The organism is Streptomyces spororaveus, from assembly GCF_016755875.1.
Lineage (GTDB): Bacteria > Actinomycetota > Actinomycetes > Streptomycetales > Streptomycetaceae > Streptomyces > Streptomyces spororaveus.
In genome coordinates, this window is record NZ_BNED01000005.1 from 1,128,834 (window position 1) to 1,185,087 (window position 56,254).

The 56,254-nt window shown below is 68.2% G+C and carries 54 protein-coding genes and 6 pseudogenes (2 of these 60 only partly in view); 39 read left to right on the forward strand and 21 right to left on the reverse strand.

Features of this window, described 5'->3' with window-relative positions; all coding sequences use genetic code 11:
• From Sspor_RS41320 to Sspor_RS41525, 7 genes are all read left to right on the forward strand, one after another.
• A protein-coding gene (locus Sspor_RS41320; RefSeq protein ID WP_202198382.1) for a hypothetical protein crosses the window boundary here: on the forward strand, positions 1–98 show its 3' portion. Its footprint begins 94 nt before the window's first position; only the last 98 of its 192 coding nucleotides appear in the window; the start codon falls outside the window, past its left edge; the stop codon is at positions 96–98.
• Positions 99–298: 200 nt separating this feature from the next.
• A complete protein-coding gene (locus tag Sspor_RS07895) occupies positions 299–895 on the forward strand; it encodes a hypothetical protein (protein WP_202198383.1) in 597 nt (198 codons plus the stop codon).
• Positions 879–1,781: a transposase gene (locus Sspor_RS07900; RefSeq protein WP_202198384.1), complete on the forward strand. Its 903-nt coding sequence runs from the start codon at positions 879–881 to the stop codon at positions 1,779–1,781. Before Sspor_RS07895 ends, Sspor_RS07900 begins: the two co-directional genes overlap by 17 nt.
• Positions 1,782–1,805: 24 nt before the next feature.
• Positions 1,806–3,344 carry an IS21 family transposase gene (gene istA / locus Sspor_RS07905; RefSeq protein ID WP_202198385.1) on the forward strand — a complete coding sequence of 513 codons (1,539 nt, stop codon included), beginning with the start codon at positions 1,806–1,808 and terminating at the stop codon, positions 3,342–3,344.
• Positions 3,344–4,135 carry an IS21-like element helper ATPase IstB gene (istB, locus tag Sspor_RS07910; protein WP_202198386.1) on the forward strand — a complete coding sequence of 264 codons (792 nt, stop codon included), beginning with the start codon at positions 3,344–3,346 and terminating at the stop codon, positions 4,133–4,135. The genes istA and istB overlap by 1 nt, the downstream gene beginning before the upstream one ends.
• Positions 4,136–4,337: 202 nt before the next feature.
• Complete coding sequence (locus Sspor_RS07915; protein ID WP_202198387.1) at positions 4,338–4,634, forward strand: hypothetical protein; 297 nt, start codon at positions 4,338–4,340, stop codon at positions 4,632–4,634.
• A gap of 3 nt (positions 4,635–4,637) precedes the next feature.
• Complete coding sequence (locus tag Sspor_RS41525) at positions 4,638–4,790, forward strand: transposase (RefSeq protein ID WP_202203540.1); 153 nt, start codon at positions 4,638–4,640, stop codon at positions 4,788–4,790.
• 253 nt (positions 4,791–5,043) lie between these two features.
• Here Sspor_RS41525 and Sspor_RS07925 read toward each other — a convergent pair whose 3' ends face one another.
• Both Sspor_RS07925 and Sspor_RS07930 read right to left on the reverse strand, forming a co-directional pair.
• Positions 5,044–6,009, reverse strand: a complete 966-nt coding sequence (locus Sspor_RS07925; RefSeq protein WP_237403739.1) for a GlxA family transcriptional regulator — start codon at positions 6,007–6,009, stop codon at positions 5,044–5,046.
• 77 nt (positions 6,010–6,086) lie between these two features.
• Positions 6,087–6,953 (reverse strand): S1 family peptidase, encoded by an 867-nt coding sequence (locus tag Sspor_RS07930; RefSeq protein ID WP_202198388.1) that lies wholly within the window; start codon positions 6,951–6,953, stop codon positions 6,087–6,089.
• A 142-nt stretch (positions 6,954–7,095) separates the two neighbouring features.
• Here Sspor_RS07930 and Sspor_RS07935 point away from each other — a divergent pair, with 142 nt between their 5' ends.
• From Sspor_RS07935 to Sspor_RS07970, 8 genes and pseudogenes are all read left to right on the forward strand, one after another.
• Positions 7,096–8,094 carry a GlxA family transcriptional regulator gene (locus Sspor_RS07935; protein WP_237403740.1) on the forward strand — a complete coding sequence of 333 codons (999 nt, stop codon included), beginning with the start codon at positions 7,096–7,098 and terminating at the stop codon, positions 8,092–8,094.
• Between the two features lie 270 nt (positions 8,095–8,364).
• Positions 8,365–9,569: pseudogene (locus tag Sspor_RS07940) on the forward strand (IS3 family transposase); the annotation flags it as partial.
• Between the two features lie 67 nt (positions 9,570–9,636).
• Positions 9,637–10,662 (forward strand): annotated as a pseudogene (locus Sspor_RS07945) (ISAzo13 family transposase); the annotation flags it as partial.
• 546 nt (positions 10,663–11,208) lie between these two features.
• Positions 11,209–12,639: a group II intron reverse transcriptase/maturase gene (gene ltrA / locus Sspor_RS07950; RefSeq protein ID WP_202198389.1), complete on the forward strand. Its 1,431-nt coding sequence runs from the start codon at positions 11,209–11,211 to the stop codon at positions 12,637–12,639.
• Between the two features lie 124 nt (positions 12,640–12,763).
• Positions 12,764–13,423 (forward strand): annotated as a pseudogene (locus Sspor_RS07955) (ISAzo13-like element transposase-related protein); the annotation flags it as partial.
• Positions 13,424–13,454: 31 nt separating this feature from the next.
• Positions 13,455–14,450, forward strand: a pseudogene (locus Sspor_RS07960) (cation:proton antiporter); the annotation flags it as partial.
• The gene (locus Sspor_RS07965) at positions 14,447–14,704 is read left to right on the forward strand and encodes a hypothetical protein (protein WP_202198390.1); all 258 of its coding nucleotides are present in this window, start codon (positions 14,447–14,449) and stop codon (positions 14,702–14,704) included. The pseudogene Sspor_RS07960 and the gene Sspor_RS07965, both read left to right, overlap by 4 nt.
• A gap of 450 nt (positions 14,705–15,154) precedes the next feature.
• Positions 15,155–15,424, forward strand: a complete 270-nt coding sequence (locus Sspor_RS07970; RefSeq protein WP_202198391.1) for a hypothetical protein — start codon at positions 15,155–15,157, stop codon at positions 15,422–15,424.
• A gap of 286 nt (positions 15,425–15,710) precedes the next feature.
• Here the strand turns inward: Sspor_RS07970 and Sspor_RS07975 are convergent, their stop codons facing one another.
• The 3 genes from Sspor_RS07975 to Sspor_RS07985 form a co-directional block, all read right to left on the reverse strand.
• A complete protein-coding gene (locus tag Sspor_RS07975; protein ID WP_202198392.1) occupies positions 15,711–16,853 on the reverse strand; it encodes a Fic family protein in 1,143 nt (380 codons plus the stop codon).
• 582 nt (positions 16,854–17,435) lie between these two features.
• Entirely contained in the window at positions 17,436–18,191 is a 756-nt protein-coding gene (locus Sspor_RS07980) for a transposase family protein (RefSeq protein ID WP_202198393.1), read from the reverse strand.
• Between the two features lie 102 nt (positions 18,192–18,293).
• Positions 18,294–19,055 (reverse strand): transposase family protein, encoded by a 762-nt coding sequence (locus tag Sspor_RS07985; RefSeq protein ID WP_202198394.1) that lies wholly within the window; start codon positions 19,053–19,055, stop codon positions 18,294–18,296.
• A gap of 118 nt (positions 19,056–19,173) precedes the next feature.
• On the opposite strand from Sspor_RS07985, the gene Sspor_RS41530 reads away from it, so the two are divergent.
• Positions 19,174–19,500, forward strand: a complete 327-nt coding sequence (locus Sspor_RS41530; protein WP_202198395.1) for an integrase core domain-containing protein — start codon at positions 19,174–19,176, stop codon at positions 19,498–19,500.
• On the opposite strand, the gene Sspor_RS07995 is transcribed toward Sspor_RS41530, so the two are convergent.
• Positions 19,433–21,535 carry a proprotein convertase P-domain-containing protein gene (locus Sspor_RS07995; RefSeq protein WP_202198396.1) on the reverse strand — a complete coding sequence of 701 codons (2,103 nt, stop codon included), beginning with the start codon at positions 21,533–21,535 and terminating at the stop codon, positions 19,433–19,435. The two genes, Sspor_RS41530 and Sspor_RS07995, sit on opposite strands and share 68 nt — an antisense overlap.
• 294 nt (positions 21,536–21,829) lie before the next feature.
• Here Sspor_RS07995 and Sspor_RS08000 point away from each other — a divergent pair, with 294 nt between their 5' ends.
• Together Sspor_RS08000 and Sspor_RS08005 are read left to right on the forward strand one after the other, a co-directional pair.
• Positions 21,830–22,315, forward strand: coding sequence for a hypothetical protein (locus Sspor_RS08000; RefSeq protein WP_202198397.1), 486 nt, complete (start codon positions 21,830–21,832; stop codon positions 22,313–22,315).
• A 569-nt stretch (positions 22,316–22,884) separates the two neighbouring features.
• Positions 22,885–24,075, forward strand: coding sequence for an IS110 family RNA-guided transposase (locus tag Sspor_RS08005; RefSeq protein ID WP_202198398.1), 1,191 nt, complete (start codon positions 22,885–22,887; stop codon positions 24,073–24,075).
• Positions 24,076–24,083: 8 nt separating this feature from the next.
• Here the strand turns inward: Sspor_RS08005 and Sspor_RS08010 are convergent.
• Positions 24,084–24,773 (reverse strand): annotated as a pseudogene (locus Sspor_RS08010) (NmrA family NAD(P)-binding protein); the annotation flags it as partial.
• A gap of 618 nt (positions 24,774–25,391) precedes the next feature.
• Here Sspor_RS08010 and Sspor_RS08015 point away from each other — a divergent pair.
• Positions 25,392–25,637 (forward strand): hypothetical protein, encoded by a 246-nt coding sequence (locus Sspor_RS08015; protein ID WP_202198399.1) that lies wholly within the window; start codon positions 25,392–25,394, stop codon positions 25,635–25,637.
• 30 nt (positions 25,638–25,667) lie between these two features.
• Here the strand turns inward: Sspor_RS08015 and Sspor_RS40380 are convergent, their stop codons facing one another.
• Entirely contained in the window at positions 25,668–27,020 is a 1,353-nt protein-coding gene (locus Sspor_RS40380; protein WP_237404272.1) for a cation-translocating P-type ATPase, read from the reverse strand.
• Between the two features lie 186 nt (positions 27,021–27,206).
• Between Sspor_RS40380 and Sspor_RS08030 the strand changes: the two genes are divergently transcribed.
• Complete coding sequence (locus Sspor_RS08030; protein WP_202203544.1) at positions 27,207–27,677, forward strand: universal stress protein; 471 nt, start codon at positions 27,207–27,209, stop codon at positions 27,675–27,677.
• A gap of 90 nt (positions 27,678–27,767) precedes the next feature.
• Here Sspor_RS08030 and Sspor_RS41035 read toward each other — a convergent pair.
• Positions 27,768–27,950 (reverse strand): annotated as a pseudogene (locus Sspor_RS41035) (hypothetical protein); the annotation flags it as partial.
• A 189-nt stretch (positions 27,951–28,139) separates the two neighbouring features.
• On the opposite strand from Sspor_RS41035, the gene Sspor_RS08040 reads away from it, so the two are divergent.
• On the forward strand, positions 28,140–29,027 hold the full coding sequence (locus Sspor_RS08040) for a universal stress protein (RefSeq protein ID WP_202198400.1): 888 nt from the start codon (positions 28,140–28,142) through the stop codon (positions 29,025–29,027).
• Positions 29,028–29,146: 119 nt separating this feature from the next.
• Here Sspor_RS08040 and Sspor_RS08045 read toward each other — a convergent pair whose 3' ends face one another.
• From Sspor_RS08045 to Sspor_RS08060, 4 genes are all read right to left on the reverse strand, one after another.
• A complete protein-coding gene (locus tag Sspor_RS08045) occupies positions 29,147–29,557 on the reverse strand; it encodes a hypothetical protein (protein ID WP_202198401.1) in 411 nt (136 codons plus the stop codon).
• Positions 29,554–31,641, reverse strand: a complete 2,088-nt coding sequence (locus Sspor_RS40390; RefSeq protein WP_237404273.1) for an integrase — start codon at positions 31,639–31,641, stop codon at positions 29,554–29,556. Before Sspor_RS40390 ends, Sspor_RS08045 begins: the two co-directional genes overlap by 4 nt.
• Before the next feature lie 38 nt (positions 31,642–31,679).
• Entirely contained in the window at positions 31,680–33,335 is a 1,656-nt protein-coding gene (locus tag Sspor_RS08055; RefSeq protein ID WP_237403741.1) for a hypothetical protein, read from the reverse strand.
• Between the two features lie 74 nt (positions 33,336–33,409).
• Positions 33,410–34,939 carry a site-specific integrase gene (locus tag Sspor_RS08060; protein ID WP_202198403.1) on the reverse strand — a complete coding sequence of 510 codons (1,530 nt, stop codon included), beginning with the start codon at positions 34,937–34,939 and terminating at the stop codon, positions 33,410–33,412.
• A gap of 32 nt (positions 34,940–34,971) precedes the next feature.
• Here Sspor_RS08060 and Sspor_RS08065 point away from each other — a divergent pair, with 32 nt between their 5' ends.
• The 5 genes from Sspor_RS08065 (at position 34,972) to Sspor_RS08085 (ending at position 38,948) form a co-directional block, all read left to right on the forward strand.
• Positions 34,972–35,607: a hypothetical protein gene (locus Sspor_RS08065; protein WP_202198404.1), complete on the forward strand. Its 636-nt coding sequence runs from the start codon at positions 34,972–34,974 to the stop codon at positions 35,605–35,607.
• Positions 35,608–35,666: 59 nt separating this feature from the next.
• Positions 35,667–36,521 (forward strand): hypothetical protein, encoded by an 855-nt coding sequence (locus tag Sspor_RS08070; protein ID WP_202198405.1) that lies wholly within the window; start codon positions 35,667–35,669, stop codon positions 36,519–36,521.
• Positions 36,522–36,629: 108 nt separating this feature from the next.
• Positions 36,630–37,427, forward strand: a complete 798-nt coding sequence (locus Sspor_RS08075) for a PIG-L deacetylase family protein (protein ID WP_202198406.1) — start codon at positions 36,630–36,632, stop codon at positions 37,425–37,427.
• Entirely contained in the window at positions 37,424–38,314 is an 891-nt protein-coding gene (locus Sspor_RS08080) for a phosphotransferase enzyme family protein (RefSeq protein ID WP_237403742.1), read from the forward strand. The genes Sspor_RS08075 and Sspor_RS08080 overlap by 4 nt, the downstream gene beginning before the upstream one ends.
• Positions 38,315–38,417: 103 nt before the next feature.
• Positions 38,418–38,948 carry a tetratricopeptide repeat protein gene (locus Sspor_RS08085; protein ID WP_202198407.1) on the forward strand — a complete coding sequence of 177 codons (531 nt, stop codon included), beginning with the start codon at positions 38,418–38,420 and terminating at the stop codon, positions 38,946–38,948.
• A 12-nt stretch (positions 38,949–38,960) separates the two neighbouring features.
• Here Sspor_RS08085 and Sspor_RS08090 read toward each other — a convergent pair whose 3' ends face one another.
• Together Sspor_RS08090 and Sspor_RS08095 are read right to left on the reverse strand one after the other, a co-directional pair.
• Positions 38,961–39,443 carry a GNAT family N-acetyltransferase gene (locus Sspor_RS08090; RefSeq protein ID WP_202198408.1) on the reverse strand — a complete coding sequence of 161 codons (483 nt, stop codon included), beginning with the start codon at positions 39,441–39,443 and terminating at the stop codon, positions 38,961–38,963.
• 168 nt (positions 39,444–39,611) lie between these two features.
• A complete protein-coding gene (locus tag Sspor_RS08095) occupies positions 39,612–39,992 on the reverse strand; it encodes an NUDIX domain-containing protein (RefSeq protein WP_272934867.1) in 381 nt (126 codons plus the stop codon).
• Positions 39,993–40,521: 529 nt separating this feature from the next.
• Between Sspor_RS08095 and Sspor_RS08100 the strand changes: the two genes are divergently transcribed.
• From Sspor_RS08100 to Sspor_RS08115, 4 genes are all read left to right on the forward strand, one after another.
• Positions 40,522–41,076 carry a P-loop nucleotide/nucleoside kinase family protein gene (locus Sspor_RS08100; RefSeq protein ID WP_237403743.1) on the forward strand — a complete coding sequence of 185 codons (555 nt, stop codon included), beginning with the start codon at positions 40,522–40,524 and terminating at the stop codon, positions 41,074–41,076.
• A 125-nt stretch (positions 41,077–41,201) separates the two neighbouring features.
• Positions 41,202–41,786, forward strand: coding sequence for a carboxyvinyltransferase (locus tag Sspor_RS08105; protein WP_202198411.1), 585 nt, complete (start codon positions 41,202–41,204; stop codon positions 41,784–41,786).
• Positions 41,786–42,823: a serine hydrolase domain-containing protein gene (locus tag Sspor_RS08110; protein WP_202198412.1), complete on the forward strand. Its 1,038-nt coding sequence runs from the start codon at positions 41,786–41,788 to the stop codon at positions 42,821–42,823. The genes Sspor_RS08105 and Sspor_RS08110 overlap by 1 nt, the downstream gene beginning before the upstream one ends.
• Positions 42,824–42,839: 16 nt before the next feature.
• Positions 42,840–43,280: a UDP-N-acetylmuramate dehydrogenase gene (locus tag Sspor_RS08115; protein WP_202198413.1), complete on the forward strand. Its 441-nt coding sequence runs from the start codon at positions 42,840–42,842 to the stop codon at positions 43,278–43,280.
• Between the two features lie 35 nt (positions 43,281–43,315).
• Here the strand turns inward: Sspor_RS08115 and Sspor_RS08120 are convergent, their stop codons facing one another.
• Positions 43,316–44,350, reverse strand: a complete 1,035-nt coding sequence (locus Sspor_RS08120; protein ID WP_202198414.1) for a hypothetical protein — start codon at positions 44,348–44,350, stop codon at positions 43,316–43,318.
• Between the two features lie 108 nt (positions 44,351–44,458).
• Between Sspor_RS08120 and Sspor_RS41040 the strand changes: the two genes are divergently transcribed.
• The 4 genes from Sspor_RS41040 to Sspor_RS08135 all read left to right on the forward strand — a co-directional run bounded on the left by Sspor_RS41040 (position 44,459) and on the right by Sspor_RS08135 (position 47,981).
• Positions 44,459–44,593: a hypothetical protein gene (locus Sspor_RS41040; protein ID WP_272934832.1), complete on the forward strand. Its 135-nt coding sequence runs from the start codon at positions 44,459–44,461 to the stop codon at positions 44,591–44,593.
• Positions 44,594–45,326: 733 nt separating this feature from the next.
• Positions 45,327–46,166 (forward strand): hypothetical protein, encoded by an 840-nt coding sequence (locus Sspor_RS08125; RefSeq protein WP_202198415.1) that lies wholly within the window; start codon positions 45,327–45,329, stop codon positions 46,164–46,166.
• A gap of 81 nt (positions 46,167–46,247) precedes the next feature.
• Positions 46,248–47,096 (forward strand): SDR family oxidoreductase, encoded by an 849-nt coding sequence (locus Sspor_RS08130; protein ID WP_202198416.1) that lies wholly within the window; start codon positions 46,248–46,250, stop codon positions 47,094–47,096.
• Between the two features lie 33 nt (positions 47,097–47,129).
• Entirely contained in the window at positions 47,130–47,981 is an 852-nt protein-coding gene (locus tag Sspor_RS08135; RefSeq protein WP_202198417.1) for a phosphotransferase, read from the forward strand.
• Between the two features lie 96 nt (positions 47,982–48,077).
• Here Sspor_RS08135 and Sspor_RS08140 read toward each other — a convergent pair whose 3' ends face one another.
• The 3 genes from Sspor_RS08140 to Sspor_RS41045 are packed head-to-tail and all read right to left on the reverse strand — an operon-like array spanning position 48,078 to position 50,305.
• Complete coding sequence (locus Sspor_RS08140; protein WP_202198418.1) at positions 48,078–48,386, reverse strand: DUF6087 family protein; 309 nt, start codon at positions 48,384–48,386, stop codon at positions 48,078–48,080.
• A gap of 26 nt (positions 48,387–48,412) precedes the next feature.
• A complete protein-coding gene (locus tag Sspor_RS08145; protein ID WP_202198419.1) occupies positions 48,413–49,477 on the reverse strand; it encodes a threonine/serine dehydratase in 1,065 nt (354 codons plus the stop codon).
• 24 nt (positions 49,478–49,501) lie between these two features.
• Positions 49,502–50,305: a 2OG-Fe(II)-dependent halogenase WelO5 family protein gene (locus tag Sspor_RS41045; RefSeq protein WP_202198420.1), complete on the reverse strand. Its 804-nt coding sequence runs from the start codon at positions 50,303–50,305 to the stop codon at positions 49,502–49,504.
• Positions 50,306–50,368: 63 nt separating this feature from the next.
• Between Sspor_RS41045 and Sspor_RS08155 the strand changes: the two genes are divergently transcribed.
• From Sspor_RS08155 to Sspor_RS08175, 5 genes are all read left to right on the forward strand, one after another.
• Positions 50,369–51,019 carry a TetR/AcrR family transcriptional regulator C-terminal domain-containing protein gene (locus Sspor_RS08155; protein WP_202198421.1) on the forward strand — a complete coding sequence of 217 codons (651 nt, stop codon included), beginning with the start codon at positions 50,369–50,371 and terminating at the stop codon, positions 51,017–51,019.
• Positions 51,020–51,124: 105 nt separating this feature from the next.
• Positions 51,125–51,808 (forward strand): P-loop nucleotide/nucleoside kinase family protein, encoded by a 684-nt coding sequence (locus Sspor_RS08160; protein ID WP_202198422.1) that lies wholly within the window; start codon positions 51,125–51,127, stop codon positions 51,806–51,808.
• Positions 51,805–52,350 carry a class IV adenylate cyclase gene (locus Sspor_RS08165; RefSeq protein WP_202198423.1) on the forward strand — a complete coding sequence of 182 codons (546 nt, stop codon included), beginning with the start codon at positions 51,805–51,807 and terminating at the stop codon, positions 52,348–52,350. Before Sspor_RS08160 ends, Sspor_RS08165 begins: the two co-directional genes overlap by 4 nt.
• 68 nt (positions 52,351–52,418) lie before the next feature.
• The gene (locus tag Sspor_RS08170) at positions 52,419–53,516 is read left to right on the forward strand and encodes a radical SAM protein (protein ID WP_373318752.1); all 1,098 of its coding nucleotides are present in this window, start codon (positions 52,419–52,421) and stop codon (positions 53,514–53,516) included.
• 326 nt (positions 53,517–53,842) lie between these two features.
• Positions 53,843–54,517: a pentapeptide repeat-containing protein gene (locus Sspor_RS08175; RefSeq protein WP_202198424.1), complete on the forward strand. Its 675-nt coding sequence runs from the start codon at positions 53,843–53,845 to the stop codon at positions 54,515–54,517.
• A gap of 112 nt (positions 54,518–54,629) precedes the next feature.
• On the opposite strand, the gene Sspor_RS08180 is transcribed toward Sspor_RS08175, so the two are convergent.
• Together Sspor_RS08180 and Sspor_RS08185 are read right to left on the reverse strand one after the other, a co-directional pair.
• A complete protein-coding gene (locus tag Sspor_RS08180; RefSeq protein ID WP_202198425.1) occupies positions 54,630–55,523 on the reverse strand; it encodes a carbon-nitrogen hydrolase family protein in 894 nt (297 codons plus the stop codon).
• A 580-nt stretch (positions 55,524–56,103) separates the two neighbouring features.
• Positions 56,104–56,254 carry the final stretch of a pyridoxamine 5'-phosphate oxidase family protein gene (locus tag Sspor_RS08185; RefSeq protein ID WP_202198426.1) on the reverse strand. The gene runs 269 nt beyond the window's last position, so only the last 151 of its 420 coding nucleotides appear in the window; the start codon falls outside the window, past its right edge; the stop codon is at positions 56,104–56,106.

Here is a 56,254-nt window from a genome sequence, read left to right on the forward strand (position 1 = left end):
AGCGCAACAGCCCGGTCACCACGGGCGTTCTCGGTCACCACGTGCCGTACGAGGGGGCATTGCTCGGCAGCTGCCGCAGCGATGTCGTCCCGTTCTGATATGGACAGGGCGCAGGCTCGGAGCGAGCGGCTGCTGCGGCGGGCCGCCGACTGGCCCCTTTGCTGTGGAGGAGGTCGTGGTAGGGGCAGACGTGAGCCGGCAGACGGCGCACTGCCGGATGTGCCTGTCCGTGAATGCGGCGGGACGAGACAGCCGGAGTACCGCCGCTCTCGGGTGCCCAGTGGGTAGGGTCGTCCGCATGGGGGTCAACATCGACGGCGTGATCGAGACACGCGAGGCCGACGGTTGGGACATTGAGATCGATCTCCTGGACTTCGGCCTCGGGCGGGAACGTTTCGCGTGGGAGTGTCTCTTCGGGACTGGTGGGGCGCTGGGTGTGGAACGGCCCCTCTTCGATTGCCGGGGGCTTCCGGAAGATGTCTCAGAATCCGTACGGGCGTCGATCGGGGACTGGGAGAGCAGCCATACATACGCCACCTGGGCGGAGATTGTTGCGGTCGACTGGGACGCGCCATTGTGCGACAGCCCCGCTTACTCCATGACAGGCGAATGGAGGCCTGGGCCGGAGGAGAAGCTCGTGTTTCATGGCTGGGTCTGGACACCGACTGAGGTGCTTGACGCGGCGGAGGAAGAATTCGGCGAAGACCTGATGCCGCCCGAGTGGCCGCCGGGCGGCGAGGTGGCCATGAAGGATGTGGTGTACCGACCGGTTGTTCTCACGGCTCGGATGTTCGCCCCGCCGGAGGGGAGCTGGGGCCACGTGTGGGCGGCCATGCGCGACCAGGCAGCCGTTTACGGCGACGAGAACGTACGCCTCGTTGTCTGGTTCGGCTGACAGGGCGATCCGGGCGCCGTACTACGGCACGGACCAGGGCAAGTGGCACCTGTCCAACGCCTGCGTCTCCCCTCAGAATCCGGCGCCCACCACCAACTCCCTGGAACCGTACGGGTTCAGCGACTTCAACGACTGGGTCGACATCGACGGCGGCGCCTGGGCCGGCGTCAGGCTCGACCCGGTCATGGCGGTGGCCCGCGCTCTGGCGGGCACAGCCAGCGCCCGGTTGCTTCCACCTGCCCCAGGCGCTCAGCTGGGCCAGCATGCTGGCCTGCCCGCTGCGCATCCCCCGCCCGAGCGGCCGGTGCACCGGGTACTGGGGGTCGACGAATTCGCCCGGCGCAAGGGCAAGCAGTACGCAACCATCCTGATCGATGCCGCAAGCAGACAGCGCATCGATCACCTGCCCGACCGGAAGATGGAGTCGGTCACCGCGTGGCTGCCCGAGCACCGCGGAGTGGAGATCGCGTGCCGGGACGGCGCCTCGGACTTCGCCCAGGCCGTCAGTGACGCCGACCCTGCCATCGCACAGTGCATGGACCGCTGGCACCTGTGGCACGGCCTGGCCGCCTGGAAGGAAGTCGCCGCGCACAGCCCCTGCTGGGCCAAGATCGGCCCGCCAGTGTCCGATGGCTGGCGGGCCACGACCACCCGCGAACGCTGGTACCAGGTGCACCAGCTCCTGGACGCCGGCGTGGGCCTGCTTGGCTGCTCCCGCCGGCTGAACCTCGCGCTGAACACCGTCAAACGCTATGCCCGCCATTCCGAGCCCGAGCAGATGACGGCGGTCTCCGTAAGCTCCCCGTGTGCGGCCACTTACCGCGCAATTTATGGCCACGGGATTCCCCGCGTACGGCCAGATCTTCTCCCCGCTCGCCCCGAGTAGTACCGCTCGGCGAAGCTGGAGCGGGTGAAGAACAGCAGGGAGATCATGGAGATCCTTGAGGCATACGACCTCACAGGCAGTTACCGTGCCGCGGCCGAACTGGCCGGGTGCGACCACCACACGGTGGCCCGGTATGTGAAGATGCGGGCCGCCGGCCAGCATCCTGACCAGCGCCGTCACCGGGCGAGAGCGATCGACGACTACCTGCCGAAGATCGAGGAACTGGTGGTCCGCTCACAGGGCCGCATCCGCGCCGACGTGGTCCACAAGAGGATCGCCGCGATGGGCTTCACCGGCGGGGAACGCACCACCCGCCGCACCGTCGCTGAGGCAAAAACCCAGTTCAGGGCCGGTCGACGGCGCGTCTATCGGCCGTGGGTGACTGAGCCCGGGCTCTGGGTGCAGTACGACTTCGGCGACGGACCGGTGATCAAAGGCCGCAAGACCACCCTGTTCTGCGCGTGGGTGGCCTGGTCCCGATTCCGGGTGGTGATACCGATCTGGGACAAGACACTGCCGACGATCACCGCCTGCCTGGATGCCACATTCCGCAGGATCGGCGGAGTCCCTGCCTACGTCCTCACGGACAACGAGAAAACGGTCACCATCGACCACGTCGCCGGTATTGCGGTCCGCAATCCGGAAATAGTCGAGGTCGCCCGGCACTACGGCACGACCATACGTACTTGTCTGCCGGCAGACCCGGAGACCAAGGGCGGCAGCGAATCCACGGTGAAGATCGCCAAAGCCGACCTGGTGCCCCGGGACGTGAACCTGCGCGAGCAATACAAGACCTTCGGTGAGCTCGAGGCGGCCTGCCGGACATTCTGCGACGAGGTCAATTCCCGAACGCACAAGGCGACGCGGCGCAAGCCCATCGAGCGGCTCGCGGAGGAACGCCAGCGGTTGCATCCTCTGCCGCGCCGACCGTTCACCGCGGCGTTCGGCACCACCCGCAGGGTGACCTGGGAGTCGACGATCTCGGTCGACGCGGTCCGCTACTCGGTCCCGCACGAGCTCATCGACACCCGGGTCTGGGCCCGATTCCACGGCGACGAGCTCATCGTCACCGCCGTCGAGGAGAACGGATCGGCCCGCGAGGTCGCCCGCCACCACCGCGGCCAGCCCGGCTCACCGGTCCTGGACGACACCCACTACCCGCCTCGTGAGGACAAGGAAGCCGACCGAACCCCGCGGGCCACCTCAGCGGAAGAGGCGGCATTCCTCCAGCTCGGACCCGGCGCCGCGTCCTGGCTGATCGAGGCCGGCGCCGCCGGAGTCCGCCGCATCAAGGCGAAGATGGCCGAAGCCGTCGCCCTCTCCAAGCTCTACTCGGTCGCGGAAGTCGACCGCGCGCTCGGCACCGCCGCGGTCACCGCCCGCTTCGCCGAGAAGGACCTGTTGTCGATCCTCGACTACCAGGCCGTCCACGAGCACGCCGAGCCCATCCGGCGAAGCGAGGACCACTCCCTGCAGCCCGGCACCTCCGCCTGGTCCTCCTTCGGCGCCGCCGCCACGACCGCCTCGAACATCTCCGAGTACGACGAAAGCGACCAGCTCTGATGGCCACCCCTCTTCGCACCGTTCCCGGCTCGGGCGGCGACCCGCTCGCCGAATCCATCGAGCTGACCCGCCGGCTGAAACTCCCGCACATCCGAAGGTCGCTCACCGACATCATTCCCACCGCAAAAGCCCAACGCTGGGACCCGGCCGAAGTCGTCCGCGTTCTACTCTCAGAAGAGGCGGCCGGACGAGACCGCGCCAACCTCCACACCCGCCGAAAGCGGGCCGGATTCCCCACCGGAAAAACCTTCGGAGACTGGCACGAGAACAAGTCCTCCATACCCAGGGCCACTCAGGACGCGCTTCGAAGTCTCGAATGGGTCGGCCGCCGGGAGAATTTCTGCATTTGCGGCCCGTCCGGCACGGGCAAGAGCCACTTCACCGAAGCCCTCGGACAGACCGCGGTCGAAGCCGGCCTGACCGTCGCCTGGTTCACCATCGAGGACCTCGGAGCCCTGGTCCGCCGCCACCGCGCGGACGACTCCATCGCCCGAGCCCTCGCGAAAATCGTCCGCTCAGACCTGATCATCGTCGACGACATCGGCCTGCTGCCCGTCTCACCAGACGCCGCCGAGGGCTTCTACCGCCTGGTCGACGCCGCCTACGAACGACGCTCGATCGCCGTCTCCAGCAACCTCCACCCCTCCGGCTTCGACGAGATCATGCCCAAGACCCTCGCCACCGCGACCGTCGACCGACTACTCCACCACGCCCACGTCACCGTTACTCAGGGTGACTCATTCAGGTTCACCGAGGCCACCACCGGAAAGGGAGTGAAGCCTTTCAGCTGATCCACGACCAACCCATGGCGGGGAGATTATCTGGCCGCCACCGGGGACACCCACGAGGCCACCAGCGGGGAAGACCACTGGCCGCCCGCGGGGAGCACTACGAGGCCGTTGACAAGAGATGGCCCGGGCCCCGGCATACCGGCCCACCCTGGTCGACCCCTACCCCGAACACCTGCGCCAGCGCCGATCAGAGAACCCGGCCGTGCCCGTAACCCACCTCCTGCAAGAGATCAGGGAGCTGGGTTACACCAACAGCGCGAACCTCTTGGTCCGCTACATCAACCAGGGGCGCGTCGAGGCCGACCATGCCGCCCTGCCCCCACGGAAGGCCACCGGACTTCTCCTCACCGACCCCGCCCGCCAACCCGATGAGCGTCGCGTTCTGTGTGATCAACTTGCCGCCGCCTGCTCTGAGATGACCGCCCTGTCCACCCTGGTGAGTGAGTTCGCCCGGCTGCTGTCCCAATCGCAGGACAACTCCACGACTGTGACCGACTAGTTCATCCAGGTCCGGGACGCCGCCCTGCCCTTTCTGCACTCCTTCGCCACCGGCCTCGAGCGGGACCGCACCACCGTCAACGCGGCACTGACCCTGCCCCACCACAACGGACGCACCGAAGGCGTCAACAACACGATCAAGCTGCTCAAGCGGTAGACCTACGGCCGCGCCAGCCACCCACTCCTCCGCCACCGCATCCTGCCCAACTGACCTCCAACAGCGATCAACGGCTACGAAAAACTTGGAAGACCCGGTCGATTGACAGACCCGAAGACCGCGACCGCGACGTAGCCCGTAGCCCTGCATGGTTTGCGGGTTCAGGTAACCGAACGAGGCAGACCCGAAATTGACGGGCCGGCCTCGGTGACAGTGAGCCTCCGGAAGTCGTAAAGAGTGGGGCCCTCCCTGGCTATTCCTCTTGGCCCGGGTTGGGCTTGGCGCGATGGGTGTGGCGGTAGGCACGGGGTGTGGTTCCGGTCAGGGCGCGGAAGTGGCGGCGCAGGGCGGCTGGTGAGGTGAAGCCAGTGCGGGCGGCGAGCTGTTCGATGGGGGTCTCAGTTTCCCTGAGCAGCCGCTGTGCCTCTGCGATGCGGGCGTAGAGCAGGTACTGGAGGGGGGTGTGACCGGTATGGGTACGGAAGCGGCGGGTGAGGCTGCTGGTGCTGGTGCGTGCGTGCGCGGCAATGTCCGGAAGCGTCACGGCCTGGTCGAGCCGGGTCTCCAGCCACCGCAGCGTCGGTTCGAGCCCCGCGCTGTCCATGATCTCCTGTTCGATCGTGTCCTGGACCCTGTCCGCGTCGAGCTGCAGTGGTGTGATCAGCTCCCGGGCGGTCTCTCCCGCCACTTGCGCACCGTGGTCACTACGGAGGATGTGCAGACAGATGTCCAGTCCGCCGAAGATCCCCGCAGCTGTGAGGAAGGAGCCGTCCTCGACCACGGTGCCGAGCGGGTCGACCTGGATCCGCGGATGGCGCGCCGCGAGTTCCGCGGTGTGCCGCCAGCCGATCGTGGCGCGCCGCCCGTCCAGCAGGCCCGTTGCCGCGAGAGTGAACACGCCCGTGCCGACAGCTGCGACACGGATTCCCCGGCCTGCCGCCGCTCGCAGGGCGGCCTGAACAGATACCGGCTCGCCACGGTGGCCGGGGTGCCCGGTGATCAGTACGACATCCGCATCCACGAGACCGTCCAGGCCCCAGGGCAGGCTGACATGTACCGGATCGGGCGAGGAATCCACCCGCATCCCCGGGGCGGCGCAGAGACGCACCTCGTACTCCACCCCCGGATGGTCACGGGACGCGGCCCCGAAGACCATTCCGGGAGTGGTGAGGTGAGGTCCGGGTACCCCGCCGAGCGCGAGGACAGCGATGACTGACACATCCGGAATATAGCCAGGTCGGCGCGGATGCCGCCGTCGTCAGCTCGCAGCCCGGTTCCCCGTGCCTGTCGGCCGGGTCAGCCGGACTTGTGGATCGTCTTGCGGATCCAGTCCGTGTACACCGGCACATTGGTGTATAGGCCCGGCCCCGTGGAGCAGGCTGGGTCGTTGTCACCGTCGCCCGATGTCGTACCGATGAGCTCCCAGCGGCCGTTCCTGGCTCGCTGCAGCTGCGGGCCGCCGGAGTCCCCGTTGCAGGCCATGGCATCCGGCTTGGTGCTCACCGTGCACAGCCTGGTTTCCCCGGCGCGATTGAAGCACTCGGCCTCGGATCCCCTGCGTGTGTCCAGCTGCTGGAGCCGTTCCGGGAACACCCAGTCCTTCGGGGAATCGGCGCCGACGACGGTACCGAAGCCGAGGATCCTCGTGGGCGTGCCCACCGGTCCCGCCTGCTTGGCGATCCGAATGGGCTTCTGGGTAACCGGGCGGTCCAGGCGCACCAGCGCGAGGTCGTTCTGGTTGGGGGCGCCGGCCTTGCCCTGGGCATAGCCCGGGTGCATGACGATCTTGTCGATCTTGCGGACGCTACCGCCGGTCGTGCGGTGCTCGCTGCCGACCCGGACCAGCCCATCCGGGGTCACTCCGACAGTCGGGTCCACACAGTGCCCGGCCGTGAGCACCCATTGCCGGTCGATCAGTGTTGCCCCGCAGGGAGCCTTCAACACCACCCCGTCCCCCAGGGTGGCCGACAAAGGGATCGACGCCATGAAGGAGTAACGCTGCGTCGAATCCTCGCCGTTGATTACGGCGCTCGCGCTGCCGGTCATCAGCGTTGCACCGAGCACGGCGGCCGCGCCGACTGCGGCTGCGGCGCGTACCGTCAGGCCGCGTCGGCGCGCGGGACGGGGATCGGGGGTCGGGCTGTGAACAGGGGAAAGGCGCATTTCGGTCCTCTCGGAAGGGGCGCAGGAAGAGGCACGGGCCGGGCTGCTCCACGCCTCCTGGCTCCGTGCTGATCCCCATCCTCCGGGCCGGGCCCCGCCCGAAAACAGTCGTTCGAATGTCACTCTCGGCTAAATTCAGGACATGTCACTGATCGCTGTCCTGGTGCTCGACGGAATTCCGGGGCACCAGCTCACCACCCCCGGCCTGGTGTTCAACGCCGCCGCCAGGCACCACCCGTGGGTGAACTACGACGTGCGGATCTGCGCCGCGCCGGGCTTCGAGAGCACCGGTGGCCCCGCTCCCTTCCGTATCGAGACACCCTGGGGTCTGGAGGGACTGCAAGGCGCCGACACCGTGCTGGTGCCCGGCTGTGCGGGCTTCCGGGACGAACCCGCGCCCGCCGTGGCCGACGCCCTGCGCGCCGCCGCCGCACGCGGCTGCCGCATCGGCGCGATCGGCACCGGCACGTTCGTTCTCGCCGCCACCGGTCTGCTCGACGGACGGCGCGCCGCCACCAGCCGCCGGCACACCGAGGAGCTGGCGCGCCTGCACCCCCGCATCGAAGTCGACCCCGACGGCGCGGTCGTGGCGGACGGCCCCTTCCACAGCGCAGCCGGGGTCCTGGGAGGCATCGACCTGTGTCTGCGCCTGATCACTCTCGACCATGGCGAATCCGTGGTCATCGAAACCGAGAGACAGGCGTTCCTCCAGCTCCACGCCCCGGCCGCCGACCCCGCCGGCGACGTCGCAGCCACGGCCTCTGCCCCTTCGGACGGCAGCCTCGATGAGGTGATCCGCTGGATGGAGGCCAACGTCCAACATCCACTGACTCTCGCCGAAATCGCCGACCGCACGGCGCTCGGCACACGCACCCTGACCCGGCGCTTCCGCACCGAGACCGGACTCAGCCCGCTCCAGTACCTGCTCCGCACCCGTATCCAGCTCGCCCAACGGCTCCTGGAACGCACCGACGACCCGATCGAGCGCATCGCCGCCCGCACCGGTCTCGGCACACCCGCGAACCTGCGGCACCACTTCCATCGCTACACCGGCACCACCCCCGGCATCTACCGCACCGCCTTCCGCTCCCTTACCGCTGCCCTCACCTGGGCGGAACGGGACGAAGCCGACCGCAACTGAGCGTCACACAGATGCGGGCCGGCGACGCCGATGTCAGCTGCACCACTGCGCTAGAGGTTCTCGATCTGGTCAACGGGGTTCGTCCGGCCCTGGGATGTGCCCCTGCCAAACTTGGTGGTCCGATACAGCCGAAGCGGCCAGGATGCATGACAGCGTGGACATCGACCCCGGTGCTTTACGTCCCTGAGAACGCGCCTGGGGCCTCCCCCTGAGTGGTGGACACGCTGATACTGGATCTTGATTGATCCGGAGGAAGCGAGAAGACCACCGATGGCTCTGAAGGACTATTCGGACGAGTTCAAGGCCGATGCCGTGGCCCTGTACGAGTCCACGCCCGGGGCGACGTACAAGAGCATCGCCGCTGACCTGGGCGTCAACCGGGCGACCTTGCGCGAGTGGGTGCTGCGGGACCGCACGCGCCGTGGCGTCACCGCTGCGGGTGCGAAGCCGGCCGTCGGCCACCGGGCGGCGGTTACGCCCAGTGATCCGGAGGAGCGGGTCCGACAGCTGGAAGCACGGGTGGCGGAACTCGAGGCCAGTGAGCGCAAGCTCGCCACCGAGCGGGACACACTCCGCAAGGCGGCCAAGTATTTCGCCGGAGAGACGAACTGGTGACCAGCCGCTTCCAGTTCGTCGACGACCACCGGGCCACCTTTGAGGTGAAGCGGCTCTGCCAGGTCCTGGACGTCAACCGGTCCAACTACTACAAGTGGCTCGCCGGCGCCGAGACACGGGCCGCCCGGCAGCGCGAGGACCAGGTCCTGGCCGAGGAGATTCGCCAGGTCCACGGCGAGTCCGGCGGCGCCTACGGCTCCCCACGCGTGACCGCCGAGCTCCGCGACAAAGGGCGGCAGGTCAACGAGAAGCGGGTCGCCCGGATCATGCGGACGTACTCCATCACCGGCATCCGCCTGCGCAGACGCATCCGTACCACCGTCCCCGACCCGGCATCCTCACCGGTCGAAGACCTGTTCCAGCGGGACTTCACGGCCGTCGAGCCGGGGCGGAAGTACATGGGTGACATCACGTATCTCCCGCTCGCGGGCGGGAAGTTCCTCTATCTCGCGACGGTGCTGGACTGCTTCAGCCGCAAGATCGTCGGCTGGTCCATCGCCGACCACATGCGCACCGACCTGGTCGCCGACGCTCTGCGGATGGCCGCCGGCACCCGCGGCTCGCTGGACGGGGCGGTGTTCCACTCCGATCACGGAGCCCAATACGGATCAAGGGCCTATGCCAGCCTCTGCGACCAGCTCAAAGTCACCCGGTCGACGGGCGCGGTCGGCACCAGCGCCGACAACGCGGCCTGCGAAAGCTTCCACGCCTCCCTGAAACGCGAAACCCTCCAAGGCGCCCACGACTACGGCGACGCCACCACCTGCAGAAAATCGGTCTTCGCGTGGCTGACCCGCTACAACACCCGCCGCCGACACTCCACCAACAGCCACCTCAGCCCCGACGAATACGAACGCCGACACCACGCCGCTAAGGGATTGCAGATCATCAAGGTGTTGCTTCCCGACCTGGGGCTCGTTGGTCTGTATGCGCATCCCGGACGAGACCCGCGACCAACTCTCCGCGAAGTTCGCGGTGTTGTTCCCGCATCTGGACGAGCGGCAGCGGCGGCTGCTGATGGGAATCGAGGCCCGGCTGCTGGGGCACGGTGGCATCCGCGCTGTCGCTCGGGCGGCCCAGGTCAGTGAGACGACGGTCCGCAATGGCGTGTTCGAGCTGGAATCCGGAGAGGAGCCGTTGGGGCGGGTCCGGCGTCCCGGCGGAGGACGCAAACGGGTCGCCGATCTGGACCCGGGGCTGCGGCCGACACTGCTGGCGCTGGTCGAGCCCGATGAGAGAGGCGACCCGATGTCGCCGCTGCGGTGGACTGTGAAATCGACCCGTACGCTCGCGGCGGAGCTGGCCCCGGCCGGGCACCGGATCAGCGCCGATACCGTGGGCGACCTGCTGCGGGAGGAAGGCTTCAGCCTGCAGGCCAACGCGAAGACGCTCGAGGGCAACCAGCATCCGGACCGGGACGCCCAGTTCCGCTACCTCAACGAGCAAGCCCGCAACCACCGGGACGCCGGCCAGCCGGTCATCAGCGTGGACACCAAGAAGAAGGAACTCGTCGGCGAGTTCAAGAACAGCGGCCGCCAGGGGCGTCCCGCCGGCGAGCCCGTCCCGGTCAGCGTCCACGACTTCGCCGACCCGCAGCTGGGCAAAGCCGTCCCCTACGGGATCTACGACCTGACCGCAAACACCGGCTGGGTCAACGTCGGCACCGATCACGACACCGCCGCGTTCGCAGTGGAATCGATCCGCCGCTGGTGGCACGGCCAGGACCAGGCCAGTTACCCGCAGGCGACACGGCTGCTGATCACCGCCGACGCCGGCGGATCCAACGGCTACCGCACCCGAGCCTGGAAGCTCGAGCTGGCCCGACTCGCCGCTGAAACCGGGCTGACGATCACCGTGTGTCACCTATCACCGGGCACATCGAAGTGGAACAAGATCGAGGTGCGCCACGAGGCGCCACTGTTACCGGGTAGAGGTGAAAGACCTCTGCCGTCGGGCTGTCGCAGCAGTCCGGTGAAGCTGAGGGCAGCCGATCCGTGGAGACGCACGGCAAGGTAAGAGCAGCCCTGACAACGTCGGAGCGCGTCGGTACTTCCAGACGGCGCGGGTCCGGTAAGCAAGACGAGACGCCGTACGTGAGGAACCAGTGCCTGACGTCCCGTAAGTGTTCCACCGGCTCCAATCTGGAGGATATGGGCCGGATGCAGCGCACGCCGCCTGTCGGGCGGCGACTTCGAAGCCGGTCTCTCGATGCTGGCGAGAAGGCCACGTTGAATGCCTGCGGCGTAGGCGTGGCGATGCTGTCGGGGTAGAGCTGGACGGCTCGCTCGTCGACCGGAAAGTGGTGAACGTGGGAAGCGTCCTGGAACCGCCCTTCCCGGCTGCCATCCAGGCAGCCGGTGGGAAGGTCCGTCGTCGGCCGACGGCTCCAGTACGTGGCGGAGGCCTCGTAGTAGTCCGAGCGCGTTAATGGCGCGCACATGGCGAAGGGGGCCAGCAAGTCAGTGGCCGAAGTACTGGAAGACCAGGAGGTTCTCGCCGGTGAATTCCGACGAACTTGAGGCCGTCACGTATGTGGCGGAGCGACGGGTACTGGAGATCCAGACCAAGCTACACCGTTGGGCCCGTGATGATCCTCATCGCAGGTTCGATGACCTGTTCAACCTCTGTGCCGATCCCGCGTTCCTGCTGGTCGCGTGGGATCGGGTGCGGGGTAACAAGGGTGCGAAGACCGCCGGGGTGGATGGCCGCACCACGGCGTCCATCGCGGAGCGGACGGGCGTCGAGGAGTTCCTCGGCGAACTGCGGGAGAGCATCAAGGACCGTAGATTCCGTCCGCTGCCGGTGCGGGAGCGGATGATCCCCAAGACGGGCGGAAAGCTGCGCCGGCTGGGGATCGCCACGATCGCGGACCGGGTGGTGCAGGCATCCTTGAAGCTGGTGCTGGAGCCGATTTTCGAGGCGGATTTCCTTCCGTGTTCCTACGGGTTCCGTCCGAACCGCCGGGCTCATGACGCGGTGGCCGAGGTGAGGTTCTTCACGTCCAAGTCGTATGAGTGGATCGTAGAGGGCGACATCAAGGCCTGCTTCGACGAGATTTCACACTCCGCTCTGATGGACCGGGTGCGGAAGCGCGTCGGAGACAAACGTGTCCTGATCTTGGTGAAGGCGTTCTTGAAGTCGGGCATCCTCGGTGAGGACCGGGTACTTCGAGAGACCACCGCCGGTACCCCACAGGGTTCGATTCTCTCGCCGTTGATGAGCAACGTGGCGCTCTCGGTCCTGGACGAGCACATCGCCCAGTCTCCGGGAGGCCCGAGGTCCACGCCTTGGGCGCGGACCAAGCGGCTTCGTCAAGGTCTCCCCAACTACCGGCTTACCCGGTACGCGGACGACTGGTGCCTAATGATCAAGGGCACCAAGGACGACGCCGAGTCTCTGTGCGAGGAGATCGCGGAGGTGTTGTCCACGATGGGCTTGCGCCTGTCTGCGGAGAAGACCCTGATCACCCACATCGACGAGGGACTGGACTTCCTCGGGTGGCGCATCCAGCGCCACCGCCAGCGCGGATCCAGTCGCAGCTACGTCTACACCTACCCCTCGCGCAAGGCCCTGACGGCCGCGATGGGCAAGGTCAAGGCGGTACGCCGCAGAACGGCCACCGGCCTGCCACTGGACGAACTGCTCATCCAGATCAACCGGATGCTGTTCGGCTGGTGCATGTACTTCCGCCCCGGGGTGTCCAGCGCGACCTTCCAGTACCTGAGCTCGTACACGTGGGGCCAGGTCATGAAGTGGCTGCGTCGCAAACACCTCCGGATCAACAGGAAGGATCTTCGCCGCCTTTACTGCGGCGGGGGATGGTGGCCAGCAGGGGAGGAACGGACACTGTTCGATCCCGGCAAGGTACGCACGACGCGCTACCGATACCGGGGAACGGTCATCCCTTCCCCTTGGCTGACCACCGGATGAAGATCAACAGGGGCAGTCAGACGGGACTTGTGGAGCGCCCGGTGCCATGAGAGTGGCACGCCGGGTGCGGGAAGAGGCCCGAAGAAACGGCTCGCTCGGAAGACGAGACCGCGCTTCGGGCCTACTTCACCACCGGCTGTTCTCGCACATCACCATGAACTGGAGTGGCCTCCCGCTGACCAGCCACGAAGTCATCGTGCATTCCATCGCGGCGACCACCACCCGCACCGGACTGCGCGTGACGGCCGAACTCGACACCAACACCTACCCGACCGGAGTCCGCATCAAAGACGCGGAGATGGCCGCCCTGCCGCTGACCCGGCACGCCTTCCACGGCGACTGGAACTATGCACTGCACCCCCAGCCATCACCCGTAATCCCGGCGGCCCGGGCCCCGCAGACGCCGGATCCGCAGTGGAACCAGGCCCTGCTTTCCGAACCCGCACTGACCGGGATGACCCGCCGGCAACTGAACGACCTCACCGAGGCCCTGGCCCCAGACGGGGATATCCGGCGCGGCCGCCCGCCCCGGCTGACCTTCCCCGACCAGATCCTGGCCACCGTGCTCCACCTACGGGCCGCCCTGGCCGCGGAACCCCTCGCCGTGCTGTTCGCCACCAGCCGCACCGCGATGCACCGCACCCTCCTGAAGAACCGGCGACTGCTCGAGACACACGGCATCACCATCCCACCGGCGACAACCCCACCCACGGCCCTCGCCGCCCTTCAGGCCCGGGTCCAGACACAGACCAGCGAGGACAACAAGATCAAAACAACGTGTTAATGATCTGCAAGCCCTTAGGGCTTGCAGATAGACCCAGTCCCCGGCCGGACTGGTCGACTTCGGCCTCAACGCCGTACCCGGCGCCGTGGCAGCACTCTTGATGGGCTGGGGCCCGGTCGCCGCCGTGGTCCTGGCCGGCGTCACCTGGATCTCCTCCTCCGGGGTGATCGCCAAGGTCATGGGAGACCTGGGCCGTGTCGGCAACCGCGAGACCCCGGTGATCCTGTCCATCCTGGTCCTCGAAGACCTCGCGATGGCGGTCTACCTGCCGATCATCACCGCCCTCCTCGCCGGCGTGAGTCTCGCCGCCGGCAGCGCGACCCTGGCCATCGCCCTCGGCGTCGCAGGAGCGGTCCTGTTCATCGCCGTGCGCTTCGGGCGCCACATCTCCCGCTTCGTCTCCAGTGACGACCCTGAGAAGCTCCTCCTCGTCGTCCTCGGCCTGACCCTGCTGGTGGCGGGCATCGCCCAGCAGCTCCAGGTCTCCGCAGCCGTCGGCGCGTTCCTCGTCGGCATCGCCCTCTCCGGCGAGGTCGCCGAAGGCACCCACACCCTGCTCAGCCCGCTGCGCGACCTGTTCGCAGCGGTGTTCTTCGTCTTCTTCGGCCTGCACACCGACCCCGCGAGCATCCCGCCCGTCCTGCTGCCCGCGCTCGCGCTCGCCGTGGTCACGGCGGGTACGAAGATCGCCACTGGGTACTGGGCCGCAAAGCGCGCCGGTATCGGGGTCAAGGGGCGCTGGCGCGCCGGTGGCACGCTGGTGGCCCGCGGCGAGTTCTCCATCGTCATCGCCGGGTTGGCCGTCACGGCCGGCATCGAGCCCGCGATGGGACCGCTCGCGACCGCGTACGTCCTGATCCTCGTGGTGATCGGACCGCTCACCGCCCGCTACACCGAACCCGTGGCCGCATGGGTGAGCAGCCGCCGCAACCCGCCGGGAACGGTCACCCTGGCCGCTGTGCCGTCCCAGCCGGGATCCCCGGAGGACCTCAAGGACCAGGCGCAGGATCCGGCCGGCCGCGCGTGAGTGAGGACACCTGGGCGGCGATCACCAGCCGGGAGACCGTGCTGCTGCTCGCCGCCCTGGCCGTCTACCTCGGCGGCGCGGTCGGCTTCGCCCACCGCCTGCCCCGCCTCCTGGCACGTCACCCGGGCTGGCGCCGGGACACCGAACACGACCCCGTCTCCAGCGCGGTCACCCTCGCCCTGCTGATCGTCCTATGGCCGGCCACCGCCGCTTACCTGGCCTCCAAGATCGCCGCCAGTCGCCGTGATCGGTGACCTGGCCGCCTGCGGGACAGTCTCCCCCATGGACGCGTTTTCCCCGCGCCCGCAGTCATGCTGATTCAAGGAGGTACATGTGCTCACCGTTGTGCAGGGGGCCACGATCGCGGTGGCGCTCGGGTTCGGGACCATCGGCGTGTCGACGATCGTGACCGGCCGTGTCGTCTTCCCCTGGCTTCGGCGCGGCGTCGGGCGACCGGTTGTCTGGGGCGTGGGAACGCTCGTGATGGCAGCGGCGCTCGCAGGGGCACCCTGGACAGGCTGGTCGCAGCTGGCTGGCTGTGCCTTCCGGGGAGCGTCGCCGAGACCCTGACCTCCCGACCCAAAGACTTCACCACGTTCACCGTCCCCAGTCTGCTGCCGGAGCAGCCCCGCCTGCTCTCCTTCGGCAAGACCACCCGGGCGAAGATCTCCGGCTGGGCGCAGAAGATCGTCGGTGACCGGAAGTTGCGCAAGAAGAAGCTGGGTGCCGCCACGTGGCTTCTGGCCCTGTATACCGCCGCCCGCACCCGCCCCGACGGCCACCTCGGACACCCTGAAGACGATGGTCTCCTCCTGGATGAGGCTGCCGCGTTCTGCGCCCTGACACCCGGGGAAGTCGCCGAACACGCCGCGCTGCTGGTCGCCGCCGACTGGCTCACCGACGCCGATACAGCCGGCGGCAGGCTGCGCGGACAGCTTGCCGCGCGGGTCCTGCCTCTCGGTGGGCTGCTGTAGCCGGACCGTCTTGCCCCAGTATTCATCCAGAGGGGCGACCGCCAACTCCGGTCGATCGCCGTGCTCGCGAACCGTGCCCCGCTCCCTGGCGTGGAACACACCGTATGGGTGCGGATCATCCGTCAGGGGAGTCACGCACCCAGGAGCGGGTTCAAGCAGTCGCGTTGGTCGTCGCTGATCCGGGCGGGCCGCTGCTGGCCGATGTCGAAGGTGACCACGGTGGTCAGGGCCGCCTTGTGGACGTCATCGCCGCAGTTCGATCAGCCCGAGTCCAGCTGCCTTGGTGCTATGCGGTGGCGTAGGGGTTGATGATGCGGTGCGGTCGGCGGGAGGTCGCCATGACGTTCTGCGGGAAGCGGGGGCCGGCCACGTAGTGGCGTCCCTTCGTCTGCCCGATCGCGGTGAGCACGTCGGCCTTCGTGAGGGCCTGCAGGTCCCGGGTTGCCTGCTGGGTGTTGATCGCTTCCTGCCGCTCGTAGCGCGAGCGGCGTACCCGGCCCACCATCGCGACCTCGTGGAGGGCAGTCACTTGCCGCTCGCTGATCCCGTTGGCGTCGGCGTGCTCCATCAGCTCGATCCAGACCTGGTTCGAGCGGTCGACCCGATGCTGCACCCGCTGAGCCTGCTCGTGGTAGGCGCGCAGGTTGAACTTGATCCAGGGCAGCGTGTCGCGTTCGGGCGAGTACACCGGCCCGCCGACCTCCCGGAGCACCTTGTAGTACTCCCAGGTGTTGCCGGGCATCCCGAGCCACTCCTCAATCGAGGAGAACTCCGGTGCGAGAACGCCGCCGCGGGCAATCAGCAGGGTCTGCAGGGAACGGGACATACGGCCGTTCCCGTCGGACCACGGATGGATCTTCACCAGGTTCAAGTGTGCCATCGCCGCCCGGATCAGGACGTGAGCTTCGGTGTCGCCGTCATTGAGCCAGTCCACCAGCTCGGCCGTCAGGCCGGGCACGAGCTCCTGGTCGGGTCCGTCGTAGTCGGTGGCGAGCTCGTCACCGGGCGCGGTGATCCGGATCGAGGTCTTGCGCCAGTGCCCGGCGGTGCGCAGCGGGTGGTGGTGGCCCTGGAGCATCCAGTGCAACGCGTTGAGGAGTTCCTTGCTGTAGCGGAAGTCGGTGACGTCGTGGAGGGACTGGATGTAGGTCATCGCCTGCTGGTAGGCGAGGGTCTCTGCCTTGTTCTCCTCGCTGGCGTCGACCTCACGCTCCCCGTCCATCAGGTCGGCGACGTCCTTCGCGTCAACCTGGTAGCCCTCGATCGTGTTCGACGCCGCGATCGCGCTCGCGGTCAGCGCCTTACGCAGATCCTGAGTCCACTTCATCGGCGCCTGCTGCACCGCGTCACGCAGGCGCTCGCGCAGGCCGTCCACCTCGTGCAGAACCTTGAGGTCTGCGGCGTCGAGCACGGGAGTCTTATACAGCATGACTCAATGATACCAGCTACCTATCATTCCGGTAGGAGTCGAGAGCGCTGACCACGCCAACCTGCAGAGACGCAGGCAGGTCCGCCTGCCGCACAAGCCACCGACCACCGCTACCAGGACTGCAGACCTTCGGACAGCTTCTTGAACCATGTCGCACGGTGTGTCCGCCACCGACGGCGCACCGGTCGAGGGTCACGTCGTAGGCCAAGCCGTGCTCGCGCCGGGGCCTTGGCAACCAGACGCTCGCGCAGGATGTCGACGGCGAGCGCGAGGCCGACGTCGTCATGACGCTCGCAGTGCAGGGCGAGACCCACGTCGGGGACGCACACCCTGCGACCAGGCCGAACCGGCACCCAGCACGGCCGGCGTGACGCCCTCACGCCGCGAACGCCCGCCCGACGACAGCGGGAGCCTCAGCCCTCCGGCGGCGGCCCGGACAGGATCAGTACGGCGTTGTCGGCGTGGAAAGCGCCGCACGTGCTCGTGTACGCGGTCAGCCAGTCGAGGGCTCCCATCGCCATCCCGAAGGCCCAGCCAGCAGTGGTTGACCCATGCGGGGCCAGGAGTGAGCCTTTTCCAACCTCATGTTGCGGCGTGGTAAAGGACGAGTACGGCCTTGACGATGTCGGTGATCCGGTTGGTGCTGCAGCGGAGCTTCCGCAGGAGGCGCCAGCCCTTCAGGACGGCCATGGCCTGCTCGCCGACGCACCGGATCTTGGCGTGGCTGCTGTTGTGACGTCGCTTCCATCGCTTCAGCCGGCGGCCCCGGAAGGGGACTCGGATGTGCCGACCAGCGCCTTTGTAGGCCTTGTCCGCCCAGCATTTCAGACCCGCGGCGGCGAGCGCGTCGACGATCCCGTGGCTTCGGGCAGCCGTCAGGTCATGGGTGGAGCCTGGCAGAGCGGCCGAGGCCCAGAGGAGTCGGCCGAACGGATCGGTGAGGACCTGCACATTCATGCCGTGCCGTTTATGCTTCCCCGAGTAGTACGGCGTGCCGACGGCTATCCGGTCGATCGGCAGCAGGGTGCCGTCCAGGATCACGTACGCCTTCGTCCGGGCCGTCTCCATCGCCTCGTCCAGGGACGGTGCGAGGACGCACAGGACTTCGATCGCCTCACGTATGTACCGGTAGACGGTCGCGATACCGATCCCGAACCCCGCGGCGAGCTGGGCATAGGTGTCACCGCACCGCAGATGAGCTAGGGCGAGCAGGGCCTGGCGGCCGGCGGGCAGTCGCCGCCACCGTGTACCGAGCTCCCGCCGCCTCGCGGTGAGCTGTCGCGTCAGATGCCGCAGGGTGCTGCTGGACAGATCGATCGAGGACGGGTAGACAAGCACGCGAAGCTCCTGGCAGACACGCGTGATCTTGGTCGAGAACCCGTCTACCAGGAGCTTCGTCGTTGCGTACAGTCCTTGACCCTCAACAGCCCGGCATCGCGGTCAGGTTGGCGCAAGGTGAAGCGCGAGGATGGCCTGGACGATGCCGGTGATGCGGGTCGTGCTGCAGCGGAGTTTCCGCAGGAGGCGCCAGGTCTTGAGGGTGGCCATGGCCTGCTCGCCGAGGGCGCGGATGCGGGCATGGGCGATGTTGACGGCTTGCTGTCCGGTGGAGAGGATGCGGTGCTTGCCGCGGAAGGGCACCCGTACGGTGCCGCCGGCGCCCTGGTAGCCCTTGTCGGCCCAGCAGGCCAGGTCGGCCTTGGTCAGGGCGTCGATGATCCCGTGGGTGCGGGCGGCCTTGATGTCGTGGATTGCGCCGGTCAACGCGGCCGAGGCCCACAGCAGGCGGCCGAACGGGTCGGTGAGGACTTGGACGTTCATGCCGTGCTTCTTGTGCTTGCCGCTGTAGAAGGGCCGGTCGGCGGCGATCCCGTCGATCGCCAGCAAGGTGCCGTCGAGGATGACGTACGCCTTCCTCGCCGCGGCGCGGACCGCCTCGGCCAGGGTGGGGGCGAGCGCGGCCAGCAGCTCGACGGCCTCGACCACGTACCGGTAGGCGGTGGTGGTGCCCACACCGAACCCGGCCGCGAGCTGGGCGTAGGTGTGCCCGCACCGCAGATGGGCGAGGGCGAGCAGCGCCTGGCGTCCAGCGGGCAGGCGCCGCCATCGGGCCCCGCGCTCGTGGCGCCGAGCGCGCAGCTGCTCGGACAGCAGGCGCAGGGTCGAGGTGGACACGTCGATGCCGGACGGGTAGACAAGCACATGAAGCCCCTGATGGAGACGGTTCTCTTGGTCGAAAACCCATCTACCAGGGGCTTCACCCGCCTGTCAGCCCAACTGCCCAGCCCACCCATCAGGTTGGAAAAGGTTCAATGCCCTGATGGAGAGCATGATCGGCCTGTTCAAGACCGAGCTGATCAAGCCCCGACGCCCCTGGAAGACGCTCTCCGACATCGAGCTCGCCACCGCCGAATGGATCGACTGGTACAACCACCGGCGACTCCACGGCGAGAAAGGTCACATCCCACCCGTTGAATACGAAGCCAAACACTACGAAGTAATCATGAAACCCCGGTCACAACCACAATCTGAAGTCTCTACGAAACCCGGAACGGTTCACGACACCTGCTTGGTTATGTCTAGAACGGGGATGGGCGCGGAAATGAAAGGACCCATGCGTCGATCGTGCCGGTGTTCCCGGTCGTGATGTCGGTGACGCTGAGTCTCCACAGGCCGCTGCCGGTCTCGGAGGAGGCGTCGACGGTGTAGTTCTTGTACACGTTGGCGGTCGTGTCGCTGTCGGCGAAGTCCTCAAGGGTATAGGAGCGCCCGCTGGGTCCGTAGAGCTTGATGACGAGGTCACCGCGTCGTGGGTGCGTGAGGTAGACGTTCACTCCGATGTTGGTCGGTGCGGAGCCGCTGTTGCTGCTTGTGAGGGCGTGGCTGAAGTTCTCGTGGTGGTCGAGGATGGGCGGGGTGGTTGATGTGTTGGCGGTGCCGTTCGGGAAGGTGAGGTTCCAGGCGTCGATGGTGCCGACGTTGCCGGAAGCGATGTCTTGCACCCGCAGTTTCCATGTGCCGTTTGCGATTTGGGTTGAAGCATTCACGGTGTATGTCTTGAAGACGTGGTCGTTGCTGTCGCTGTCCGCGATGTCTTCAAGCGGGTAGACCGAATTGTTCGGGGTGACAAGGCTCAGTACGAGGTTGCCCCGATGCGTGTGTTTGAGGTCGACGCCGACTGCGAGGTTCGTTGGCGCGTAGCTGTTTTGGCCGTGGACCTGGAGGGGACTTTCGGCCGTGGTCTGGTCGAGGACGGGAACGTCGGCGATGCTCCGCTTGGTGATGTGCTGGCAGGGGTCGAGGGTGGGATTCGGTGGCATGGGGCAGGCGCCCGAGCCGGGCGGCGGCGGAGGGTTGGAGCCCCCGCCCGTCAGGACGTCCTCCGTGCCGGCGGAGGGGCCGATGCGTGAGATGGAACCCCAGAAATACGGCGCCGTCGAGGTGGTTACCCATCCCTCGCTGGGGATGTCCTCACAATAAGCGGAAACAAGTCTACTTTGCCATTCGCGGAGGCATCTAACCGGATTGTAGCTACTGCGCAATGCCATCGGGTAACCGTCGTATCCCCAGATTTGCTTAGGGTCGCCGGCTGAGCAGAAATCCCACCTGGTGTCTTCGAAAAAATCGTCAGGATGTCGAATGCACCAGTCTTCGACGGCTTTTGTCTTAAGCTGGCGATCTGTGTACTGGATGTTCTGTGCGAAGGAGCCATTGCATGGGAGGACATAGGAAACGTAACGGCTAAGGTCGGCATCAATACATTTGTCAGTTTCCTCGTTGATTACTTGATTCTCTGCGTTGGCGCGGAGGCCGAATTCGATGACGTAGTGGTCGGATCCGGCGCCGGCGAGGCGGCGCCCGGTCCATCCAGTCATGGTCTGTCTGTCGTTGGAGACCATGTAGTCGAGCTCGCCGCCGCCTTGCTGGGTGCCCTGGCCGCTGGTGTAGGCCTGTGTGCCGGCTGGGAGAACCAGGTTTTCGGGTCGGCGGTTGAAGTCACCGAGAACGGCCCATGATCCGCCGTAGGAGTTGAGTTCGACCATCATGTTTCGGGCGTCGTTGCTGTTGTTGTCGCCGTTTGAGCTGGCGTGGAAGCTGTAGAACCAGCTGCCGTCGGGGAGCTGGACGCCGAGGGCGGGCCGCATGCCCCAATGGGTGCCGTTGGCTTGACGTGCCGCTACTGCTCTGAAGTTAGTCGGCCGTTCATGGGTGACGAAGGCAACGTTGTTGCGGTTGCCGGTGGGATCAGTGGTCATGTGGGTGACATAGACGGTTTGGCCGCGGCGTGCGCTGCCGATGCGCCACTCGCGTACTTCGTAGCTGTAGGTCGCCTGTCGTCCGTTGACCGTGATCGTGCCCCCGTCAACGCGTGTTCCGGGGACGCTGTTGAGGGGACCGGCTTCCTGGAGGGCGAGGACGGGGTGCGGTAGGTAGTTCTCCCCGCCTACGGATAGGCGCTGGACGGTGTTGGTCCACTTGCTGTCGCTTGAGGACGAGGAGCCCTGCATGTTCCAGGTCGCCGGCCGGTGCTGACCCGGCGTCGCATGGCTTGGGGGCGCGCTGTAGAGGACGAGCGATGAGGCAACGAGCATGGCGGCGATGAGGTAGGTGAGCAGGGCGGGCGGAGCTGGGCGCGGCGAGGGTGGCTGGGTGGGAGGCGGCGGCTGGAGTGCAGTCGACATCGTGACCTCGGAGTATAGGAAGAGGAATGGGTCAAGCTCACGTCACGGTGCGTGTGGCGGCGCTTCTTGAGCATCGTCCGCCGGATGGATGTCACGGATAGCGCGTGGTGGTCCCCGATCGCTCGTCTTGCCGAGCGTTCTCCCCTGAATGGTCGCGTCGTACAGGTGTGTCGAGCCCGTTCGGCTTTGTTGAGTGGCGAGTGCCCGGGAAGCTGATCCAGTATCAAGCTCAGAGGCGGCACACGGTGTGCTCCTCCGCGGCTTCGGCCGGAGTGCCACAGGAATGGAGCCTTCATGCAGTCTGCTCGTGTGCTGGGCAGGAGTTTCGCCGTCGCCGCCGGAGCGGCGCTGATGTGCGGCATCATGCCGGGGGTATCTCAGGCAAGCAGTGCGCTCGCCGCCAATGCGTGTGGCCGGGCGTTCGACGATTACACGGGTACGTTCACTGGGACAGCGCTCATCGGTAACGGTCCCAGCCAGATCACCTACACGCTGACATTCCCCAAGCGGGGGGTGTACGCCATGCAGCTGGAGGCGTCGGGCACCTCGGGTACCCACGAGGCGATGGGCTCAGCGAAGATCCAGTCGACCGATTCGGTCGGGAATCTGGTGCTGACGGTGCCCGTCTTCCGCGCGATGGGCCCACCCGAGTTCATGGAGGTCACCACCCGGGACACTCAGTGTGAGTCCGGGCTCCTGGGTGCGACACCGCCGACGGTGACGGGGCTCACGTTCTCGACGCCCGGAGGCCCGGAGATCGTCATGAGGCGCACTGCCTGAACGTAGTACCCGGTGCAGGCTCCTGGCAGGTCCTGCTCAGCAGCACGAAGTTTCCTGCCTGGCCCCGCGCCCGCGAGGCCAGGCAGGAAGCACGTGATGGGCGCCGCCGACGGGGGCATCGGAGGAGCCGACCGCGGACGCGAACCCGAACCGCGCCCGGGTGTGCAGGGAGAAACCGCGGGCCTCGGCATCCGCACGCAACGGGCGGGGGTGCACCGGTGCCGAACGTGTCGGTGTCGGGCCCTTCCTCGGCGAGCTCGACGTGGTTCAGGGGTGCTCAGCGTGGCGCCGCAGCTGTGGGGGGGGTTCCGCCACCTGCTGCGGCATCAGCGGGTCCTACGTTGTTGGCGGGTTGAACGGGCCGTCGTAAGGTCCAGAGGCCCAGAGACGCCGGGTATGGCTTTCAGCGGGTTGCACGCGATGGTTCACCTGACCTGGCCGCCCGGCGTCTCACCGACGACCCAGCCGCTGATTAGGAGTTGCGAACACCCTGCGGTGGATCGCTGAGTAGGACCACGCTGGCGAGGTCGTCCGGGAAAACAGCACACGGCGGACGACCGGAGGAACACGTGGCCCGGATCTGGGCGGGGACCGACATCGGCAAGGTCCATCACCACTGCGTGGTACTGGACGCCGAGGGCAGACGATTGTTGTCGAGGCGGGTGCTGAACGACGAGCTGGAACTGATGGCCCTGCTCGCCGACGTGCTCGCCATCGAAGGCGACGTGGTCTGGGCCGTCGACGTCGCGGACGGCATGGCCGCCCTGTGGATCAGCATCCTGCTCAACCACGAACAGCAGCTCGTCTACATACCCGGCCTCGCAGTCAACCGGGCATCCGCCGGCTACCGCGGCACCGGCAAGACCGACGCGAAGGACGCCACCGTCATCGCCGACCAGGCCCGGATGCGCCGCAACCTGACCGTCCTCAGACCGGACGACGAACATGCCATCGAACTGCGCGTCCTCACGAACCGCCGGGCCGACATCAACTCCGACCGCACCCGCCGGATCAACCGCCTGCGCGGCCAACTGACCAGCATCTTCCCCGCCCTGGAACGGGTCCTGGACCTTGGCAACATCGGCCCGCTCGTCCTGCTGACCGGCTACCAGACCCCAGCCGCTCTGCGCCGCACCGGCCTCAAGCGGCTGGAGACCTGGCTGCGAAACAGGAAGGTCCGCAGCCCCGAGGCCCTCGCTACGGCCGTCATGGAAGCCGCCGAGCGCCAGCACACCGCCGTCCCCGGGGAAAAGATCACCGCGCAGGTGATCCACACCCTGGCCAAGGAGGTGATGGGCCTCAACGAGCAGATCACCGAGATCGACAAGCTCATTGCGGCCCGGTTTCGCGAGCACGAGCTCGCCGAAGTGATCGAGAGCATGCCTGGCATCGGCCCGCTGATGGGCGCCGAGTTCCTCGCGGCCACCGCCGGCGACATGACCCGCTACGGGACAGCCGACCGGCTGGCCAGCCTCGCCGGCGTTGCCCCAGTCCCTCGGGACTCGGGCAACGTCAGTGGCAACCTCCACCGGCCGCGGCGATACCACCGCGGCCTGCAGCGCGTCTTCTACACCTCGGCGCTGATCAGCATCCGCAATTGCGATGCCTCCCGCCGCTTCTACGAACGCAAACGCGCCGAAGGCAAACGGCACACCCAGGCCGTCCTCGCCCTGGCCCGACGACGGGTCAACGTCTTGTGGGCCCTGATCCGTGACGGACGGTGCTACGAACGTGGCCTCTCCGCTGCATCTGCGGCTTGACAACGTCATTAGGAGGTCAGGAGCGCTGCCATGAGGTCATGGGCGAAGTCGGCGACGGGGCGTGGGCCGTGGCCGGTCAACTGGCGCACTGAGTCGGTGGTGCCGGCGTTGACGCCTTCCCGGAGCAGTTGGAAGGTGCCCACCACCCCCTCGGCAAGCCAGGACGGCAGGCCCGCGTCGAGCATGCCGGCCAGGGCTGCCTCGTCGGGTACGGCGACATACTCCACCGTCCGTCCGAGGGCGGTGGAAAGCCGGTGGGCGACCTCGGTGAAGGTGATGGCCTCGGGGCCGGTGATCAGATGGGTTTCTCCGTCCCCGCTCTGCCCGGAGAGCATCGCGACAGCGCAGGCGGCCACGTCACGTGGGTCGATCATGGCGACGCGGGCGTTGGCGGCGGGCAAGAAGATCCGCCCGGCCTGCCCGATCGTCGGCAGTGAACCGAGGAGGTTCGACGTCAGGAAGCTGGACCGGAAAATCACGAACGGGATCCCCGCCGAGCGCAGGCGGTGCTCGATGCGGCCGTGCTGATCGGAGAACGTTTTGGCTGCGCCGGCCTCGGCGCCGACCGTGGACAGCAGGACGATCTGCCGGACACCAGCCGCGGCTGCGGCCTCGATCGCGTTTGCCGCGTTCTCGACCCGCCGCGGGTCGTTGGCGCAGCTCAGGAAGGCCTGCTCGGCGCCCGCGAAGGCGGCACGGAGCGGTTCGGGGGCAGGGCCTCTTGGTCAGCTCGTAGGTGCGACCCCATCCGGGCAGTTCCAGGGGGCCCTGTTGCCACAGCTTTACGTGTCCGAACTCGCCGCGTCCAACCGCGGCGCTGCTGCCGCGCCGCCCATCGACGCAGATGCGCAACTACGCTCACCGGCCGCTGCTGCCTGATCCGCGTCCAGACCGTCCACCACCAGCACCATGGTCCTGCCCCGGCTGCGGCACGCCTCGGCGGCGGCCCGGCACAGCTATCGTGATTCCCGGCCCGCCCGCCGGTTCCGGACGACGTTGCCCCCGACCGCCCCTTGCGCAGCCCGAAGATCATCCGCCCGCTTGCCCGTACCCAGATGCCTGGGGCATCAGCGCCCTGGCCCGCCGTGAGCTGCACCGGCTGCTGAAGGACGAGAGGGTCGGCGTTCGGCTGCTGGGTCTGCTGGTGGCGGCACGGGGCGGGAGAGGTCAACGAGATGCTGCGTGGGATCACCGGGCGGAGTGTCCTGCCCACCTCCCCGGCCGGATCCCTCTGCCGGACATGCCGGGCGGGCCGGTCTGCCATGCGCTCGGCATGAGGAACTACGCCTGGAGGCGATGGCCGCGCGGTGGGCAACGTGACCGGATTCGAGCAGCAGATCCATGCCTGGGCGGACGGCTACCGTGCCCGGGGCTGGCCGGAGGGCACCCCCTACTACCTGCTCTACGAGGTCGCCGGCGTGGAAGGTCTCTACTCGCACGTTCCCCCTGGCTATTGGGCAGCGGATCGCAAATTCGCTGCAAACCAGGTGGTGCGCTTCGTGGCCGGCGAGGGAGAGAGCACTGGAAAGCGACATCTCCCACTGCTCTCCCATTCAATCTAGAAGAGTGGTGAAACAGCAGGTCAGAGCAGCTCAGAACCTCGACTTGAACTCGTAAGCGGAGTCGAAAGGGATCTCCAGTCGCCTGGGCCGCTCCTGGCGCAGCCGGGCCACATCGATGCCGGCCTTCTCGGCCAGCACCACCAGCGCACCCTCAGTCGGGTCCCCCACCACCTGCCCGTCCCGGATCACGGCATCGGAGCACAGGGCCATCGCGGTCAACGCGTCGTCCATGGTGGCCGGCACGGGAGAGCCGTCGGTGGTGCGGATGCGGCCGTCGAAGGAGTAGCCCTGCCCCGAGACCGTGAACCGGCGCCCGGCCAGCAGCAGCTCGCGTGCGGTCATCTGATTCAAGGTCAGCGTGCCGGTCTTGTCGGTGCAGATCTGCGAGGTACTGCCGAGGGTCTCCACCGATGCCAGCCGCTTGACGATCGCGCCTCGCTTGGCCATCCGGCCCGTGCCCATGGCCAGCGTGAACGCCACGACGGCCGGTAGTCCTTCGGGGATGGCCGCGACCGCCAAGGACACGGCGCTGACGAACAGGTCGCCGAAATCCTGCCCGCGCACGAGACCCAGGACGAAGACGGCGAGGATGACCACCCCGGAGACCCAGGCCAGGGTGCGGCTCAGGGTGTCGATCTGCCGCTGCAGCGGTGTCGGCCCCGGCTGGGCCTTGTGGAGCATGTCGGCGATGCGGCCGGTCTCGCCGGCCATACCGGTGTCGGTGACCACCAGCACCTCCCCGCGGCCTCGGGTGACCGCCGTGTTCATGTACACCGCGGTCACCCGGTCTGCTAGCGGCACATCGGCCCCGACGACGGCATCCGCCGATTTCGCCACGGCCAGAGCCTCACCCGTCAGGACGGATTCCTGCACTTCCAGGGAGCTCGCCGAAAACAACCGGCCGTCCGCGGGCACCCGGTCACCGGCCGCCAGGACGACCACATCTCCGGGCACCAGTTCCGCGGCGTCCAATCGCACCAGTCGGCCGTCACGACGCACGGTGGCGGTGGTCACGGTCATCTGCCGCAGAGCATCCAGCGCCGCCTCGGCGCGAGACTCCTGCACGAACCCGATCGTCGCGTTGAGCAGCACCACGACGACAATCGCCACCGGCGTCTGCCACTCCCGGGACACCACCAGGCTGACCGCCGCTGCGATCAGAAGGATGACGATCAGCAAGTCCTGAAACTGCCGTAGGAACGCCCGCCACCCGGGCTCTCGTGGTGCCGCCGCGAGCTGGTTCGGCCCATACTCCGCAAGCCGCCGGGCCGCCTCAGCCGACGACAGCCCCGAGGAAGGATCGACATCGAGCCCGGCGGCGACCTCACGGGCCGGCGAGGCATGCCAGGAACGGGGCAGTCCCGCGCTCGTCGAATAGGCCATGCCTTCATTGTTTCTGCGACCGAGCACTGATGCAGTACGGGCGCAGCGTGGCCGGACCGGAACCGACTCCCACCCACGCGCCGGATCGGCGTCGAGGCGGGCTGTACCTGTCGGCGGCGCTTGTATGGCGGATCGCCCCCGGGTCGCACAGTGTGGACCCACGTGAGAACGGAAGGGATATATGCCATGGAGAAGCAGGATTCGGCCTTGCGCGTCGTGGTGGGCGTCGATGGTTCGCCTTCGTCGCATGCCGCGCTTCGGTGGGCGGTCCGGCATGCCGAGCTGATCGGCGGTGATGTGGTGGCAGTGGCTGCCTGGGAGCTGCCGGGGGCCCACGGATGGTCCGCGCCCGCCGTGGACCCCGGATTCGACAAGTCCATTGCCGAGCAAGGCCTCGTCAACCAGCTGAACGAGGTCCTGGGCGAGTCCGGCGCGGCCAAGGTCCGACAGCGTCTGATGCACGGCAATCCCGTTGAAGTCCTGCTCAGCGAGGCCGAGGGGGCCGAGGCGCTCGTGGTGGGCAGCCGGGGCCTGGGCGGATTCCGCCGTGCGCTGCTGGGTTCGGTGAGTCAGCAGTGTGCGCTGTACGCCACGTGTCCGGTCGTCATCGTGCGTCCGACCGTCGACGTGAGGGACTCCGGCACCCAGGCCGAGTGAGGCGGGGCCCGTCGGCAGCCACGCGGCGACGTTGGCGGCCCAGTCGCGTGACGATCCGGAGCCGAATTCCTTGCCAGGGGACGCCCTCGGCGGCGTACCGCACGCGGCCTGGTAGATCGTGGCCGGCGCGCTGGCGGGGAGGTGCCGGGTGTAGCCGCCCTCGGTTCCGGGGGCCCGCAGGTTGCGCAGGCGGATGTTGGCGAAGGTGCCGCGGATCATCACCTCGTGGTTGCCAATGGTTGCCGCGCCGGGAGCCGTGGGAGTTGAAGTCATTGGGTGCAACGCCGTGGGCTGGCGGGTACTCGCCCGCCGGTGAGTCCCTTTGATAGCGCCGGCCGGGTTCCCCGTCCCAGCTACCGGACGGCATCACCGGCGCGTGGGGCATGTGCTCGAAGTAGGGCCGCCTGCGCACGTGTGCGATGGCCTCTTGATCCATTGGCAGCGGGAAGTCGTGGAGGCGTGATGAGCGGTCTGGTTGTGGTGGGCGTGGACGGTTCGGCCTCTGGCTTGGCAGCAGTAGAGGCGGCGGCGCGGGAGGCGCGGTGGCGCGACGCAGGTTTGCGGCTGGTGCATGCGTTCATCTGGCCCGCCATGCACGTGCCCCTGGGCCCGTCGTCACTGGGTCCGCCTGAGGGCGGCTTGCGCAACATGGTGGAACGTCTGCTGATCGAGGCGGAGGAGCGTGCCAGGACGGTGGCACCGGAGGTCGATGTCTCCCGCACGGTCGTGACGGGTGAACCGCTGACGGTCCTGGAGGCGCAATCGCGTGCCGCGGAACTCGTGGTTGTCGGGTCGCGCGGTATGGGAGGGTTCGTTGGGCTGATGGTGGGATCGACGGCCGTGCATCTGGCAGCTCATGGCCGGTGCCCAGTCCTCGTCGTTCGGGAGCAAGGTGAGCGCACAGGGCCGATCATCGTGGGCGTCGACGGCTCCTCGGCCGCTGCCGGAGCGGTTGACTTCGCTTTCGCCGAGGCGGCACTACGCGGGGCCGACATCGTTGCCTTGCACGCCTGGACCACCTGGAACACGCCGATGCCACCGCCGCAGGACGAGGCGATGCCGTACGCGAACGAGCCGCAAGCCCTGAAGGCGAGGCAGGAACGTCTGCTGTCCGAGGTGCTCGCCGGCCGTCAGGAAAGGTACCCGAGTGTGAGCGTGAAGCTCGAGGTTGTGCAAGGCGGGACGCGGGAGGCGCTGATCGAGGCGAGCCGCACGGCCCAGCTGCTGGTGGTCGGCGCGCGCGGACGCGGAGGTTTTACCGGACTGCTGCTGGGATCGGTGAGCCAGGCGTTGCTCCATCATGCACACTGCCCAGTGGCGGTGGTCCGCAGCCCCGGCGAGAGCCGCTGACCGCCGCCGTGCTTTTCGGCCGCGGCGGAATGCGGTTCGACTTGGTCGTTCACCAGCACGTACGGATCTCCGTGCTCAGCCTTCGTTAGATCCGCAACGGCCCCGCATGCGCGGCGGGTTCAGCTGGTGAGCGGGCGGAGCGGGATGACATTGTCAGGGGCCAAGACGGGTTCTGCCGACGCATCGTGCGCCTGGGTGAGGACGGCGCTGGCGAGGGTCAAGCTGGTTACCAGATGGCGGAGCTCTTCGATCTCGGCCCGCTGGTTCGTGATGGTCGTCCTGAGCTTGGCCACGGTCGCCCGTAGCCGCTCCTCAGTCTCCGGGACCTGTTGTGTTTCCTTTCGGATACGCTCGTAGAACTCGTTCTTCAAGTCCACGTGCCGCTTGTGCAGGGCCATACGGTGAACACCGGACTCGGCGGCGAGCGCAACCACGGTGAGACTCCCGTTGGAGACAGTGGCCTGCCCGGCCAACAGCCGGTCGATAGCCTGACGGATGCGGGTGCGTTCGTCTTGATGCTGGTGGTTCATGTCACAGCCTCGGCGGCGTCGTGGGCGGCGGCCATCTCGCGTAGTTTGTCGGCGTTCGCGTGAAGGCGCCTGCCGACCGGGTCGGGAGAATGGGCGGCCAGTTCGTCGATGTCGTCGGCCCGCTCCCGCAGCTGGCGGGCGTGGGTGTCGGTGCGGACCGTGTTGCCGCAGCCGGGCCGGCAGTCGTACTGCCTCGGAGTCCTCGCTCCGGGGTCCGGCTCGCAAAGGGCGTTGTCCCGTTTGAACGCGCAGATCAAGAACGCGTCTGGGTTGTCGAAGAGCACGACGCCGTCCCGGGCCAGGATTGCTGCGGCCTTCTTCGCGAACGTGCTGGGGACGATTCGGCCCTCGAAGCGTGGGGTGTGGGCGGCCGCGGTCAGGGCCCGTCTCGCTGCCGGGCCCGAGACCTTCGCCCCACCCGCGATCTGGTCGCGAAGTCGGGCAGCGGTGTCCGCGGCCGCCAACGCGGTCTCGACGTCGAGGACGGAGTGGATTCCGCCTCGGCTCCGCGACCCGTAGCCGGCCGAGACCCGGGCATCGAGAACGGTCCGCATGTGCCCGTACTGGATCGCGAGAGCGATCAACCCGCCTGGGCGGCGGGCGACGTGCCAGGCCAGAGTCCTCCTGAACCGGGCCAGGCCGATCGCGCCATGCGGGTCCTCGGGGATGACCTGCTCGGCCAACCCATGGACGTGGGCTTCGTGGTTGGCCCACGTGATGAAGTCCTCGATCCGCTTGTTCAAGGCGCTGTTCTTCACCGCCCCGTGGTAGTTGCGTCGGCTGGCGAAGTCGTGGTGGGCGGCGCTGAGGAGAAGCCCTCCGTCAGGAACCATCCGCTCCAGGACACGGATGGCGTGGACGACTGGGGTGATGGCAACCCAGGGGACCTCGCGCTCTTCACCGGCCGAGAGATGGTTGCCGTCCTCGTCGGTCACGTTCTTGTAGTGATGGCCGCGGATCAGGTGGCGCCCCGGGGTCCCATCGGCGACCGGTTCAGGGTCTGGGCAGCAGCCGGACCGCAAGCCCTGGACTTCTTGCGGACGCATGCCCGTCAGGTAGAGACAGATGATCATGGCGGCTGTGCCCAGGTGCCTGGTCAGATCGGCGGCCTCGTTGAAGTCCAGGTGCTCGCGCCAGGGCCTGTCCGCGATTCTGCCGGTCACCGGTGTGGGGAGGGGACACGGACCAGGACGTTCGGTGGCCAGAGCCGACAGCCCATGGGCCTGATTGAGCCGGTCGACCTGTCCGAGGCTGGCGCCGGTGACCGCGGCGAGGAAAGTGCGGGCCAACTGCTTCGTGCCCATACGCTCAGTGGTGGGCAGCCGGGTTCCGCCGCGTACGAGCGGCAGCACACGAGCCTCGAGTACTGCCTGTCCAGCCGGTGTGGCGCGGTTGGCGATTGCCAGTGCGCACAGGCGCCTGTGCTCGGCCCAGCCGGCAAGGATGTCGTCAGCGAAATCGTCGACGAAACGGACCGCCCAGACCAGCAGCGGGCCCAGTACTCGCGGGTCCAACGGCTCCGTCGTATTCTCCCCTCGGCCGATGTCGTCGACAGCCGGCAGGAAGCCATCTACGCCCTCGGTCTCCCACGGAGGTGTGGCAACACCCCTCGGGCATGCACTGAGCTGGTCGAACTGCCACAGCGCCGTCAGATGGGAACAAAGCCTCCCCGCTTGTCGCCGAGACACACCTTCGCCCCAGCACTCGGTGGCGTAGACCCGCCATGTGTCCTCGGTGCAGGCCGCAAGGCTCGTGATGCCGTGCTTGTCCAGCCACCGGGCGAACCGCATCCACGTTCGACATGTCTCCTGCATGACCGGAGCGGAAGTCCGGGTGCGGGCGCGGGCCCCTCGGGTTTGCAAGTAGGTAGGCCGGAGTCGACCGTTGATCATCGTCCAGGCTGCCAGTTTCATCTCACCTCGCAGGGGATCCGGGCAGTTCCTCCAGTGAATCTGGCTCATGCGTGTGCCGGGGCTGTCGATGAGTGGGGCCATGGACCAGGTGAGATCCGCGAAGCGGGAGTTTGTGTGGGGGCTGCCAGCACTGATCGCTCGTGGCACTACGGGGGTGTCGGGGCCGGGCATGGGCAGCTCATACGGATCGTGTTCGGGAGCAGGGTTGGTCACGGAGCAAGCTCTCCCTTCAGCAGGAGCTGAACGGTGGCGCGGTCGGTGTCCTTGACGCGGGTCAGGGCTGCCTGCCAGGCGGCCGGGCCGACTTTGCCGCGAAGGTCCTCCAGCCGCAGCAGGTGATCACTCCAGCGTGCGCCGAAGGTGCGGTCGTCCAGGGCGGACCGCAGGCCCTGCAGTTGCTCGTGCAGGTGCGCAAGCCGGGGGTGGTGGCCGGGGTGGACGTGGGCGTTGGTGCAGGCCAGACAGAGCAGGAAGTCCGCCCCGCAGCCGCCTTCTGGGTCGGGCCAGGGGCTGGTCGTCTCATCCGCGCAGTCCACGATGGCGGTTTCTTGATGGCTTGGATCGGGTCCGTCTGTGATCTTCGCGGCGAGAACGACGGCACGGGCCTGCGCCAGGGCCTCATGGGCGCCATCCTCGAAAACTCCCTGTGAAGCACGCTGAACACGCTGGTCAGGCAGCATGTAAACGCTCTCGTGAGTTCCCCGAGTGTGCTGCATGGGGCGTCCCTCGCGCGTTACCGTGGTCCGCCGAGACCGCTGGAAGGGTGACCCTCCCAGTCGGTGGCCGTGCGCCCACCACTGTGCGTCGCCGTCGGAGACGCCGAAGCTGAGGGGCCCGACCGGTCGGGGACGGTCCAGATTCCGGTGGTCCCGTCTCCGATGGTGCTTGCGGGACACCATCAGAAGATCGGTCCCCGGTTGCAGACGGGAGGCCAAGACGCGGCCGTGTGCGGTGGCTTCGAGTGCCTGGGAGATCAGCCGCCCCTGGGAGTCGGCGCCCGAATCCGTGATGTTCTCCGTGGAGAACCACCAGCCTCCGCCCGCTCTCCGTTTCTCCACCTGGAGCTGGTAGGTCACCGAAGTGGTCTCCCCGGCTGACGGCGCTCGGGTCGGGGCCGGCATCCAGTCGTAGACGGACAGGTTCCAGGCAAACCTGTCTGTCAGCAGCACAGCCAGTGCGGTGAGCTCCATGCGGTCCAGGAACAGCCGGCCCCACGTTGCCTTCGTGTTGTTCCCACCCAGAAGCCTGTGATTCGTCACGATGGATCCCCCGCTCGGCATGAGAGTGCGTGGGACATCACCTGTGTCTGCGATCCGATCGAGGATTCGGCCGATCTTCTCCTCCCGGCTGCCGTCGGCCAAGTCGCCCGCCCGCCATTGCTCGAGCAGGCGGGTGTTCTCACGGATCCGCAGAAGCGCCGAGCGAAACTGCCGCTGCGCGCTCAACACCACCCGTTCTCGCTCGGCATCCTCGTAGGACTGCTTGCTGCGTTTCCCCCTGGGGACGCGCCTGGCCAGTTCTTCCGCCACCGGCCCGGCGGCCAGCCGAGGATCGTGCATCAACAACCAACGCACCATCGCCAGCGTCCCTCTGCCGGCGGTGGTGCCGATGTGCAAGGCTCGCCATCGCTTGAGCATGGCCGCGGTCAGACCGTCCAGATCCTGCGGCGGGCTCTCCAGCCCGGAGAGAAAGATGCAGAACGACTTCAACCTCTTCCAGTAACCTCGTGCCGATTGGTGGCTGTTCCAGCCGCGGGACCGGGCCGCGAACGCGGCAGCCAGCGAGCGCTGCATGGGCTCGGCCACCGGCAGCTCGGCGAAATCGAATTCCTCCGTATAGCCGGCTTTGTTGGCAACCTTGACCACGAACCCGCCGGGAGTCAGAGGAGGCTCGGTGCGGTGGCCGGGTGGCGGCGGGACGGCTCTGCGTCCCCGCCGGCTCACGACGCGGCCTCGAGGAGAGAATCGATGTCCTGGATACCGGCCGTCTCGCGGGCCAGCCTCGCGAACAGGTCGTCCAGATCCTCGACATTCCTGTTCTCGTCGGTGGTCTCCACGGCGGCGAGGAGCGACTCCAAGTGCAGGTGGGAGACCGGCGCGAGGTAGTGCCGCTTCGTCGTCTCCACATCGGAGTGCCCCAACAAGACCTTGACCAGCCACCACGGGTCACCGAACAGCAGGGCAAAGTCCCGCCGGTCCGCCTTCGTGAGTCCGTAGCGCGATTCGAACAACTCATTCAGCAGGATCAGCATGTAGAGGGCCATGGAGTGCCTGGCGGAATGCGGGGTCGCGTACGGAGTCTTCCCGCGGACTTCCGCTATTCGGAAGTTCCGCCCGATCTTCCGTTCCTCCTCGCTGAGCAGGACTTCCTCGCAACGCAGGTTCGCCCTCCTGAACACGCTGTTCCAGCGGTCCGGCTCCATCGGCAGGCCCTGCTCGGTCAGCCACAACCACGCCGGCTCCGGCCCGTCCGGCCCCTCCACGAACAGCCACCGCCGCTCGCGCCAGTCCAGGCGGCTCAGCTCCTGTGCACCGACGATGCCGGCCTTGTCCACCCACTCGACTTTCGGCTTCAGTCCGTGCGTGACCCTCGTGACCAGCCTCATGACGGGCAACCGGTCGTAGCGGCCCGCCGCCTGGGCGCGTTGCACCGCCCAAGCCCGTTCCGAGTCGATGTAGGTCTCGACCTGGCCGACCGAGTCCACCGACGCGTAGAAGGTCCGGCTGTTCTTCGACCGCGTCAATGCCCCCGCTACGCGGCCATGGAGGTAGCGGCCATGGCGAAGGCGTTGGGCCGGCAGCTCGAAGGTCAGCAGAGCTCCGCCCTCCTGGCGCCGCAGACCCGAGCTGAGCAGCAGCTGCACGAAGCTGGTGTTCCGCATCTCCGTGCGCGACTCCCACCCCGGCGCCGCGATCCCGGCGCGGGTGTGGCCACGCAGCCCGATGTCCGACCACAGGCCCCACGTCCGCGGTGTCAGCCAAGACACCCTCGCGCTGACCGAGTCAGTGGCACGGTCCTCTCGCCGCGAAACATCCACCGGCAGCGGATAGACCTTCCCCCACCTAAAGAGCTTGGTGTATGCGGCCGCCTCGCGGTCCCATTTGGTCCCGCTGATCCGGCGCGGGTTCTCGGGAGCCTGGCATCGCCAGTGCCGGTAGTCCGCCAGGTCTTGCTGCGTCGCCTCCCGCCATGACACACCACGCGACGACAGGAAGGTCAGGAGCGGCCGGTAGTCCGTTCCGTAATTCCGCTTCGTTTCCCGTTCCAGATTCCGGAACGCTTCGGATCGAACGAAATCCAGGAAGTCCCGGTCCACCGTGCCGTCCGGCCTTATGTATACCGGGTCGCCAGGCCGTAAGCCGATCCGGGCCACCGCCTCCGGTAAGTTCTGTACCCCCAGGACGTCTTCCCTCGGCAGCGCCCCCCACTTCACCGGATCCGGCACCCACACCACATGCCACTCGCTCAACTGACGCCTCCCCTGACGCTTGAACACACCCAATGATCAGGGAACTGGTCCTGCCTGCCGACCAGCCGCCCACCACCCTCGCCGAACTGCCGCCCGGAACCCGGGTCGGGACCAGCGCACCCCGCCGCGCCGCCCTCCTGAAAGCCCTGTACCCCAAGCTCACCCCGGTCCCCATCCGGGGGAATGCCGACTCCCGGCTCACCGCCCTCGACGAAGACCGGCTCGGAGCCGGCGTGATGATCGCGGCCCTGGCCGGACTGCGCCGTCTCGGCCTCGCCCGCCGGGTGTCCGAGATCCTCGACCCGACCGTGTGGCTGCCCGCCGCCGGCGCCGGGATCGTCGTCATCGAGCACCGCACCGCCGATCCCGACGTCGCCCAGCTCCTGGACGCCGTCACCCATCCGCCGACGCGGATCCTCCTGGACGCCGAGCGGGCGGTGCTTTCCGCCCTCGAAGGCGGCTGCCTGACCGCCGCGTCCGCCCACGCCGTCCTCGACCCCGACACCGGACTGGTCACGGTCCACGCGGCCGTTCTCGACCCGGCCGGCGGGCCCGCCCTGCGCTCCAGCGCCCACGGCCCCAGCGATCATGCCGCGGACATCGGCCGGCAAGCCGGACGGGCCCTCCTGGAGGCGGGCGCCGCCCGCCTCCTCGCAGTCACACCCTGACCACCCCACACGCTGGCCCGCGGACACCGAGCAGGCCCCAGCCCAGCACGGAGCAGACGATGGACGCGCTATTTGCCCCACCCCGGAAACAGCCCGACGAGGAGCGGATGCGCGACGCCCATCACCGGGCCGCGCGCACCCTCCTGGTGGGCGGGGCATCGGGCCCGGAAGCATGGGGGTGGCAGGGCCGGACCATCAGTCGCCGTTGCGGCGACCGATGGCTACGCGTCGTCTCCCGACCGCTGGAGAAACCGGCAGGTCGACTCTGGGACGGCGCGGCCGCCGCGGACACCCAGCTGCCCCGCACCATCCCCCGGCCACGGGTCGTCGACGTTCTGGAATGGACGGCGGGCGGCCACCGCTACAGGGCGGAACTGACCGAGCTCGTACCCTGGCCGGTCATCCAAACCGGGGGCCCCGTCCTTACCCACGCCCCGGCCCTGCCGCAGGTGTGGTGGACCGAACTCAGCGCCGCCCTGGCCGCCATGTCCTCGGTGCCGACCGAGCGACAGGCCGTCCGGCAGCAGTGGATCGACAAGAACTTCGACTCCTACCTCGGCATCCCCCCGGTACAGGTCACCGCCTGGACCACGGGCCACGGAGATCTCCACTGGGCGAACCTATGCGCCGAGCATCTTGTGGTCCTGGACTGGGAGTCCTGGGGAACCCTGCCCGTCGGATACGACGCCGGCCTCCTCCACGCCTACAGCCTGCGCTCCCCCGGAACCGCCCACCGCGTCCGTACGACGTTCGCCCACATCCTCAACACACCCGCGGGCAGGACCGGGGAACTGGTCGCTCTCGCCCAGCTTCTGCAGGTCATCGCGCGAGGCCACCACCAGGAGATCGCCGAGGCGATCAGGGCCCGCGCGGAACTCCTCACCGGCCGCCCCGTGCCGCGGGGAACTGCCTGACCCCGCAGCCGTCCCGCCCGTGTGCCGGGTCCTAGATCTCACGCTCACCGGGATCCGATGCGGGACGCCCCCTTCCCAGCAACCCCACCGTGAGAGGCCGCCTCCCCCATGACCGATGCAAGCATCCTGGGCCTGTTCGCACACCCCGACGACGAGGTGTTGGCCGCGGGCGGCGTCCTCGCCCGGCACGCCGCAGCCGGAGCCCGCACAGCAGTGGTGACCGCAACCTGGGCCCCCGACAGCCACCGCGCCGAAGAGCTCGCCCACGCGCTGCGGATCCTCGGCGCAGCAGAGCCCCGCATGCTCGGCTACGCGGATCACCAGGTTCCGGACTCCGCTCCCGAGCAGCCGCGCCTGTGTGACGCCCCGCTCGACGAGGCGGTCGGTCGCGTCGTCGAGCACATGCGTGCCTTCCGGCCCGACATCGTGATCACGCACGACCCCTCTGGAGCGTCCGGGCACCCCGATCACGTCAGGACCCACCAGATCACGGTGCTGGCCGTCCATGCCTCCGGTCTCCCAGACCTCCACCCTCATGCCGGACCGGCCTGGACACCGCGCAGTCTCTGGCTGGCCGCGTACCCCCAGGTGGGAGCGCGCGATCTGGCTGACCTCCTCGCCACGGTCGGGAAACGGCTCCGTACGGTTCCGGACGAGATGGTCACCTCGCCCGTCGATGTCCGTCCCTGGATCAGCCAGAAGCAGGAGGCCCTTTTCGCCCACCGCTCCGAAGTCGCGCGGGCCCGCTCCCTACCCGCCCTCCTGTCGGGTCTACCGGACAGCTCGCGGGCGGACCTCCTGAGCACCGAATGGTTCATGTGCCACGACTTGACCCCCAGCCAAGTCCCCCCGCAGCACGTCCCGGACCCACTTCACCTTCACCCGGGTACGGGGTGTGAGGCGTGAACGAGTCGAAGCAAATCCCGCCTGTCCTCGCGCAGTGGGCGGAGCAGCGCCTCGGGCCGGTCATGACCGTGCACGATGCGGCGCACAACCGGCCGTCTTCACGGGTGTGGGAGTTGGCCACCCACCAGGGCGTCCACGCCTACCTGAAGATCTCCCCCGACGAGCAGGCGTTCACCCGCGAGGCCCTGGCCTACCGCTCGGTCGTGCCGGCCCTTGGACACGGCCGGGCGCCGCAACTCCTTGACTGCCGCGCAGAAGACCTCGTACTGCTCCTCAGCGCCGTGCCCGGGACTCCCGTCAAGGCTCTGCGCATGACCACGACCGAAGAGGGAGTCCTGTACGAGCAGGCCGGCTTGCTCACCGCACGCCTCCATGAAGCAGGCGCGACCGGGGAATCCACCCAGGAAGTCGCCGAAGCGGCTTTCCTCGCCGCGGCGGACAAGGTGGAGATGCACCTAGCCCAGGCCGGGTCCCTGATGAGCTCCGCCGAGCAGAAGCTGGTGCGCGGCTACGCGCAGCGGCTCCGCCAGGTCGGCAGCGTCCCGGTGGGCCTGGTCCATGGTGACAATCGCCCCCGGAATTGGCTTTGGTCACGGCCCGACCAGCGGCTTTTCCTCATTGACTTCGAGCTGACGCGTATGGCGCCGGCCGTCCAGGACTTCGTCATCCTCGCTACTACCGTGTGGGCCGAGCGGCCTGACCGGATGGACGCGTTCTTCCAGGGCTACGGCCGCCAACTGGCCGAGGGAGAGCGGATCGCTCTACGGTGCCTCACCGCACTGGACGCGGCCGCCTCCCTGGCCTGGGGCCCCTCACATTCCGACGCCTTCGTCACGTCTTCCGGTCGGCGAACCCTGGAGCGCTTCATGCACGAGGACCAACCGTGAACCCGGTCTCGCGGCCCTCACGCACGTGGAGGTACAGGAACCGAACAAGGGAGGGAGGGATGAGTGCTCCAGCACCCTCATCACACACGGTGACGACCTGCGCATGGTCCCCACCGACCACAACCAACTGTCCGCCGCCGTCAAGGAACTACGCGCGGAACTCCGTGCACTTCCCGCAGATACCGATGACTCCAGGGCGCGGGCCCTGGCCCGGTGGATCGGCATCGGTCTGGTGAGCCTGGGCAGCTACGGTGACGGAAGCACGTTCCTGAGGCAGGCGCTCGACCTGGCCACAGCCAGCGGCAACACCCGGGCCGTCATCGCTGCCGAACTCAACCTCGGCGACGCGTACCGCTACGCCGGTGAGGCAGAGACCGCTGACGTGCTGTACCGCAAGGCCCTGGACACCGCCCGGAGTCAGCACCCGGAACGCGTGGACTTCGCCCTCCAGCACTTCGGCAAGCACCTCATGGAGCAAGGCGACCTTGTACTGGCACACGCCCACCTTCGCGAAGCGTGGCAGCTACGGAGCGCCAAGGGCGACACCAGTCTGATCGAATCTACCCAGGCCGCGCTCGACCGCGTCAACTTGCTGATCGGACAGGCGAACATAGGTACTGCCGCGCACTGCTGATCGCAGGCCCTCTCACCATTCCTCGGCCGCGCTCGGCGCCCGCCAGATCATCGCCACGTCCGCCCGGACGGCGAATCCCAGCGACTCGTACAGCCTCCGTCCGTCAGCCGAGGCGTACAGGTCAACGACCGTGCACCCCTCACCGGCGAGCCAGTCCAGGGCTGCCGTGACGCAGGCCCGGCTGTACCCGAGCCGACGGTGTGCGGGGTCGGTGGCCACTGACCCGAGATGTCCGGCGTACGGGGCGCTGTTCCCCGGGCTGGGGAATCGAGGGATGCGAGTAGCGACGGCACACGCGGCGAGGGCGCCGCTCCCCGTATCGACTACGAAGGCGGCGAACAGCGGGTCGGTGATGCGTTGAGCGAACGTTGCTGCGCACTCTGCCGCCCATTGCGGATCGGGGGCCGGCCCGGGTGCCCCGAACATGATCCATCTCAGCCTCGTGAGCTCCGCCGCGTCGGTGGGCACGGCGCGACGAGCTAGTTTCCCGGTCATGGGGCATCTTCCCTTCTGGCTGGTTTAGGTGGATCCGTCACAGTGCTGGAGGAGCCGAATGGAGGGGTGGTGCACATCCTGGACGAGGCCAGGGCGGGTGCGGATACTGCTGGTCCCGGCGGCCGGTCAGTTCGCGTGAAAGCCCGGGGCTCAAGGCCCGGGATCTCGTCAACAGTCGTCGCCGCTGTGCAGCATCTGAAAGATGCCCGTCCTGCGGGCCTCGAGCGCGGCCGTCATCCGGAGTGCTGCGGAGGGAAGCAAGAGCTCCCCGGCTTCGTCCAGGCGTGCCCACATGTGGGCTTCGAGCTCGTCGGCCTGGAGTCGGACGTCTGGGGCTTTGAAGGTGCCCGCGTCGAACACGAAGTTCACCGAGGGGTGGGGAAGCCGCGGTCCAGGAAGGGACCAGGTGACCACGGCCAGAGCAAGGTCGTTAGCGTCGAGGCCGGTCTCTTCCAGCAGTTCCCGACGCGCGCACTGGACAGGGTCCTCGCCGTGGTCAACGACTCCGCCGGGAAACATCCATCCGTCGCGGTACCTGGCCTTGACGATGAGGGCAGGCCGTCCTCATTGGTGACGAGCACGGACGTCCCGGCGTAGGCGCGGAGACGAGTGGCCAGCCACTCGTCCTGGGGTGGTAACCCTGCGGGGTCGGGCTCGCTGGCGGGCATCTGGGCGGCGGGCTCGGAAGAAGTCATCGCGTCAGCATTGCGTATCGGCAGCGCCCCAACCGGGTGTTTGCTGGTCTGGTCGCTGTTGCGCGTACCGTGCCCGGTTGCGCACGGTTGCGGGTGCGCAACGGAGTCCGCCGTCCTCACCCATTCCAGGGCGGTGTTGAGGGCCTCGCGCGGGGCGATGACGGTGCTGAAGTTCTCGGCGATGCCGTCCTGCATCATCACGCTGGTGGCGTTGAAGCGGCCGACCTGTCCGGTGCGGTGCGGTGGCGCTCCTCGATGTCGGGTATCCGTTCGAGGCCGCGTTCGCGGTCCCACCACAAAGCGCCGACGTCCAGCTCCGCAAGCAGCAGGCCAGCCTCTAGCCTGCGTCCTGACCCGTCCCGATTCGTATCGGAGTGCAGCTCGTGGTGAAACCGACCCTCGTCGTCGTCAGCGGCCCTCCAGCCACGGGGAAGAGCACGCTCGCTCGCGTCCTCGGAGCAGAGATGGGTTGTCCCACGATCATTCGTGACGAGATCAAGCAGGGCATGGTCATGAACGTCTCGGATCACCGCCCTGACGGGGACGATCCGCTGAACTTGCCCGCCTGGACGACCTTCTTCGACACGATCACGGTCCTCCTACAAGGGGGCGTCACCCTCGTGGCTGAGGCTGCCTTCCAAGACCGGCTGTGGCGTCCGGGGCTGGAACCCCTCACGGCCATGGCTGACATCCGCGTCATCCGGTGCGCTACCCCCGCCTCGACCATCGTCGACCGGATCACCGAGCGCGCGCACACAGACAGCCACCGAGTCGCCCACGGTGACGCCGCCCTCCTCGCCGATATGGAGGCCGGCACGTACGACCCCGACCAGTTCGTTCCCATCAGCCTCGACGTGCCGACGCTGGTGGTGGACACATCCGACGGCTACAACCCGGGAACCGCTGAGATCAACGAGTTCCTCCTCAGACCTCGGTAGAGGCAGGCCCCCCAGTACTGTCCCGCCGCCTGCCAGCGACACGCGACCGGGGCGCCCTCGTCCACTTCGACGAGGACGGTTTGCACGTGTCGGGCGGCGACTGAATCGCCGGCGGCACGTTCGCGGTGGCCGGGGACCGGATCGAGGCCGCCACAATGGTCATGGCCGCCGCCGCGACCGGAGGCACCGTCCACCTCGACAACATCACCGCCGCCGACTTCCCCGACGGTCTCACCCGCGCCCTCGCCGAAGCCGGCATCATCCGGGCCGACGATCCGAGCGGTGGTGTGCGGACGCACCTCTACGGGCAGCTTCAGGCTCTTGAGGCAGCGACCGGCCCGCACCCGGGACTGCCGACCGACACCGCACCGCAGCTGGCCGCGATGCTCACCCGAGCCGAGGGCACCTCGTTGATCGGCGAGCGCGTCTACCCCCGTCGTGACACCCACGTTCAGGGGCTGCCTTCCTTCGGCGCCGAAATCACCGCCACCGGTCCTATCCTCCGCGTCCGCGGGCCGGCCCGGCTCCACGGCGCTGAGGTGGAGGCCGCGGACATCCGTGCGGTGACCGCGCTGCTGATCGCCGCACTCGCCGCCGACGGCACCTCTACGATCCGAGGGATGTTCCATCTCCGGCGCGGCTACGGCTACCTGCTGCCCAATCTGGCCACGCTGGGAGCCGAGATCACCACCATCCCCGGAGGCCCCTGATGCCCGCCCCGTTCACTGCCGATGACACCACCCGCCTCGGGGACACGTTCGCCCAGGTCGTCGCCGACGGCGCGGCCCCCGGCGGCGTCATCGCCTACGGCACCACCAGCGCCGACCCCCGGTTCCTCATGGCCGGCACGGTAGCCCCGGAGTGCGGCGAGAGCGAACCCGGGCCGGACACGCTGTACGACATCGCCTCGCTGACGAAGGTCGTCGCCACCTGGCCTCTGATCGGGCAGGCCCTGGACGCCGGGCTGCTCGACCTCGACGCCCCGATCCGCGACTTCCTGCCCCCGATGAACAGCGAGACCCCCAGCGGCGAGGCGACCGTCCGCCAGCTGATCGCGCACACCTCCGGGCTGCGCGCCTCCACCCGCCTCGACCTCTACCGCGGCGCCGACCTGCCCCTGCACGAACTCCTCTGCCGCGAACCGCTGGAAGACGCCCCCGGCCAGCACCGATACATCAACCGCGGCTACATCCTGCTCGGCCTGGCCCTCGCCCACGTCTACGGCCACCCCCTCGAACTGCTCGGCGATGCCCTGTGGAAGACGCTCGGCATGGACTCCACGGTGTACGGACCCGTCAGCCGCACCCCGCAGGTCGCCCCGACCGAGCTGCGCATCCCCGGCGCCCCGCGGATCTGGGGAGCCCCGCACGACGACAACGCCAGCCTGCTCGGCGGCATCGCCGGCCACGCCGGTGTCTTCTCCACCCCCACCGACCTGGCCGTATACGTCAGCAGGCTCCTGACCGCGCACGCGGACGGAGACAAGCACGGCCTGGGTGAATGGCTGCACGCCAGCCTGGTCCCCCAAGCTCCGATCGAGCCCGGCCTGGACCGCGGGCTGTCCTGGATCCTCGCCGCTGGCGGACGCGTGGCGTACCACCACGGGTTCACCGGCACGAGCCTCTACCTCGCACCGGACACCGGCCGCTACCTGGTGATCTGCACAAACGCCATCTACGGCGGCAACGCCCGCGCCAAGATCGCCCCACTGCGGGAACTCGCACTCAAGACCATCTCCGCCACCTGACGAACGGAGGCACCCTATGGGTGAGCTGCTGGCCGACCACACCACCCTCCGCCTCGGCGGACCCGCCGACCGGTTCCTCACCCACACCGACCCCGCCTCCTGGCCCGACCTCGCCCACACCGCAGCCGGCGACGCGGCGCCGTTCGTGCTCGACGGCGGCAGCAACACCCTCGCCGCTGACACCGGCTATCCCGGGACCGTGATCCGCATGGACACCCGCGGCGTCGCCGTGCGCCCGCTCGGCGGCGACCTCGTGGAGGTCATCGTCCGGGCGGGAGAGCCGCTCGGCTCGCTCGTCGCCTTCACCGTCGCCGAGGGCCTGTCCGGCATCGAGTACCTCGGCGGGATCCCGGGTACCACCGGAGCCGCACCGGCGTCACCTCGGACCGCCTCAGCTAGATCTCGCGATCACCGAACCGGCAGCAGTGGCAGCCCATGGCCGACAAGTCGCCTCTGACAGCACTTTCTGCTAGGTCGGCGCGGGCCGCGGCGTCAAGATTCGCGCCCCTCCCGTGCGCCACGGGCTGCGTCGGCGAGGAAATCCGTGGTGAAGGACAGCAGTGGGCCGGTTTCCCCGTAGGAGGCTTTCCACCATATGAAGGTGACCGGGTCGAGGATCTGGCACACCAGCAGCGCATCCCAGTCGGCGGCGGCCCGGCATTTCTGCAATTGGTGGGCCTCATGCGGGAAGTCTCCAGTACGCCGCACCCGGCCCACCCACAGCACCACTTCCCGTACGGAATCGTCGCCGCCTGCATCCAACAGATGCAGCGCGCGCTCAGTGTCGGTCAGGTTGGCCGCGTCGATCATGTCGACCAGGCTGGTCAGGCCCCCGCTGGGCTTGTTCCCCGGCTTATAGCCCTGTACTTCCAGAATCTCGCGGAGGCGTCTCGCGGAAGTGACGGAGGCGAGGAGGGCATCCTCCAGGGCCTTTTGATCTAGCTCGACGAGGGGCGTGCCCATGGAGGCGGACATGATTCGGAAGGCTTCGCGGAGGCCGGTGTTCGGCGAACGCGGGGCGGGCTTCGCCTTGGCGGATTCCTGCACGTCCTTTATGAAGGTGTCGATCTCTGCCTGGCTGATTCCGTGGGAGCGGGCAACGTGGGCGACCATCGCCATCACCGGCTCGTGGGCGAGGGAGAGTAACGCCTCGATGGACTTACCTGCTTGGTGGTTGATCTTGGGGATCGGAGGCCCGTACTCGCGCCTCTTCAAATTCTCGACGCCTTCGCGGACTGCAACCCGGATCTCCCGGGTGGCGAAAGGATCCGGATTCATCGCCAGCAGTCTCCACCCCAGCACCGGGCACAGATGGCCGCCCGAGCGGGCTATAGCGCAGACCTTTGCGGCAGTGACCGCGTTATCGATCTCTTCGGCCGTGGCGTCTACAGGCAGGCGCGGGATGAAGCGCGCCTCGTAGTCCCGAAGAAGGCGCCGGTCGTTGTAGACGTTCGGACCGCAGCCAGCGTCATTGAGGGCCTGCCGGACGGGACCAAGCGTGGTGGGCGGCTTGTTGTTGCGGCTCATGCCCCGACGCTAGGCGCAGCCGCCGGTGCGGGGTCCAGTTTTCCGCTGATTTTCATTCCGGCATCCGCGGTCCCATGGGTTCCCGACAACGCAGAAGGGAGCACCGGAATGCCGGAGTACGAGCAGGAGCAGGAGCGCGAGCAGGAGAAGAGCCGCAGCCGGGCCGTGTGGCGGAAGGTCGCGCTGCGGCTGGCAGTGCGGGCGGTGGTGGAGCTGGTGTTCTGGTACATGCGGGACATGTGAGCCGTCCGTGTGCCGTTGCTGAGATCTGACTAGGACCCCAGCAACATCTGGGGGCGGTGCGGTGCACCATGATGGCCGCGATGGCCGGCGACACGGACTACTGAACCACGTCGCTGCCCATCGCCGTCCCGTCCGGGTTTCACTCCTTCCAGGGCCCGGTGGCGGGCAAGGCGGCCATCCGGCTCTGGCGCCCCTCGACCGGGCCAGCAACCCCGAGGCCGCGCCGTTGCATCTGCGCCACGCGATTTCCGCCGCCCACCGCCACCACCATTTTCAGCTGGACTGGCAGGCAAGTCCCGACCCACCAAGGTTCACCTGGCGCGTACTTCTGCACTGGTTCCAGCTGACGAGAAGTACACGGATGACCAGCGCGCCAACGCCTACGAGGTCGTCATCACCCGGCATCTCCACGACGCCGAGCCCGTTCACTACCTTGCCCTGAGCGAGGACGACCTACCTGGCCTGAAACGCGAACGGCACCACCGGAACCTGAGCACATCCGGCCCCCCCGGCCGGCCTGGTGCGTTACGTTGGGCGCGGCGCAGGACATGCACGCGTCGAGACCGCCGGGTACCGCGCCCACGCCGCACCTCCCGGCACAGGGTCGGAGGCTCGCCGGATATGGTCTGGCACCCGGACAAATGTCTGGCGAGGGCCCATGCTGCTTCGCTCTGCCCAGACACGGACTTCAGGGCGGGACGGCGTGGGGACCCCGCCTTCAGGGGAGTCGGTCATGACCAAACGCGGGAGCAACGACCGCAAAGCCAAGGCGCGCAGCATCGCTCGGGAACACGGCGTCCGCGTCACCGAAGCGCATTCCCGCCTCCTCCGGGCGAAGAATCGAAGCGAGCCCGCACCGTCTGTGACTGAGGATGAACACGCAGGTCGTCATGTCCCCCACGAGCTGCGGATCCACCGTACGGTCGGCGGCGGGCTCACGGAGGTTCTCGACGCGGAGGCTGCCGCTCACGCGGTTTGGTGGGACCGTACCGGCAGTCTGACTGCCGGCTGCCGATGCGGCTGGGTCAACCCTCACCTTGGGCCGAGCTTCCCGACCGTACCGGCTGGCCGCGGCCCGGACACACGGGAACAGACGCACTGGCGCTGGTACCACTTGGCAGCCTGGGCCGAGCACGCAGCCGACGCGGAGGAGGAACCACCGTTGGCCGAGTACGTCCAGGACCCAAGCATCTCGATCAATAACCTGACCCGCGAGGTCATTTGCGAGCTGCGGCTGCTTCTTCATCATGCCCAGGACGACCGCGAAACCGTAGCGACCGACTACGCCGCCGTGGAGGCAGTCCTGCGCACCATGCGTATCCGCAACGCCCATACGCGGGCTCAGGGATCCGGCGGAATTACGCCGGTAGGTCCACCGGATCACAGGGTGACTGCCTCTCGGGGGATGCCGGCGAGCCTGGAAGTCCTCCTACGTCGTACCGATTCGGGTCACGGCGGTGGCCGCGGGGAGCTCCTCGCCGTCGAACTCGCGGCGGCGGAGCTCCGCCGCCTGGTGCTGCACGAACCCGAGCTCGCTACCGTCGCGAGCAGCCCGACGGTGTTGGAGTCCTGAGCCCCTGGCGCGCCGCCGGGCAAGCCCAACCCACCTGCGCGGCGGGCCGGAGGACCGTGTGCGGGTCTAGGGTGACACCTCGTGACGATTCTGATCGTGGGTGCCTCCGGGTTCCTCGGGACCGAACTGGTCCGACAAGCCGTCCTGTCCGGGCACACGACAGCCGGGACCTACGCCACCAGACCAGGGACCGTTCCGGAGGCGACCTGGCACGCTCTGGACCTGCGCGATGCCGACAACATCGAAGCGGTCGTGGCCGAGACCAGGCCCCGCGTCATCATCAACGCATCGAGCGGCGGCGCGCGCTGGACAGTCACGGCCGAAGGACCGGTCCGTCTGGCCATGGCGGCGGCGAAGACCGGGAGCCGGATGATCCAGGTTTCCTCCGACGCCGTGTTCTCCGGCTCCGCCGCCGTGCCCTACGACGAGTCGAGTCTGCCCGACCCCGTCACCCCATACGGGGCGGCGAAGGCGGCCGCCGAGACCGGAGTACTCCTCGTTCATCCGGACGCCGTGGTGGCCCGAACCTCTCTGATCATCGGCGACGGCCAGTCCGAGCACGAACGTGCCGTCCACGGCCTTGTCGCTGGAACCCGCGAAGGAGTCCTGTTCACCGACGACGTGCGCTGCCCCGTCCACGTGAGCGACCTGGCGGCAGCCCTCTTGGAGCTCGCCACGGCGGACACCACAGGCGTCCATCATCTCGGCGGCGCCGAGGCGTTGAGCCGGTACGACCTGGGCTTGCTCATCGCCAGACGCGACGGACTGGATGCCTCCCCGCTCCACAAAGGGCTGCGGGCCGACAGCACGCTCCCCGGAGGCATCGAGATCCGTCTCGACAGCCGCGCCACGCAGAGGAGACTGCAGTCCACGCTCCGAGGCGCCCGCGAGTTCCTGCCCCCACGAGGCGAGACCCCGAAGGTCAAATAGTCCCGGAAACGGAGTCCTACTCGAGGAGGTCTGATGGTCGGTTCAGTGCATGCGGCTGTGGACTTGCGCCACGTGCCCGCTGACCCGGTTCTGGTCCGGGTGGAGCAGGGCCTGAACGTACGCCTGCACCGGGACACCTTGGTGCGCAAGCGCCGCTCCCTCGGAGCCCGTACAGAGCGGGGGACCTGGGTACGGATCGAGCGCCGTGCCTTCGAGCGGATCGGCCAACAAGGATGGAACGGCACCGAGGCCGCCGCGGTGCTGCTCGGGGTCGTAATGCCCCGGTGGTACCAGGGCGTGACGTGGCGCGAGGCAGACGAGCCGGTGATGTGGCGGGCCGACGAGCTGGAGCTGGTCACCTCGCAGCCGGTCGGCACGGGCGCTCGCGTACGTGAGGACCCTGGTCTGCCCGAAGCCTGGTGGGCGGGGCTGAACGGCTCTCTCGATGCCCTGTCCTCGCAGCACACATACCGGATCGCGACACCGGACACGGAGCGGATCACGCAGGAGCTCGTCACCGGGAAACTGGGCGAGGTGTTCCCCGCGGTCACGGACACCAGGGTCGGGAAGTGGGTTCCGGCCCACGGGGATCTGACGTGGGCGAATGTGATGGGGCCCGGGTTCTGCCTCATCGACTGGGAGGACTGGGGCATGGCTCCCCGCGGCCTGGACGCCGTAACGCTCTGGGGGAACGCGCTGGCCGTCCCCGGCCTCGCCGCCCGGGTCTACCACGAGCGGCAACGGGATTTGGAGAGCCGGGACGGCAAGCTCATGGCCCTGTACTTCCTGTCCAAGATCGTGGGGCCCCATGCCCGCGAGGACGATCCCCTGCTGGTGCCGGCTCGGAGGGAAGCAGCGCGGTTGGCAGCCGACCTTCAGACCTGATTCCGTTCCCACAGCCCGCACACGTGCGGATCAGCGCGGCTGTCCGGGCCCCTCTCCCCTGCCTGCTCCGCACGCAGCGACGACTCCCCGCAGTTCCTAGGAGGGTGGCGGCTTGCGGTGACGTCCAGTCGGCTTCGGCAAGGGCCGCCCCGGCACCCCGGGCTCGGGCCCGGGCTGGACGATCCCGTGAAGTAGACGCTGCGCGGCGGCGTAGTCGTCGACGACCGCCTCGGCAGCCCACTCGTAGCCCGTCCAGCGCATCAGGAACCTCGGTGCCTTCGGATTCACATGGGCACCACGACCGGGCGGCCCGTCCATCGGGAGGGCGCGCAGCTCCCCGATCCGGGCCTCCCGCCGGGCGAGGTACCGCTTGGCCCAGTCGTCAAAGGGTTCGTCTTCACTCACAGCCGGCAGCTTTCCCCTTGTTGCATCTACTGCAATTCATCCTGGTTCGTCAGGCTACTGAGGTCGGTGTTGGCGCCGCAGAGGATCACGGCGACCCTTTCGCCGTTGCCGGGCCGGTAGCTGCGGCATGGCACGAAGGGATCGCCGGGCTGCGGCAGGGCGTTCCACCGGGTGTCGTACCTCGGCTCCGCGAGGAGAGCCGCCAGTCCGGTGGCAGCCGCGTGCTCGACGGCGATACGGCGGTGGTCCCACAGGGCCTGGCGCGCCTTGATGATGTCGCTGTCCGGCACGAGGACTGAGTGCACGCGGTCCTGCTGGGCGGCGTGCAGGGCCATGCCTGAGGTGCGGCGGGCTCCCAGTGAGTCGGCAGCGATCGAGTCGACGGGTACGTCGACAGGCTCGCCGGCTTCGAGTGCGGCGTTCAGCGCCCGGCAGTTCTCCGGTTCCACGGCGACGACCCGTACGCCGTGGTGCTGGGCGGCGGTGGCCACTCCGGCGAACAGGCCGCCGCCGCCGACCGCGACGACCACGGTGTCCAGGCCGGGAATCTGCTGGCGGATCTCCTCCAGCAGGGTTCCTGCTCCCGCGGCGATGAGGGGGTGGTCGTAGGCGTGGCTGGCCAGCGCGCCGGTCGCGCCCGCGAAGTTCTCGCATGCGCCGAGGGCCTCGGCGTACTCGGCGCCCACGAGGCGTACGTCCGCGTTGTACTTGCGCAGCCTGGCGACCTTGACCGGCGGCGCGGTCTCGGGCAGGAACACCGTGGCTCTGACGCCCTGCTGCTGGGCGGCCCACGCGCAGGCGAGCCCCGCGTTCCCGCCGGAGGCGATGGTCACTCCGGCGTCCGGCAGGGTGCCGGCCTCGCGGTGGGCGGCGAGGAAGTTCTGCGCGCCGCGGGCCTTGAAACTGCCGGTGTGCTGCATGTGCTCCAGCGCGAGCCACACCTCGCAGGGCTTCTGCGGGCCCTCGTCCAGGGGGTCCGGGTGGGCGGTGCGGATCGCGCCGGGGTCCACGCGGGAGAGAGCTACGGGCCGGATACGGCCGACGATCCGGTCGGCCGCTGCCTTGATGTCGCCGTACGAGAGCTGTTGCATTTCGCTACTCCTGAAGGGTGAGGGCTAGGACCAGGTGATGAGCTGGCCGGTGGTGGTGAGGGCGAGGAAGTAAGCGAGGGCGATCCGGCGTTGGCCCGGGTTCGCCTGGACCTCGTGGAAATGCGCCGGGTTGAACAGGAGCGCTCCTCCGAGCTGCGGCCGCAGGCTGACCTGCTGGCAGTGCTCGACTGTCTTGGACCGGTAGCCGTAGGAGTAGCGGTGCTGCTCATCGGCGGGATCCCAGCGGTGGCGCCAGAGCGTGGTGGCGCCGCCCGTCTCGGGGACGGCGGCCCAGACGTTGAAGGCGAGCTGGGCGACGGTCTCCTGGTCGAAGAGGCGGCAGGGGAACTCGCGCCGTACGTCGTCGTAGTGGAGGAGGGCGCCTTCGTTGATCTCGCGCAGGGTGCCGGCGAAGACCGGCCGGCCGCCGATGGTGGCGGGAGAGATCGCGCTGCCCCAGGCCGTACCGAGGCGGGCCAGCGATAACGCGACCGGATCGGGGCGCAGTCGGGCTCTCTGCCAGGAGACCCGCGCGGCCTCGGCGTCACGCCAGTAACGCTCGGCATCCAGTCCTCCCGCGGCGGTGCGGTAGTCGTTGAGGGACGGGCCGAACCGGACGATCGGGGTCGGTACGCGCTCCAGGTCGTAGGCGGCGGTGGGCAGCCGCTCCAGGGCGGCCAGGGTGTCGGCGCAGGTCTGCTCATCGAGGAAGCGCGGGACGGTGACGGCGGCGGCGGTCGCGCCAATGAGGTGGGCCAGGTGTCGCTCGGTGAAGCCGCCTGGGGCGTCCGTGGGGGTGAACAGGGGGTCCAGCGCCGTGCGGGGCATACCGCCTCCGTAACGAGGGATGAGCCTTCCGTAACCGATACGACGTACCGTACGCTGACCCGCATGCCTAGGCAATCCGTGTCCCTGGAACTGGCCACACCCGAACTCATTGCCGAAACGGCCCTGTTGATGGTTGATCAGGACGGCTGTGAAGCTCTGACCTTCAGGACCCTCGCCGCGCGGCTCGGCATCGGCCACGCGACCCTCCAACGCCGGTGTACCGACATGGCCGGCCTCCTCGACATGTGCGCCGACCACCTCGCCGCCGGCCTGCCCGACATCCCCGCCGGCACCGACTGGGCCGCCGCCACCGAGGCCCGCTTCCGCCGGCTCTACGAGCTCCTCACCGACCACCCGGGCCTCGTCGCCCTGCGCGGTGCGCGGCCCTGGCTCGGCCGCCAGCTGCTCAAGCGCCTGGTGGAGCCCCAGCTCGCTGCCTCCCTCGCGGCCGGCATGACCCCGCAGGAGGCGATCTCCTGCTACCGCCGGATGTACCTCCTGACCTTGGGCAGTGCCAGCTTCGTGGACCATCGCAACCCGAAGGGCGCCCAGGCCGCCACGCGAACCGCGCTGGCCGCGCTCGACCCCGAAGAGTTCCCCGTCCTTACCGGCCACCTCGCCGTCATCGTCTCCGCCGTAGTCGACCACGAGGTCTACTACCAGGCACTTCGCCACCTCATCCATGTCGCCAACCCCACCAAACCAGGTCTATAGCGACACGCTCGGCGACCATCGAGCCCGCACCGGCCTCGCCGGCCACAGGCTCACCCCCGCCTTCGACCGCGCCAGGACGTGCGCCGACGCGAGAAGGAGCCGCACATGCATACGGACCCTCAGCACCGGCATGCCATCTCCGCGGGACCGAGGCCGCCCAGGTTCGTCGTCGTCGACGGCCTGCGGGCCTCGGGGAAGAGCACCGTGGCCCCGGTCCTCGCCGAGTTGCTCGGCGCGGAGTTCATCGCGCCGGAGGGCCCCGGATTCGACGTCCTGCGCCGGCACACCGACACCACGACGAACGTGAACGCCCGCCTCCACCTGTGGATGTCCGAGAACTACGCGCGCTCGGACCGGGCCCGGCAGATCCTCGAATCGGGCCGCAGCGTGGTGACCGAAAGCTACTTCCACCGGACCCTCGCCACCCACGCCGCAACCGGCGCCCGGCACCTTCCCGCAGTGGACTGGCAGACCGCCCTGGTCCCACACGCCACGTACTTCCTACGGGTCGAGCCGGCCACCCGCCTCGCACGCATGGCCGCGCGCGGCCGGGCCGACCGCACCGGGTACTGGTCCCGGCTCGAGGAGGCCAACCTGCATCTGACCCAAGCCGTCTACGACGGCTTCGACCTCACCCCCGTCGACATCGGCTCCGCCCGGGCCGGCGACATCGCGCAGCGGATCGCCGATCTCGAGAACGCGGCCACCCGCATCCCCCGGCAGCCGACCGGTAGTCCGCTGCCGGATGGCGCCCGGCACGACCCGACCCACCGAGAGGACAGTAAATGACCACGGCTGTAACCGAGTTCGAAGTCAAGGCGCTGGGGATCGTTCCCGCCGACATCGCCGCCCGCATCGAGAAGGCGGGGGGCACCCATATCACCGACCGGCGCATGCGCCGCTACGTCTACGACACGGTGCCGGCCGTCGTGGGCAAGTGGGTCCGCCTGCGGGACACCGGCACCGAGGTCACCTTGTGCGTGAAGGAGATCCACTCCGATCAGGTGGACGGCACCCGTGAGACCGAGGTTGGTGTTGCCGACTTCGGTCTCGCCCACGCCGCCCTCACCGCCAGCGGCCTGATCGCCCGCTCCTACCAGGAGAACCGGCGCTCCTCCTGGCTCCTCGACGGCGTCCGACTCGAACTCGACCACTGGCCCCTGATCCCCCCGTACCTGGAGATCGAGGCGGACACCGAGGCCGAGGTGTGGGCCATGGCCGACCGACTCGGCCTGGACCGCACCAGCCTCACCGCCGAGAACACGACCGCCGTCTACCGCCGGTACGGCATCGACCTGGAGGCGGTGGCCGACCTCCGTTTCCCCGCCTGACCCAGCGCACCACCCCCTTGAGCTGTGCGGCCGGGAGCCATCCGGCCGCGCGGAAGGAAGGTCGCGACATGCTCATGCACAAGGTGCCCGTCGAAATACGCCCCGACGAGACCGGCCGCGTCAAGATCACCGACGAATGCGGGCTGGCCTGCACGTTCTGCCACAACGAGGGAACCGCCGTCACCGCCGACAACCGGAACGTCGAACCCGGGCAGTACACCGGAACGGCCGGCAGGACCGGCCGGGTCTCGATCTACATCGCCACCAACGGAGCGCAGTTCCTCTCCGCCCGCATCGAGCCCGGCCCCGAGTTCGCTCTCGCGCTGGCCGCGCTCCGCGGCAGCATCACCACCCGGGAGATCCACTTCACGGGCGGCGAACCGACCCTCCATCCCCGCCTGCCCGCCCTGGTCCAACAGGTCCGGGACATGGGGTTCACCGTGGGCCTGACCTCCAACGGCGAGAACGGCGCCGCCGTCCTGGAGGAGTGCGCGGGAGCCGGCCTGGACCGCGTCAACCTCTCGGTCTTCGGGACCACCGCGGTGGAACTCGCTGCTGTGCAGGCCCCGCGCTTCGCCTCGGTCGGTCTCGCGGAGGCGAAGATCGCTGCCCTGGCGGCAACGATCGAGACCGGACTCCGCAGCGGCATCAAGGTCTCCGCGAACCTCGTCGTCAGCGACTCCACCCAGATCCCCCGCGCCCTGCGCATCGTCGAGGAGTACGGCCGCGACGTGACCATACGCTTCCTGGTCAACCTGGAGACCGAGGACCACTCCCGGACGGCCATCAGGGAGGCCCTGGCCATCCTCGACGCGGTACCCGTCCGCCACATCATCACCGCCGGCACCTCCGACGAGCGGACCCGGTACCAGCTACCCGGCGGCCGGACCGTCTACGCCAAGAACATCCGCCCGGTCCGGCTTCCCGAGACCTGCTCCGGATGCCGCTTCAACAACGCCACCGACTGCGCCGAGGGGTACTACGGAGTCCGTATGTACCGGGCCCAGGACGGCCCGTACATGATCGGCGTCTGCATCCGACGCATGGACATCTGCGTACCTATCGGCGAGTTCGCGATGAGCCGGCGCGCCAGGGAGATCCAGGCCTTCCGAGACGACGAGACCGCACGCCTCACCGCCCAGTACCCACAGCTGATACCGGCTTGAGCCTGGTTGCATGCGGGGGCACAGTGCTGGGGAATACCGTCGAGATCCTCCCCAGCGCCCATCGCGCTGGGTCCTGGGTAGCCGGCGGCACCCTGGTCTAGGTACGTAACCTGAACCTGGTCGCCTGCCTGGACGTCTGCGCCCGCTCGGTCGCTGGTGGTGGGGGCCGGGCAAGCTATGCGGCCCCCACCACCAGCCCTCCGACACCATCCCGGCCTTCCACAATCGGCCGACGTGGGGCGACGGGAGCAAGAGCAGTAGCCCACCACGCATCGGGGCGGTCCCGCCAGGAGCTCCCGGCCGCCCGCCCCCACACAAGGAGCATGATGGCTATCCGCACCTTCGGCCTCACGACCATCGCCCTGCCTGACCTGGATGAGCCCGGCCTCTACCTGAGTAACGTCGATAGCCTCGACAGCACCCGCGGCAGCGTCCAGGACTTCGCGTACGGCAACGCCGACCTGCGCTCCCTCGACCTCGCGGAAACCCAGCTCATCAGCGGCCGGATCACCGGCATCCACGCGCAGCGCACCGAGCTGGAGTCGGTCAACCTCCACGGCGTGGAGATCACCAGCAGCGACCTCGGCTCAGCACGCTGGGCCGAGAGCAAACTGACCCGAGTCCACGTCCGCGACACCAAGCTAATGGGTGCCGCCCTGGACGGCCTGGTCCTCGACGACGTCCTGTTCGAGGGCTGCAAGTTCGACTACGCCACCTTCGACAAGGTCCGCGCCACCGGCCCCGTCGCCTTCATCGGTTGCGTCCTCACCGAGGCCACGTTCACCGACTGCGACCTGTCCGACGTCGTGTTCTCCGACTGCCAGCTCAGGCTCACCGAGTTCGGCGCCGGCCGCTACCGGGACACCGACCTACGCGAGAACGACCTCTCCCAGATCCGCGGCGTCGCCCACCTGGCGAAGGTCCGCATCGACCCCGGCCAGCAGGCCCACCTCGCCGAGGCCCTCGTGAACGAACTCGACATCACCGTCGGGGACGACTGACCTGGAGGACCCTAGTGACGTGCAGGGGCACGGCGCGTGTTCTCTCCGAGCTGGAGCTCGGAGCGACCCCAGCAGCAAGTTCACGCGTCGTAGTCGCGGCACAATTCAGTGATCAGAACGCCGTGCCGGTTTCGCTGCGGGGGTCGCCGACGGGGTGCCGCCCGTCGTAGAGCCCGGCGCGAGCTGCGCGGCGCCAGGGGCGTGCGTAGCGAACCGCGACGTCGACGTCTGGATCCTTCGAGTCGAGGTCAATCTCCGCGATAGCCAGGGCCGGACGGCCGTCTGCGGGACAGCGCGCCAGCCATCGCCCACCGGGCCCTACGATCCCGGACGGCGCCGTTGCGCTGAACTGCGCGGGAACGGAGTAGCCCAGCCAGTAGTTGTAGAGCGTCCCGTACGCCTGCGCGACTCGGGCTCGGGGACCGTCGTCAACCATCACCGACAGCAGGACGCAGTCGACGTCCAGTCGTTCGTACTCGGCGAAGAGCTCCGGGAAGTTGGCCTCGACGCAGAGCGCGCAGCCGATGCGGATGCCGTCCACTTCGAAAACGAGCGGTTCCCGTCCGGGGGCGTAGAGGAAGGAGACCTCGGTGTGCGACAGGAAGCGCTTGTCGTACCGTGCGACGAGGCGGCCACGGTCGGAGACGATGTAGAGGCTGTTGTGCGGCCGGTTTGGGGGCGTCAGCGGGTGAATCGATCCGAACACCGTCCACAGGCCGAGCTCCCCTGCCAGCTCGGCGATCGACTTCGCTTCCTCGCGCAGCACATCCCACGCGGCATGGCTCCAGTCGGCCGGAACCAGCTCGCCGGCAGGCCCCGACGCCATCACGTGCTTGCTCGGGTAGACGATCGCGCCCTCTGGGAACTGCACCAATCTCGCGCCCGCCCGGGCAGCCTCGGCCATCAGGTCCCGGATCTCCTGCCCAGCCACCCGCAGCGCACTGGGCTCCGTTGGGTCTTCCGGCACAGTGCTCTGCGCGACCGCCAACCGCAATGTCCTCGCCACGCCCTGGACCGTACGGCACGGCCAGATCCACAGCCATCCCTCTCACGGTCCCGGGCCGGCCCTGGCTGGATGCGAGCGGTCGTCCGTCCTGCGCCGCAGCGGGCAGCCATGGTGGACGTGCTCGTCCCGCAACGCCGCGCGGGTCTCTTTCGCGGCTTGCAGTCCGCGGGACGGCCGCCCTCCCGCCCCATTCACCTTGACGAGCGGTAACAAGCCCGGTCCCGCGCCTGCCACGGGCTTCGCCGTCCTCAGCGTGTCCGACGGGCGAGAGTTCACCGCCAAGGCACGGATGTTCGATCACGCACATCCGCCGGATCAAGCCAGGCCGCGTGAAGAGGTAGACGCTAGCCATTTCGTGGACCACATCGCTCATGGATCAATTCGGGACGCAAGTACCGTCAGAAGATGGGGGTATGAGGAAGTGGACCTCCCGGGTGCCCGCCATCACAGAATGGCGCCAGCACGGAAGCGACCTTAAGCAGCCGACGAATTGAACCCACTCGGGAATCCAGACGGCCTACTATCCCAGCACTTGAAAAGCAATTCCACCCAGCGATAGGAAGCTCGCGCCCCAACCGGGCTAGGAGCGGGCGGGCAACTCAACCCTACCCATGGTGCGCACCGGGGTTATCTCCAGGACGACCCGCTCGGGGTCCGGCGCGGGCCGTCGTCCATAGCGATCCGCGTAACTGTTCACCGCACTGGAGACTTCTTCTTCCGCGGTTCGGACT

Excerpts from the sequence above, each read along its gene's own strand:
- Sspor_RS07895 (WP_202198383.1), top strand. The coding sequence starts at position 299 with ATGGGGGTCAACATCGACGGCGTGATCGAGACACGCGAGGCCGACGGT.
- istB (WP_202198386.1), top strand. The coding sequence starts at position 3,344 with ATGGCCACCCCTCTTCGCACCGTTCCCGGCTCGGGCGGCGACCCGCTC.
- Sspor_RS07930 (WP_202198388.1), bottom strand. The coding sequence starts at position 6,953 with ATGCGCCTTTCCCCTGTTCACAGCCCGACCCCCGATCCCCGTCCCGCG.
- Sspor_RS07935 (WP_237403740.1), top strand. The coding sequence starts at position 7,096 with ATGTCACTGATCGCTGTCCTGGTGCTCGACGGAATTCCGGGGCACCAG.
- Sspor_RS07975 (WP_202198392.1), bottom strand. The coding sequence starts at position 16,853 with ATGCTGTATAAGACTCCCGTGCTCGACGCCGCAGACCTCAAGGTTCTG.
- Sspor_RS41530 (WP_202198395.1), top strand. The coding sequence starts at position 19,174 with ATGGAGAGCATGATCGGCCTGTTCAAGACCGAGCTGATCAAGCCCCGA.
- Sspor_RS07995 (WP_202198396.1), bottom strand. The coding sequence starts at position 21,535 with ATGTCGACTGCACTCCAGCCGCCGCCTCCCACCCAGCCACCCTCGCCG.
- Sspor_RS08000 (WP_202198397.1), top strand. The coding sequence starts at position 21,830 with ATGCAGTCTGCTCGTGTGCTGGGCAGGAGTTTCGCCGTCGCCGCCGGA.
- Sspor_RS40380 (WP_237404272.1), bottom strand. The coding sequence starts at position 27,020 with ATGGCCTATTCGACGAGCGCGGGACTGCCCCGTTCCTGGCATGCCTCG.
- Sspor_RS08030 (WP_202203544.1), top strand. The coding sequence starts at position 27,207 with ATGGAGAAGCAGGATTCGGCCTTGCGCGTCGTGGTGGGCGTCGATGGT.
- Sspor_RS08040 (WP_202198400.1), top strand. The coding sequence starts at position 28,140 with ATGAGCGGTCTGGTTGTGGTGGGCGTGGACGGTTCGGCCTCTGGCTTG.
- Sspor_RS08045 (WP_202198401.1), bottom strand. The coding sequence starts at position 29,557 with ATGAACCACCAGCATCAAGACGAACGCACCCGCATCCGTCAGGCTATC.
- Sspor_RS40390 (WP_237404273.1), bottom strand. The coding sequence starts at position 31,641 with ATGCCCGGCCCCGACACCCCCGTAGTGCCACGAGCGATCAGTGCTGGC.
- Sspor_RS08065 (WP_202198404.1), top strand. The coding sequence starts at position 34,972 with ATGATCAGGGAACTGGTCCTGCCTGCCGACCAGCCGCCCACCACCCTC.
- Sspor_RS08070 (WP_202198405.1), top strand. The coding sequence starts at position 35,667 with ATGGACGCGCTATTTGCCCCACCCCGGAAACAGCCCGACGAGGAGCGG.
- Sspor_RS08075 (WP_202198406.1), top strand. The coding sequence starts at position 36,630 with ATGACCGATGCAAGCATCCTGGGCCTGTTCGCACACCCCGACGACGAG.
- Sspor_RS08085 (WP_202198407.1), top strand. The coding sequence starts at position 38,418 with ATGGTCCCCACCGACCACAACCAACTGTCCGCCGCCGTCAAGGAACTA.
- Sspor_RS08090 (WP_202198408.1), bottom strand. The coding sequence starts at position 39,443 with ATGACCGGGAAACTAGCTCGTCGCGCCGTGCCCACCGACGCGGCGGAG.
- Sspor_RS08110 (WP_202198412.1), top strand. The coding sequence starts at position 41,786 with ATGCCCGCCCCGTTCACTGCCGATGACACCACCCGCCTCGGGGACACG.
- Sspor_RS08115 (WP_202198413.1), top strand. The coding sequence starts at position 42,840 with ATGGGTGAGCTGCTGGCCGACCACACCACCCTCCGCCTCGGCGGACCC.
- Sspor_RS08120 (WP_202198414.1), bottom strand. The coding sequence starts at position 44,350 with ATGAGCCGCAACAACAAGCCGCCCACCACGCTTGGTCCCGTCCGGCAG.
- Sspor_RS41040 (WP_272934832.1), top strand. The coding sequence starts at position 44,459 with ATGCCGGAGTACGAGCAGGAGCAGGAGCGCGAGCAGGAGAAGAGCCGC.
- Sspor_RS08125 (WP_202198415.1), top strand. The coding sequence starts at position 45,327 with ATGACCAAACGCGGGAGCAACGACCGCAAAGCCAAGGCGCGCAGCATC.
- Sspor_RS08135 (WP_202198417.1), top strand. The coding sequence starts at position 47,130 with ATGGTCGGTTCAGTGCATGCGGCTGTGGACTTGCGCCACGTGCCCGCT.
- Sspor_RS08145 (WP_202198419.1), bottom strand. The coding sequence starts at position 49,477 with ATGCAACAGCTCTCGTACGGCGACATCAAGGCAGCGGCCGACCGGATC.
- Sspor_RS41045 (WP_202198420.1), bottom strand. The coding sequence starts at position 50,305 with ATGCCCCGCACGGCGCTGGACCCCCTGTTCACCCCCACGGACGCCCCA.
- Sspor_RS08155 (WP_202198421.1), top strand. The coding sequence starts at position 50,369 with ATGCCTAGGCAATCCGTGTCCCTGGAACTGGCCACACCCGAACTCATT.
- Sspor_RS08160 (WP_202198422.1), top strand. The coding sequence starts at position 51,125 with ATGCATACGGACCCTCAGCACCGGCATGCCATCTCCGCGGGACCGAGG.
- Sspor_RS08165 (WP_202198423.1), top strand. The coding sequence starts at position 51,805 with ATGACCACGGCTGTAACCGAGTTCGAAGTCAAGGCGCTGGGGATCGTT.
- Sspor_RS08170 (WP_373318752.1), top strand. The coding sequence starts at position 52,419 with ATGCTCATGCACAAGGTGCCCGTCGAAATACGCCCCGACGAGACCGGC.
- Sspor_RS08175 (WP_202198424.1), top strand. The coding sequence starts at position 53,843 with ATGGCTATCCGCACCTTCGGCCTCACGACCATCGCCCTGCCTGACCTG.